Here is a 54421-nt window from a genome sequence, read left to right as displayed (position 1 = left end):
GGTAAATATTATTCTTATATCTTAAATGTAAACGTAGCCGAAATCTGTGAGATAGAATTGATATTTTTGTTCTGACAGTTGGGTTCATTTCGGTACGGGGCTATTTAACCCTAAAAGAGTGATCTCTGTCAAGCCTCAATAACCTCAAGTTTACGTAAACGTAAACTTGAGGTTGTAAAAAAGGGTGAATTGTCACCCTTTTTGTCGTTGTCAGCGCGAGCAGTAAAATTTACTTAAGGCTTGAAATATATTGAGATAATGCTTGGATATCACTGTCAGTTAGCTTTTTAGCAACATCTTGCATCATGCCATTGAGATCGTTGTTACGATTTGTATCGCGGAATTTATTTAGCTGGATTTTGACATAATCAGCATGTTGACCACCAATTGATGGGAAGCCTGCAAGCTCTGCGCCTTTACCATCTGGTCCATGACATGCCATGCATGAAGTGATACCACGATCCATATCGCCGCCTTTATAAAGGGCTTCGCCTTCAGCAGGTATACTCGCCACATCGGCTACATTTAATGTTTGGCTAGCATAATATGCAGAAACATCCTTAATATCTTGTTCAGATAAGGATATTGACATGCCTATCATGGTAGGATCATTACGACCTTCTTTGCCGCCGCTTTTAGCCGCCGCTTGGAAATCATGTAATTGCTTTTCTAGATAAGATGCGTGCTGTCCGGCCAGTTTAGGCCAAATAGGAGCAATGCTGTTACCGTCAACACCGTGACAGGCTGAACACATAACTGATTTAGTTTTACCCGCTTCCACATTACCTTCAGCGATTGCAGGGGTTGATATAGCGGCAAATACAGACAGCGCAAGAGCTAACTTTTTCATGGCGTTCCAACTTCTTGTTTAATTTATTGTCCTGAGCTTACTAGGGTGACCTGCAAGCGTGGTAAAATCTACAAACTGTGATCCGGGTAATATTTTACACGAAAATGTGGAAAAGTAAGCAAATCTTACATAATTAAGGTATTACCTAAAAATTATTGGAGTAAATCGTGTCAGAAACGCGTATAGATTTTCGAAAAACCAAGTTTTTAATTAGTGCGCCAGACATTGCACACTTAAATGAGTACTTACCTGGTGATGCCGGAGTAGAAATAGCGTTTGCTGGCCGCTCTAATGCAGGTAAGTCAAGCGCCTTGAATGCATTAACGGATCAAAAAGGCTTAGCAAGAACCAGTAAAACCCCCGGTCGTACTCAACTTATTAATGTTTTTGAACTTGAAGAAAACCGTCGTCTAGTTGATTTGCCTGGCTATGGTTTTGCTAAGGTGCCTTTAGCATTAAAAAATAAATGGCAAAAAGCTTTAGGTGAATATTTACAAGAGCGCGCCTGTTTAAGCGGTGTTGTGGTGTTAATGGATATTCGCCATCCGCTTAAAGATCTCGATTTGCAAATGATTGAGTGGGCTGTGCTGAGTGAAATCCCAGTGTTAGCTTTGCTTACTAAGTCTGATAAGCTCGCGCAAAACGTCAAAATGAAGACAGTTAATGCGGTGCGTAAAGAGTTAGCTGAGTATGGGGATTGGGTTAAAGTTGAACCTTTCTCTTCTACTAAAGGGACTGGTAAACCTAAAGTGCTAGGCATTTTAAATGAGTGGTGTAACCCAAGCTGGCTCACTGAAGCGGAGCAAGCATCGCAAGAGCAGGCTGAATAAGAATAACTAATTCTTGCTTCAGTTTAAAAAGGCTATTAAGACTTTGTACTTAGTAGCCTTTTTTGCATTTAAAAGTCGAGTTTCGAATAATGGCAAAAAAAAACCGATAACTAAATAGCTATCGGTTAAAAAAATTAGCTCTTTTGGGGAGAAGCTAAATTCAACAAGACTCAAGTGCCATCTACTCATTGATGACGCTCAATAAGCTCATAATACCTGTTTCTTAAATGTAGTTAAAGTATTTACTCTAAAATTTATTTTGGGCAAAAAAAAGCTCCAGCATATATAGATGCTGGAGCGCCATAATTCGGCTTGTCACTATTTCTAGTGAAATAAAAAGGTCTGAAAGATGGAACATCTTAACCTCTGTACCCTACAGCGAAGATAATACGGTATTAGCCTTTAAATGAAAAACTGTTTTTCGTTAAAATGAACAATATTGTGAGCAGCAACACAATTTATGCTGGGTTTATCAGCGTTTTTTGTGCAAAAGACTAAGTGGTAAACAAGCAGGTAAAAAAAATACCTGTAAATTTTTCATTACAGGTATTTTGTATTCGGCAATGACTATCTGTTTAGCCGCATCCGTTTCATCATCTGTTTAGGTGTATATGTGAGTCGTTAAACCCTAGTGCGCCTCATCCCAATTGTTTCCAAGTCCTGCTTCAGCTAATAGCATCACATCAATGGAGGCCGCTTCGGCCATCAGTTCACAGACCTTGCTCTTCAAGGCTTCTGCTTTATCTGCATCCACTTCGAAAACCAATTCATCGTGCACCTGCATCATCATGGTGATCTCACCTTGAGTGTCGTTCTCAATCCAAGCGGCGATCTTTATCATCGCTTTTTTGATGATATCAGCGGCAGTGCCTTGCATTGGCGCATTAATCGCTGCGCGCTCAGCCGCCTGACGGCGCATGGCGTTTCTGTCTTTAATATCAGGTAAGTACAGTCGTCTGCCGTAAAGGGTTTCGACATAGCCAACATCAGCGGCTAACGCGCGGGTGTCTTCCATGTACTTCAATACGCCAGGATAGCGGGCGAAGTAAGTATCAATGTAGGTTTGAGCTTCTTTACGTGGGATATCTAGCTGCTTGGCCAAGCCAAACGCTGACATGCCATAGATTAAACCGAAGTTAACCGCTTTAGCTCGGCGGCGTTGCTCGGTAGTCACTTCTTCAAAATGCACCCCAAATACTTCTGCTGCGGTGGCTTTATGAATATCTTTATTTTCAGCAAATGCTGTCAATAAGCCTTTATCTTGTGAAAGATGCGCCATGATGCGTAATTCAATTTGCGAGTAATCGGCAGCCAATACTTTACGGCCTTCAGCGGCGATAAAAGCTTGCCTAATGCGGCGACCTTCTTCGGTTCTGATAGGGATATTTTGCAGGTTTGGCTCGCTTGATGATAAACGTCCTGTGGCGGCATTGGCTTGATGATAGCTGGTATGCACGCGCCCGGTAACAGGATTAACCATTAATGGCAATTTGTCGGTATAGGTGCTCTTTAATTTTGACAGACTGCGGTGCTGCAAAATAATTTTAGGAAGCGGGTAATCTAGGGCTAATTCAACCAGTACATCTTCTGCGGTTGACGGGGCACCTTTTGGGGTCTTTTTGATGACCGGATAGCCAAGTTTATCAAAAAATAATGCCTGTAATTGCTTTGGAGAGCCGAGGTTAAACTTCTCACCGGCGATGTCATAAGCCTTAGTTTCAAGATCGTCAATCTTCTGTGCAAGTTCATCACTTTGTTGACTGAGCAGCATGCTGTCAATGAGTACGCCTTGACGTTCGATATTTGATAATACTTGGATTAGCGGTAATTCAAGTTCATTAAATACTGAGCTGAGTGTTGGCTCTTTCTCTATTCTTGGCCATAGGTGCTGATGTAAACGCAGGGTGATGTCGGCATCTTCTGCTGCATAGGGCGCTGCTACATCCAAATTAATTTGGTTGAAGGTTAACTGTTTTGCGCCTTTGCCGGCAATTTCTTCAAAGCTAATATTTTTATGACCAAGATACTTAAGGGCTAATCCGTCCATATCATGACGAGAGGCGACAGAGTTAAACACGTAGGACTCAAGCATGGTATCAAAGCGAACACCTTTAAGGCTGATGCCTGCATTGGCAAAGATACTGATATCGTATTTTAGGTTTTGGCCGACTTTTTCAAGTTGGTCATTTTCTAAAATCGGTCTTAATTGCTCAAGTGCGTACTCCATAGCAAGTTGCTGTGGTGCGTCTAAGTAATCATGGGCTAACGGCAAATAAGCCGCTTTACCTGCTTCTATTGCAAATGAAATACCGACCAGCTTTGCTTCCATGTAGTTTAGGCTGGTGGTTTCGGTGTCGATGGCAATTAATTTAGCTTTTGATAGCTTTTCAATCCAAAGGGTTAACTGCGCTTCGGTTAATATGGTGTCATATTCAACTTCAATGGCCGCAGCGACAGGCGTGATTTCCTCTGTGGTGTTAGACTTGCTTGATGTATTAAAGCCTGATTTATTATCCAATACTTCTGCTAACCAGCGCTTGAATTCCATTTCACCATAAAGCTTAACTAATTCATCGCGGTTTTGTGGTTTGGTGGCTAATTTATCCCAGTCATTATCCCACTCCACATCGGTTTTGATGGTGGCAAGATCGTATGACAGCTGCAGCATGTCTTTATTTTCGGCAATTTTCTTTGGCATGGTTTTAGAGCCGCGGAAAGTCACATCTAACACGCTCTCAGGATTGGCGATAAGTTTATCGACGCCGCCAACCCCCGTTAGCATTGCTAATGCGGTTTTTTCACCAACACCGGGCAGACCTGGAATGTTATCGGCTTTATCGCCCATCATGGCGAGCAAGTCGATGATCAACTCTGGGCCGACACCAAACTTAGCGGTGACTTCTTCTGGGCCCATAATGGTATCGGTCATGGTGTTAATTAAGGTGACATGTTCATCTACAAGTTGCGCCATGTCTTTATCACCAGTGCTGATTAAGGTTGCTCGACCTTCTTGACTAGCTTTGAGCGCGATGGTGCCAATAACGTCATCGGCTTCAACACCTTCAATACTGATTAATGGTAAGCCTAATGCTTTAATAATGGCATGCAATGGGGCAATTTGGGTACGTAAATCATCAGGCATTGGTGGGCGCTGAGCTTTGTATTCGCTATACATATCATTACGGAAAGTTTTGCCTTTAGCGTCGAAAATTACCGCAATATGACTTGGATTATAGCGGCTCATTAAGCTGCGTAGCATGTTGACTACACCATAAACAGCACCCGTAGCTTCACCTTTAGAATTAGTTAAATGAGGTGGGGCATAATAAGCACGGTAAAGGTAAGAGGAACCATCCACAAGGACGAGTGGGTTATTGGGGATTGTTGGCATAGTTTGGCTTCATATTCAGTATTCTGAGATGGCTCTAGAATGCCACATACAGGGCTTTTCGGCCACGGCAAATTTTATCCCAGGCTGTGGATAAGTCTGTGAGTGAATTAATTAATCATTTAGGTGTGTTTTAACTACGACAGGAAGTAAAACGGTTAAGCCTTTGATTTGTTGTAGTAAATATAATATTTGTGAGTTGAATTATAGTTTTAAAATATATTCCCAATTTGTGGACTTTTTAATATTCTTCCTTGAATTAACTGAATTCTTAGTTCAGTTTTAAACCATGAGGAGATTTGAGGAAATCTAAGTTAGCATGTTTTTTGAACAGATCAATAGATTTGTTGAAAAAAGGTTAAATTAATACAATGGCAAGGGATCAGTAATGAAAAATATTGCGGTTTTACTCAGTGGAAATGGGGTGTTCGACGGCGCAGAAATTCAAGAGTCGGTTTTAACCTTATTAGCTTTATCTCAGGCAGGGGCGAGCTATCATTGTTTTGCGCCAAATATTAATCAATTGCATGTAGTCAATCATTTAACCGGTGAAGTTGATGTGGATGCGCAGCGAAATGTATTAGAGGAGTCGGCGCGCATTGCCCGTGGTGAAATCAGTGATATTAATGCGCTAAATATTGATCAATTTGATGGCTTAATTGTCCCGGGTGGTTTTGGCGCTGCTAAAAACTTGTGTGATTTTGCCGTTGCAGGTAGTGATTGCGTGCTGCAGCCACAGGTGGAAAGTTTTATTCAAGAGTTTGTGCTCGCCAACAAACCAATGGGCTTTATGTGTATCGCACCCATTATGTTGCCGCGAATTTTTAATAACGCCCCCCAAGGCACCATTGGTAATGACAGTGGTACCGCACAGGCGTTTAATGAAATGGGTGGTGAGCATTTAGAGAGTACTTGCGCTGATATCGTTATTGATAAGCAAAATCGGCTGGTAACCACCCCAGCCTATATGTTGGCGACGTCCATAGCTGAGGCTAATGTGGGTATTAAAAAGCTGGTCACAGAAGTGCTGGGGATGTGTTAGTGGTTATTTAGCGGCTGATTTACGGCTATCAAAAGCGCCTTGAGCCAAACCAATCAATAATCCGCCGATATGAGCACCATTGGCGATGGGCATACCGAGTAAATCGGTAAAGCCCAGTACCAGCCAAACAAGCATAAAGCCCATGTAACTGTTGGGAATGCCAATACCTGATTGGGGTTGGCGTTGCCCCATTATCCAGGTGTAGCCAACAACGGCGTATACCACGCCTGATAAGCCGCCAAAGTTAGGCCCTGTCATCATGTATTGCACAATACTGGGTAAACTACCTGCAACGACAAGTAATATGATCAGTGGCTTGCTACCGAGTTTGGTTTCAATCTTGCCACCTAGATACCACCACCATAATAAGTTAAAGGCGATATGCATTAATGAAAAATGCATCAAGCTGGGGGTAAACACTCGCCATATTTGGCTAATGTCACTTTGGGGCACAGCGCCAAAAAAGGATAACTGGCTAAAAATGCCATTGGCAAAGCCAAGGTTCATGCCGGCGTATACCAGCACACAAACAAAGAAGGTAATCAGGGTTAGTGGCCCTGCGCCAGTAATAAACTGCTGGATAAGCCCTAAACTGGAGGAGCCATAATCTAATTTGGTTTGGGTGGTGCCATTATCCCAAGAGGCTTGTAAATACTTCTTCTGGTATGGGTTTTGTCTAAACTGTTCAAACTCGTATTTGGCTTGTTGTGCCTGAGATGGTTGCTCAACGACCAAAGATACCCCGGTTTCAATCACAACGGGATGGCATTCAATATCAAGACCTTTTAAATAGTCTATGAATGCCTGTGCTGCGCGAGCGTTAGGTAATTGGCCGATTTCTATCATACGTGAGCTAAACTCCAAGCTGTGTATCCACCATCAAGACTATAAACATCATCGAAACCTTGTTCAATAAGGTAACCCGCAGCGCCTTGACTGCTCACGCCGTGATAGCACACCACGACTAATGGCTTATCCATATCGGCATCGGCCATAAAGTGGGCGATGTTTTCATTGGTAAGATGCACTGAATTTTTAATGTTACCTGCGGCAAAGCTGGCGGCATCGCGTATATCGACGATTTGCACATCACTGGCATCTTCTTGCATGTGAATGAGTTCGTTAATCGATAAATGCTTAAACGCTGACATGGTTAATCCTTTAAAAAATGACGATAGTAAAAACGACAATAGAGCCTTTAGTATGTGACAAGGGATTGTACGTATACAACCCCTTTTTAGATGAGAATAAATCCGCTATATGGCGATTAATCCCAATTCAATATCACTTTGCCTGATTGACCAGAGCGCATTGCATCAAAGCCTTGTTGGAAGTCATCAACACTGAAATGATGGGTGATAATTGGCGACAAATCTAACCCTGATTGAATCAAACTGGCCATTTTATACCAAGTTTCAAACATTTCGCGTCCATAAATGCCTTTTAAGATTAAGCCTTTAAAGATGACTTTACTCCAATCAATGGCCATTTCACCGCCAGGAATACCTAGCATGGCAATTTTGCCGCCGTGATTCATGGTATCGAGCATTGAATGAAATGCCGATGGTACGCCTGACATTTCCAAGCCAACATCAAAACCTTCAGTCATGCCTAACTCAATCATTACATCTTTTAAGTCTTCTTTCGCAACGTTTACTGCGCGAGTCGCGCCCATTTTACGAGCAAGATCAAGGCGGTACTCATTAACATCAGTGATAACCACATGGCGGGCGCCAACGTGCTTACATACTGCCGCTGCCATAATCCCGATAGGGCCTGCACCGGTAATTAGCACATCTTCACCGACCACATCAAACGATAATGCGGTGTGTACTGCATTACCAAATGGATCAAAGATAGATGCGAGGTCATCTGAAATATCGTTAGGGATTTTAAAGGCATTAAATGCAGGGATCACTAAGTACTCAGCAAAGGCACCTTCACGGTTTACCCCGACACCTGAAGTGTTACGGCATAAATGCGTGCGACCACCGCGACAGTTGCGGCAATGGCCACAGGTAATATGGCCTTCACCAGAAACGCGATCGCCGACAGTAAAGCCGCGAACTTCTTGACCCATATCGACCACTTCACCGACATATTCGTGTCCAACAACCATAGGCACAGGAATGGTATTTTGTGACCATTCGTCCCAGTTGTAGATATGTACATCGGTACCACAAATGGCAGTTTTACGAATTTTAATTAATAGATCGTTATGGCCCATTGTTGGCTTAGGCGCATCAACCATCCAAATGCCTTGTTCAGGCTTTAATTTACTTAGTGCTTTCATGTGTAGTGAGTCCTAAATAATGCCCATTTCTTTACCAATACGGGTAAAGGCTTCGATTGCTTTATCAATTTGCGCTTTAGTGTGCGCCGCTGACATTTGGGTGCGAATGCGGGCTTGGCCTTTTGGCACCACCGGGAATGAGAAACCAACCACGTAGATGTTTTCAGCGAGTAGGCGGTTTGAAAAATCACCTGCCAATTTAGCATCACCAATCATTACCGGGATAATGGCGTGATCAGCACCTGCTAAAGTAAAGCCTGCTGCTGTCATTTTTTCACGGAAGTAACGGCTGTTTTCCCATACGGCTTCACGTAAATCGTGACCCGTTTTTAGCATTTCTAACACATGGATTGATGCACTCACGATTGAAGGCGCTAAAGAGTTTGAAAATAAGTAAGGGCGAGAGCGCTGACGTAACCAGTCAACCACTTCTTTTTTAGCAGAAGTGAAACCACCTGAAGCGCCGCCTAAGGCTTTACCTAAAGTACCGGTAATAATATCGACGCGATCCATTACTTGGCAAAACTCGTGGGTGCCACGGCCATTTTCACCAACAAAACCCACAGCGTGAGAGTCATCAACCATGACGAGTGCATCGTATTTATCGGCTAAATCACACACACCTTGTAAGTTGGCAATCACACCATCCATTGAGAACACGCCATCAGTGGCGATAAGAATGTTTCGTGCGCCCGCAGCTTGCGCGGCAATCAGCTGGGTTTCAAGATCGGCCATATCGTTGTTGGCATAACGGAAACGCTTAGCTTTACATAAACGCACACCATCAATAATAGAGGCATGGTTTAGCGCATCAGAGACGATAGCGTCGTTCGCATCTAGCAGAGTTTCAAATAAACCCGCATTGGCATCAAAACATGAAGAGTAAAGAATGGTATCTTCCATTCCTAAAAATTCACTTAAGCTATTTTCTAATTGCTTATGAATATCTTGGGTGCCACAAATAAAACGAACCGATGCCATACCAAAGCCGTGGCTTGATAAACCATTCTTAGCAGCATTAATTAATTCAGGGTGATTTGCCAAGCCTAAGTAGTTATTAGCACAGAAGTTAATCACTTCTTCGCTATTTACATTGATAGAGGTTTGCTGGGCAGACGCAATGACACGTTCACTCTTGTATAAGCCTTCAGCTTTAACATCGACAAGTTGTTGATTTATGCGGTCGTAAAATGAGGTAGAGGCCACCTGATTTCTCCTAATAATGGTTATTATGTTAATCGCAACCTTTGGCTGTTTAAGTAAAACATGCGCTGATTTCTGATCGGGAGTTGTCGGCATTCTACCCTTAATTTTTATAAGGCCACAGCGTTTTTTTTAAGCGCAGTGGTTACATAAAATTGATTAGGGCTTGGGGTGATTTCGGATAAATAAAACTAATCAACTTTCATTAACTGGGGAAGTATTAATAAGTGGCAGTAAAACGGTATTTTATGATTAAAATACTGCCAATCCCTTTTGCCAACGCTATTATTATAGTTGCCAGCAATGGGATTGTAAGGGCGGTTTAATTTACCTGAATTAAAGCTCTGGGCAGGCGTCTTGAGAGACTAACTCGCGGTAGTGCTGCTCAAGTCGTGCAAAGGTAGGTTGAGAAATTGGCGTTGAATACGCTTTAAACAGCATAACCACCCGTAATAAACCTTTGTAAATTGCAGGTTTGGTGATTTTTGATGCACCCGATTGGGTCAGTTGATAGCTAATCCAATAGCTAACGATCATCTTCATGGTATCTGCAAGTTCGACGATGTTATCGTCTTCAACGTTTAAAAAACCATCTTGTTTAAGTTGTTTAAGGACGTTACTTGAGCGTGCTAATACGCTTTTTTGTGCCAGAGTATAGCGCTGCTTTAAGGCTTCATCTCGACTTAAAATATCGGCTAGGTTGGCGTACATAAATCGGTATTGCCACATGGTATAAAACATCGCATCGAAATATCCCAATAATAATTCAACGTCAATTGATACGTCTTCATAAGGCTTTGAACCATTTTCAAGATTAGATTCATACATGGTGAAGATAGAATTGATAATGTCTTCTTTATTGCGGAAATGGTAATACAGGTTTCCAGGACTGATATTTAAATGAGCCGCAATGTGATTGGTGGTGATATTACGTTCACCATGTTCGTTAAAAAGTTCAAGGCTGGCAAAAACTATCTTATCGCGGGTTTTCATATCAGTTCCAATTATAAGAGGCTCATGAAGAAATCATTTCTTAACTAGGTACGACTAAGCTCATATCCCTATGAATTTAGATTATGTTAACATTGTGGATATCTGACAAGCAAAATTGATCAAGTAGTTTTCATGACTCGTGGCGTATATTCTGTTTTACTCTTGCTGTTATCCCCTCTCATCGTGGCATATTTGGCTTTTCGTGCGTTTAAAAGCCCTGATTATCGCGGCCGCTGGGGCGAGCGTTTTGGATTAATGCGCTTAAAGCAAACTGATGTACTTATTCATAGTGTGTCGATGGGGGAAACCTTAGCAGCAATACCGTTAATAAAACGCTTAATGAAACAGTACCCACAACTGTCATTTACGGTTACCACCACAAGCCCTACGGGATCTGCTGAGGTTAAAAAGGCTTTTGGCGATAGTGTGCAGCATTGTTACCTTCCGTTTGATATTAACCTTTGTATTAGTCGCTTTATTAAGCAGGTTAATCCGCAACTTTGCGTGATTATGGAAACTGAATTGTGGCCAAACCTGCTTCATTTTGCCAAGAAGAATAATACTCGCTTGGTGTTAGCTAATGCGCGCTTATCGCAAAAATCTGCCGATAAATACCATAAGCAAATGGGGCTAAGTTTACCCATGTTAACGGCGCTTGATGCGATTGCGGTGCAAACCGAGGCTGAATCTGCCCGCTTTGCGGCGTTAGGGGCCAACACTCAGTCATTGCATGTTTGCGGCAGTTTAAAGTTTGACATACAGATTGATGACAGCAAATACCAACAAGCTAAAACCTTAAGAGCTGATTGGCAGCGAAGCCAAGCCCCTGTATGGGCTGCTGGCAGTGTTCATCCTGGTGAGTTTGATATGATGTTGCAAGCCCATAAAAAAGTGTTGGAGCAATATCCTGATGCGCTGCTGATTATGGCGCCAAGACACCCTGAACAATTTAATGTTGCCGCTGTGACGACCACTCAACAAGGGTTAAATTTAGCAAGGCGCAGTATGAATGAGGCGGTCGATCAGCACACCCAAGTGCTGCTGGGCGATACCATGGGTGAACTGTTGATGTTGTATGGGGCTGCAGATGTTGCCTTTATTGGCGGCACACTGATTGAAAGTGGCGGGCATAACCCTTTAGAGCCTGCAGCAATGGGCTTGCCAGTAAGTGTTGGCCCGCACCATTGGAATTTTGCTGAAATCACCCATTTACTTGAGCAAGCTGGTGGCTTAACTGTGGTGAATAATGCCGATGAGCTGGCTGACATGCTATTAAAGCTATTTGCTAACGTCGAATTGCACAATAGCGCCGCCAAAGCGAGCTTAGCGGTGGTGTCTCAAAATCGCGGCGCATTGCAAAAGCAGTTTGAAATAGTTGAGCAGCAATTGCGCTTTACTCAGTTAATCAGCTAATCGCTAAATTCAGTTAATTAATGGCTTGTTGGTAACCGTAAAGTAACTGCTGCCAATTTGATTCATTGAAATTTAATGTTGGCAGTTTCGCTTGTTCTTTATTAAACGAGCGCAGTAATCGGCTCAAATTAGCTTGCTGCCATTGCTTCGCGGGTGTTTTTATTACCCCACGGTCAAAATCGATGAGATAAAATTGCGCTTCGGCCAGTAAGATATTTTTCGCGTTAAGGTCGGCATGATATACGCCACGATTATGAAATCTGGCAATGAGGCTGCCCAGTTGCTGCCATTGATTATCGCTCATGGCTGCTGTGGATAAATAGGCCACCAAATCCTTGGCGCCATCAATCAGCTCAATAATCAAATCTGCACGGTACCAAATCCCAAAGCGTTCAACATTGGCGGCAATGGGTCTAGGTACTGGAAAGCCTTCATCAAATAGCTTCTCTAATAACGCCAGTTCAGCAATGGCTCGAGTGCGAGACATACCAGTAAAAACATAAGCATCATCACTTAACTTTGCCATAAAGCCACCACGCCAATAATGGCGTAATACCCAGCGCTGGTGGTTATTTTCCACAAACCAGGTGGTATAGCGACCTTTTGACTGGCCTATAATGGCATTTTGTTGCTGCCAATAGTCAGCTTGGAATTGTGCGGGAGTTAATTGCTGCGCGAGTGGCTCGCACCAAGCAATGATCCCAGTATCTGTTGATTCAAGTTGCATAGGCCAATGAGTAAAAGCGTCGATTTGTCGGTGGCTAAAAACAATATTCTACATTAAGATCGAATACTTGTACTTAATTCCCTTTAAATCGTTAGTGGTAACCCATGAAAGCAGACTTTTCATCGATACAATCCTTATGTTTACTTCGTTTATCCGCGATTGGAGATGTGTGTCATGCGGTAGCCATGGTGCAAGCGATTCAGCGTCAATATCCTGATTTAGCCATTACTTGGGTGATTGGTAAAGTTGAATATCAATTGGTTAAACATATGCCCGGTATTCAGTTTGTGATCTTTGATAAATCCCAAGGTTGGCGCAGTTATGGCCAATTGAGAAAAGCCCTCGCTGGTCAACGCTTTGATGTTTTACTACACATGCAAGTGGCGCTGAGAGCGACCATCGCATCATTGATGATTTCAGCAAAAGTTAGAGTGGGCTTTGATAAAGCCAGAGCCAAAGAGGGTCAGTGGTTGGTGACTAATCATAGGGTGGAGCCATTGGCAACGCCCCATGTGTTAGAAGGGTTTATGGGCTTTGCCAAAGCCATTGGCGTTACAGATTTAACCCCAAGCTGGAATATTCCGGTACCTGAAACCGATACCGAGTTCGCCAAACAAGTCATCACAGATGATGAAAAAGTATTAGTGATTTGCCCCGCAGCCAGTAAAGCTGAGCGTAATTGGCTGCCAGAGCGTTACGCTGCAGTGGCAGATCATGCGGTCGAAAAAGGTTATCGAGTGATACTTTGTGGCGGCCCAAGCCAGCTTGAGGTCGATTTAGCGGCTAATATCATTAAAAGCAGTCACTGCCATATTGACAATATGATTGGAAAAACCAGCCTAACGCAATTATTGGCATTATTGAAAAGAGCCAGTCTGGTTATTGCGCCAGATACCGGCCCCGCCCATATGGCGGTGACTCAAGGTACGCCAGTGATTGGTTTATACGCCCATTCAAATCCAGGCCGAACAGGGCCTTATTTATCGCTGCAATATGTGGCGAGTGCTTATGAAGAGGCAATGGCATCTTCGTATAACAACAAAATAAAGTGGGGAACTCGCGCTAAAGGTGAACACCTGATGGTTTTAATTTGCGTTGAAGCCGTCATTGAGAAGTTTGAGCTGGTAATTGCGAAGTTAAATGCCTAAAATCAATTAGAGTTTATTTTTATTTTTTCAAAAAACAATACATTTTTACCTTCGATAAACCATAAAGGAGCTCGAGATGAGCAGTAAACCTATTATGAGACGTGTGAAATTATATTATTTTAATAGCTTTAAAAATTTTGGAGATTTGTTGAGTGCTAGTCTTTTTGAGAAAATAGCTGGTCTTGATGTAACAGGCTGTGATGCCAAAGGGCGTGATGTTGTTTGAGTAGGGAGCTATTACAAAGGTTTTTAGCTTGGGCCCCTATAAGTTTGTTACATCGTCCGTTTAATTCATCAGCCGTTGTTTGGGGGGGCTGGATTTATGAACCCACCCAAAACGAATAAGTCTTTATTTAGGTGCTTAGATGTATTTGCGGTAAGGGGCCTGAAAACATTGAGTGTTTTGCAGCAACTAGAACAGGTCAATATTTCAAATAAAGTCGCGATCGGCGACCCTGGTTTATTAACTTCTTGTATTTTGATACTAGCCATGTTCCTAAAAAATATGCACTTGGTATTGTTGCTCATCTCAAGGATAAAGAGCATCCATTACTTAAAAATGTTGACGTTGAAAATGCAACAGTAATTGATATCTCTCAAGAGCTATTAGCCTTTATGTTACAACTTGCCGAGTGTGAAAATATCATCGCAAGTGCAATGCATGCGCTTATAGCCGCGGATTCGTTAGGAATACCTAACGTCAGAATGACAACAAAAGAGACCGGAGTTGGTGATTATAAGTTTGATGACTACTACTCAGCATTTAATTTAAGTGAGCATGAAATAATAAATTTAAATCATCGTAGCTTTTTGAATGGTGATCTTAAAACAATTAAAGAAAACTATAACGTTAGCCCTGAAAAACTTAAATAAATTCAAAGAGCTTTAATTGAAAGCTTTCCAATTAAAAATGAAGAGTATTTTTAATTTAAGAATAAGTTCGAGAGTAGTCAGAATTTACAAAGCTAATAAAATAATGATGCCTTATTGCACATTGAGATGAATTAATATGAAAAAAAAACATTATCTCTTTTATATATCACAAAATTACTCTTATGCGATATTGCGACCGCTTCAAGATGTGATCCTCGCTCAGGGGGGGGAGATTTTTTGGTTTCTAGAGGGTAATGAAGTTGATTCTAAATTTCTGCGAGATGATGAAGAATGCTTACCAAGTATAGATGCTATTAGATCGTGGAAACCTGATGCAGTATTTGCCCCCTCAAATCTGATACCCAACTTTATTCCAGGATTAAAAGTGGCTGTTTTCCATGGTTTTGCTGCTGGCAAGCTTAATCGGCGTGGGCGATTGGATCATTTTGAAATTCGTGGCTGTTTTGATCTTTATTGTACACAAGGCCCGAATACATCGGCCCCATTTGAGGCCCTTGCGGCGAAGCATGGCTATTTTTCTGTCAAAGAGACAGGGTGGCCTATGCTTGACCCATTATTTAGACCAATAGAAAATAATCCCTATGTGGATGACAGCGATCCTCGTAAAACCTTACTGATGTGCTCAACCTTTTCTCGTAACTTAAGCTGTGCACCACATTTATACTCTTTAATGAAGAGGTTAGCAGACAAGGGTAAATGGCGGATCTTGGTGCAATTTCATCCAAAGATGCCGGTTGAAATTGTTAACAATTACAAGGCTATCAACAGTAAAAACCTAACATTTATTGAAACTGATAATGTGATCCCTTTGTTGCAGTCTGCAGATGTAATGCTTTGTGATACTTCATCTATTCTAGAGATATTTTTATTGTTGCGCAGGCCCGTAGTTACATTCCGTAACCAAACTAATGCTGCACACTTACTCAATGTTGATACCGAAGATGAGGTAGAGTCTGCTATTGAGTTGGCTCTGAGCTATCCTCCTTCGTTAATGGCAGAGATAGAGCGTTATTGCCAGCAATTGCATCCTTATCAGGATGGTAAATCTAGTGAGAGAGTGTTGGCTGCAACCAATACTTTAATTGACTCTAAAGAGCCGCGACCTAATAAACCTCTCAATTTATTGCGTATGTTTAAATTGCGCAAAAAGTTGGGTTATTGGAAGTGTTAGTTTAACTTAATTTATTATATTGGAGCATAAATTGAAAAAGCATACGTTGTCCGTCATGTTAATTACCAAAAATGAGGCTGATCGTGTTGAGCGTTGTTTAGCCTCTGTGGCCAAGATTGCCGATGAAATTATTGTACTTGATAGCGGCTCCACAGACGATACGTTAGCTATTTGTGCCAAATATACTGACAGAATTACCGTTACCGATTGGCCAGGATTTGGTAAGCAAAAGCAGAGAGCGCTAGAACAAACGAGTTGTGATTGGGTGCTGTCCATTGATGCAGATGAAGCGCTAGATGAGACGATGCAGAATGCTCTTATTGCACTGTTGTCGCAGGACGAGATTAAAGAATCGGCTTTTTGTTTACCATGGGGCGTGACCCTCTATGGTAAAACCCTAAAGTATGGGCGCAGTGCTCGGGCAGTTTTACGCTTATTTAAACGTGATGGCGCACGCTATACCCTCGATGAAGTCCATGAGACTGTAATCCCAGCGGCTGACAATATCGGTAAGCTAAAAGGGCTGCTATTACATTATACCCATCGTGATTACGGTCATGGGCTGAATAAAGCCGCGCAATATGCTTGGCTTGGTTCGAAGAAATATTTTCGTAAAGGAAAAAAATCCCATGGACTAACCTTAGCCTTACTAAGGGGGATGTGGACATTTTTTCATATTTACTTTTTACGGCGTGGTTTTCTCGATGGTAGTGTTGGTTTTATTATTGCTATGACCTATGCGCAGGTGAGCTTTAACAAATACGTAGGTTTATGGTTGCTAGAAAACAATCGTTAATATTAATTAAGTCTATGCTAGCTCCTAAAGCGCAATCTGCATCTTTAAGCGTGTTTGCTTTTAATAAATAGTTTCAATCATATTAGCCCGTTGTTGACACTTAATGGTTTATGATGCTATGCATTAACCTCAAAACGGGAACGGTTTATCTGGTTATGACTTAATTAAAGATTTATGGTGTTTACGTGACGGCCCCCTCTCTGAATGGTCAAGTGGCCCACTAAGTTACTGTCTGCGTATGCTAGTGGGTTATCAACATAATAACGAACCCTGGTCAGTGCTGGTAAGTGGCTTATTTAGTTAAGTTTATGCTCGGAAAGTAGGTTCGCTATGCCCGTTGTATCAGCGAGGTCAATGGCGATAAAGTTGACCGTCGTCTAACGCTTTATTATTGGGAAAACTGTTAAAATGGCTAATAAAATCAATCTGCATAAAAGGCTGAATTAAGAAGTATTATGAAGTTTAAAGTATTTGTCATTAATCTCGATAAAAGCACTGAAAGAATGGCTTTTATGCAACAACAGCTTGAGCAACTCAATATTGAGTTTGAGCGAGTCCCTGCGGTATATGGTAAAGCACTGACTCAAACTGAAATAGCTGCTGTATTTGATGAGCCAAGTAATTTAGCAAAATATGACAAAGTGCTGAATGTAGGGGAAATTGGCTGCTATTTGAGCCATGTAAATTGCTGGAATATGATACTTGAGCAGCAATTGGATTTCGCGCTTATTTTAGAAGATGACTCAATTTTAAACCCTGATTTATTATCATTAATTAAGAGTATTAGTCACTTATCTGCACAATGGGACTACATTAAATTATGTCACGGCAGTAAACAAAAAGCGGTTATTGATACCCTTGAGCTTGATGATGGTTTTTCATTATCGACCTGCTTAAAACTGCCTTCTTCTACCCGTGGTCAATTTGTGTCGATAGCTGGGGCTAACAAGTTGCTCGCAACGGCAATGCCTATTGCAAGGCCTGTGGATATTGATATTCAGTATTGGTTTCAAAAGGACTTAAGATGCTTTGTTGTTCGACCTTTTCCTGTGCAAGAGGCTGACTTTGAAAGTGAAATATGTATTTTGGGTAACCGAAAAATCACCAAAAAAAATCCATTGAAACGAATTTGGCAAAAAGCATGCTTCGAGCTGAATGTAAGGAAAAGTAGGCATTTGCTACCAAACATTGACGATTTGATCGAGCAGCACTGGATGGATTAGTTCTGGGTCGATTAGAGTTGAATAGATCGCTTTTTACTAAACCCCCCGTAACTTTTTGCTTTATGCCTTGTGTGATAATTGTTCAATCACTTCTACCCATGACTTCCCCCATTGCTCGACTGAGCAAATCTGTTCAATTGAATTATAGCCATGGATTGCAAAGGTTTTACTCTGCTCCATATTTGTAATTGCTTGGCTTATTGTAGATTCAAACTCTTGTGCATTTGGCATAACCATATGGCCGTTATAGCCGTTTAAGATAATATTCGTTAGTCCACCGACATTGCTACTTATGACTAAGCAACCTGCTGCCATAGCCTCTAGCATTGCTAATGAAGTGCCTTCAGACCCTAAGGTTGGAATGAGTGCAATATGGTGTTGCTGGTGGATTAAAAAACTATCTTGTGCTTGGTATTGAGTAATCGTTACTCTGTTGTGTGTGGCAAACATGTGTTCAAGTTTAGGCTGCAGTGATCCTTCTCCTGCAAAAGTGACTTCGATGTTGCTAAATTGTTGCAGCAATCTTTGGATGACTGGTGCAATCATATCTATGCCACGATAATCGACAAATCGCCTCGCGATGATTATTTTGATAATTTGTGGTGGAAGCTGCCATTTATCAATAATTTGTTTGGTTGTCAGTTTTTCATTAAAGAAGTTATAAATGACTCTAATGTACTTGTTCTCTGTATCTAACCAAGTTCGATACCAATTTACAAAATTATGATCGACACATACTAGCGCATCACTTTTTCGGGCGTATTGTAGGTATTTATAGTGATTAAGCAAAGAAGATATAAATTGGAATGCTGAAGTATTAGTGCGTCTTGGCTTGTCCCATGACACGCCATGTTGAATGCCTACTGTGGATAGGTTCGTCATTCTTACAGCGTATGAATCAGTGGCGAAAATAACGATATCATTCGTAGTAGCATGTTGTTTAACCCATTTTGCGAGGGCATACTTTTTACTGTTACCACGATAGAAACCGGTATCAATGCCATTAACACTGTAACCATCGCCGTTAATTTTAAATGTTTTTTTGGACGGTTGAACAATTTGAGTCAGCCAACCTTGTGCTTTAAAAATGCGAATTAGATTTAAAATATAGTTTTCAATGCCACCAATAGTGTGAATATCTCCGTCTTGGGTAAACATTGAGCGGTAAATGATAAAAATATTTTTCATTATATGAGGCCGTAATATTGCAGAATATGGGCTTGAATATGGTGACAAGCCTTCCCGTCACCATAAGGATTAGCGGCTTGAGGTGAGTATTGTGGATTTTCTAATAATTGGGTTACAGAGGCGATAATTTTATCTGAGTCGGTTCCAACTAACATGACAGTCCCCGCTTGCAAAGCTTCGGTTCGTTCAGTTTTGTCTCTTAATACCAATACTGGTTTGTTTAACGCGGGGGCTTCTTCTTGAATGCCACCAGAATCGGTTAAAATAATATCAGCACGATCCATTAAATAGACAAAGGATTGATAATCCTGCGGTTCGATTAAATGGAAATTATGTATTTTTTCTAGATACTTTTTAACAGGTTCTCGCACATGCGGGTTCAAATGAACAGGGTAAACAAGCGCCACATGAGGGTTTTCTAGCGCAATTTGCTTTAGTGCTCGACAAATATTTTCAAAACCAACGCCAAAGTTCTCTCTTCTGTGGCCAGTAATTAATATGACTTTTTTATGGTCAATTTTAACCAGTAATTTTTTTAAAAATAGCGATGGCGTGTTGTGTTCCCGGTTGTAGGCCACTGTCTGCAACAAGGCATCAATAACAGTGTTGCCAGTGATGTGAATATTGTCTTTGGAGTAACCTTCAGCAAGTAAATTATCTGCGGCCAATGGGGTTGGGGTAAAGTGATGCTTGGTTAATGTCGCCGTCAGCTTTCTATTGGCTTCTTCTGGCCAAGGCGAGGTTAAATCACCGGTTCTTAAGCCTGCTTCAACATGACCGATGTCTACCTTTTTGTAAAAGGCCGCCAAAGCTGCAGCAAATGATGTTGTGGTATCACCATGAACTAATACAAGTTGTGGCTGAAAATCATCAATGACTCTGCTTGTTCCTTCAATAATCGCTGCTGTTAACCATTCTAATGTTTGCTGTTGTCTCATTAGGTTTAAATCATAGTCTGGGGTTACATCAAATAAATCGAGGACCTGATCTAGCATTTCTCTATGTTGTGCAGTGACACAGACGCGCACCTCAAAAAGAGGATTAGCTGCGAGTGTTTGTGCTAATGGACACATTTTTATGGCTTCAGGACGAGTGCCGAAGATAAGTAGTATTTTAAATGTCGAATTATTCAAAGTATTGTCGCGAGTGCAATTAGGCTAACAAGATGACTTATTTTAGCACACTTTAGCTTGGGGCGAATAAGGTTTTAGTGGGAAATATGCCAAAACACGACCTGTATCAAATCAAACTTTGATGCGAGTATTTGATACTGATAAACTAGCTGGCAATACTTTACACAGTGAATATTCAAATGCATAGACGCGCAATTTACCCAGGTACTTTTGATCCCGTTACTAATGGCCATGCTGATTTAATTGAGCGTGCGGCAAAATTATTTGGTCACGTCATTATCGGCATTGCCTCAAATCCGTCAAAACAGCCGATGTTTACCCTTGAAGAGCGTGTAGAGCAAGTTAATTTAGTGACCGCCCATTTAGACAATGTGGAAGTGGTTGGCTTTACTGGCTTATTAGTTGATTTTGCTAAAGAGCAACAGGCGAGTGTATTAGTGCGTGGCCTGCGAGCTGTGTCAGATTTTGAATATGAATTTCAATTAGCCAATATGAATCGTCGTTTAAGTCCAGATTTAGAAAGTGTCTTTTTGACCCCAGCGGAAGAAAACTCATTTATCTCCTCTACCTTGGTAAAAGAAGTTGCCCTGCATGGCGGTGACGTTAGTCAATTTGTCCATCAGGATGTCGCCGCTTCTTTGCTGCAAAAAATTGCTTCAATTAAATTACAGCAGACGAAGTAATCGCCTGCTAATGCCGTTATTCATCACATCAAAACATAAGCCTAAAATGAAATCATCGCAGTCGCTATTTAAACACCGTTCATTCACAATGCGCTTTTTAGGGCTTGGCTTTGGCAGTTTATGCTTAAGTTCGGCACTTTCGGCTGCGCCTTGGGTTGATACCTCAGATATTTACCTACGGGCAGATATTCAGGCGCTGGCAGATGCTGGTGTGATCACGGTACCTATCAATACATTTCCACTGATGTGGTCGGGTATTGGAAAGGATTTATCTTCAGCAGAACCTTCATTAATGAAGCCCGCATTAGTCGATGCGTTTGCTCGAGTGAACTTTTATTATCAAAATGCTGTTGGCAATAAAGGGAACACCAGTATTACAGCAACTGCTGCGACCGATGAAGCAAGGTTTCAACACTTTGGCTCTGATTATCGTGAAAAAGCTGAACTCAAAGCCTCTTATGAATATATGGGCGAGCGCTTCGCTTATAAAGTGTCTGCTTCAGCTAACTACGATCCCCAAGATGATAAAGAATTTCGCTTAGACGACTCTTATATGGCGGTAGTATTGGGTAACTGGATTGTCACTGCAGGCAGCTTTGAGCAGTGGTGGGGGCCTGGTTTTGATTCGGGATTACACAAATCCAATAATGCCCGACCTATGCCATCACTGATGGTGAGTCGCAACAATGCTGAGGCGTTTGAAACCCCATGGCTTTCGTGGCTGGGCGCGTGGAACCTCACTGGTGGAGTAAGCATGATGGATGAAGATCGTTATGCCCCCAATGCGTTATTGTGGAATGTGCGCGGCTCAATAAAGCCATTAAGGCAATTAGAAATCGGCCTTTCTTGGACGGCGCAGTTTTGTGGTGAAGGTCAAGAGTGCGATTGGGACTCCGCCTGGAAGTCGATTACTGGCCAGCGTGATTGTCGCAATGATACGGGTAGTGGTTGCTCAAATTACGGCAATCAAATGGCGGGCTTTGATGTACGCTATTCAGATACTTTTTGGGATGTGCCTGTGGGACTTTTTCTTGAGCGCACCTGCGAAGACTCAAAAGGTGAACCGTGGCAAATAGTCGACTGCGCTAAAATGTATGGTGTAGACACCCGCTTTAGTTTTGCCTCGCAGCAATATAAGCTATTTTTTGAATATACAGATACTATGGTGTTTTGCGGTGAAGACCCGAATGCCTTTAATTGCTTCTATGAGCACAGCACCTATAAAAGTGGATCTCGAAATTATGGTCGCGCTATTGGCAGCACCTACGACAGTGATGCTCAGGTGTATGCACTGGGGTTAATTGGCCAGTTTTCAAATAGCCATGCATTTACCACTATTTTACGTTATGCCCAATTAAATAAAGATGGCGAAAGTCCAAGTCATGGCTGGGCGCCGCAGCCACCGAAAGAAGATTTACTCATGCTAGAGCTGTCTTATCGTATGCCATTATTAAGCGGCATGATGACCTTTGGTGGTAGCGTATCGCAATCAGAGTTTGAAGTGGAAGACAGTGAAGTAGATGGCACTTTATATACTCGTTACCAGTATAAATTTTAATTAAGTTATTAAATTTATTGTTATAATTTTTTCAATAAAAAGCCTCAATAGCTATGCTATCGAGGCTTTTTGATTTATTGCCGCTAAATACTTTCAACCTGGAGTAAGGCTTGTTCTGCCCTATTTTACCCTCAACAATCTTATGTCTGACATAGCCCACAAAATACCGTGGTGCGTTGACCTAAACGTATTTCACTTAATAGATTGCCGCATTCAGTGCAGTTTTCGCCGCCACGGCCATAAACATGTAACTTTTGGGCGAAGTAACCGGGTTTACCATCGGCATTGGTAAAATCTTTTAAGGTGGTGCCGCCTTGTTTAATGGCTTGGGCTAAAATCTGTTTCACTTCAGCAACCAGAATTGTTAAGCGTTCAATATCAATTGAGCCAGCAGCTGCTTGAGGATGAATACCTGCGGCAAACAAGGCTTCATTGGCATAAATGTTCCCCACACCGACCACAATGTGATTGTCCATTAAACACAGTTTGATGGCCTTTTTCTTATTGGCGAGGGCATTGTGTAGTTGCACTGGATTAAAGTCTTCACACAGTGGCTCTGGGCCTAATTTTGATAGTAATGGATGTGCTTCTTCAGGTAATTCATACCATAGCCATGCACCAAAGCGCCTTGGGTCATTGAACCTCAGAATGCGGCCATTTTCTAACGCCAAATCAATGTGGTCATGTTTTTCTGCTGGGGTGTTGGCTGGTAAAATTCGCAGACTCCCAGACATACCTAGATGGACTATGGTGATCCCCGCGTCAGTATCTATCAGTAAGTACTTAGCGCGGCGACGTACATTTCGGATAGTTTGGCCGATAATATTGCGGCAAATGTCAGGCACAGGCCAACGTAACGAACCATTACGAATAATAAGGTCGCGAACGGTTTGATCGACGAGGTAGGGTGATATTCCTTGGCGAGTGACTTCAACTTCCGGTAATTCAGGCATAGGACTCTCTATTATTCTTGTGTTTGGCTGGCAATGATTGGGATGAGTTCAGTACGTAAGCTTGGCGGGATTTGGTACCAATTATCGGCGGCTGACTGCAATAACCCATACTGGGGGTAATATTGCCAAAGTTGTCCTTGTGGGGTGTGATTTATCGCAATCACTAACGATTGCGCTGCCGGTAACTGTTGGCGCTCTGCATCACTTATGCTGGTGGGGGAGATTGCTAATTGGCTCCAAGCCTCGGCTAAAGTTCTACAGTTTAAAACACTTGCAGAGCAGACCCAGCCGTTAGCGCCTTTATTAAGCCAAATATCATCGAATTGCAATTGGGTTAACTGGTTAGTTTCATCAAATAATGCTTGGGCATCATCGGGCATTTGATTGGTTTTTGAGTCGATAAAGGTTAGCACTGCCACCATGAAAACGCAGGCAATGATCAGGATGTTATTCCATTTTTTTCGAGATAAGGCCATAAACTAACGTGCTAGTGGTTGTTAGTCTTAGTGTATATCAAAGCTAGCCTTAGTGGGTAACCCTTGGTGGTTATCTGCTAAGGCTAGTTAATGAAGGCGGTTGATTTGCGTAAGTAAAAATGGCTTAACCACCAGTGGTGTTCATAAATCGCAGAATTTGCACGTCATCATCGGTGCCAAAGTAGTGCTCTTTGGGTTTTTGTTGAATGCCATCCAAAATCGCTTGTTTTAGCTTATCAATATTACCTGGATGCGCTCTAACAATCGCTTTTAAATCAACCGAGTTTTCATTACCTAAACACAGCAATAAACGGCCTTCGACTGTCACTCTGACGCGGTTACATTCATGGCAAAAGCTATTACTGTGGGGCGAGATAAAGCCAATATGAATACTGTGATCTGCCATTTTGAAATAACGTGCTGGCCCACCAGTGCGTTTGCTTGACGGCACTAACGGATAGCGGGCTTCAATAAGGGCTCTGACTTCTTCGCTAGAACAATGACGACTGCGTTTACGCTCATCAATAACCCCTAGTGGCATCTCTTCAATAAAGGTGATGTCTAGTTCACGATCACGGCAAAAGTCGATTAAATCTAAGATTTCATGATCGTTTTTGCCACGTAAAATCACGGCATTGATTTTGATATGCTTAAAGCCTGCGGCTTTAGCGGCATCAATACCAGCAATGACTCGTTCAACTTTACCGTTGCGAGTCATTTCAGTGAATAGCTCAGGGTTGAGGGTATCTAAGCTGATGTTCAAGCGCTTTAAACCAGCATCATGCATGGGCTGAGCAAGTTTACTTAAGCGTGAGCCATTGGTGGTCATCGATAAATCATCTAAACCAGGCAATTTACCTAATAACTCAATAAGCTTATCGCAATCGGTTCTTACTAAAGGTTCGCCGCCAGTTAAGCGGATTTTCTTTACTCCGAGTTCGGTAAAGGCTTGTGCAATCCATGCGAGTTCTTCTAAGGTAAGTACTTGCTCTCTAGGCAGAAAGCTTGGATCTTCGCTCATGCAATATACACAGCGAAAATCACAGCGGTCAGTGACCGATAAACGTAAGTACTCTACTTTTCGATTAAAACTGTCGACGATCAAACTCATGAATTAGTACATCTTATGGTTAGTTATAACAGTTCAGCAAAAGGCTGAATGAAGACTTGCTGGCCAGGCATGACGGCATCTTCGGCTTCACCGATAATAACCAGACAATTTGCCTTAACCATGGAGTTCAACATCCCTGAACCCTGTGCCCCTGTTGAGGTCACATGTAACCGTCCATCATTGCTTAACGAGTAAACACCGCGCACAAACTCTGTTCGACCTGTGCGGCTTTTTAAGATGCTATCTGTTATTGCTGGTAAATATTGTGGCTGCCAATTACTTTCGCCAGCCAGTTTACGAATTGCAGGTTGCACAAATTGTAAAAACGACACCATTACCGCCACGGGATTACCCGGTAAGCCAAAGAACAAACTGTCGTTGACTTGGCCAAAGGCTAATGGTCGACCTGGACGCATATTAATGCGCCAGAAGTTTATTTTACCAATTTTAGCCAATACTGTTTTGATGTAGTCAGCATTTCCGACAGAAACTCCACCGGAGCTGATCACAATATCGGCATCAACACTGGCTTGTTGTAGCGCAGCCGTTAATGATGCTTCGCTATCTTCAATAATGCCTAAGTCAATGACTTTACAGCCTAACTTTTGCGCCATTGATTTAATGGTGTAGCGATTAGAGTCGTAAATACAGTTGGCTTTTAACGGCTCGCCCGGTTGACTCACTTCATCGCCAGTGGAAAACACCGCCACAACCGGTTGTTTAACAACATCTGCAGAGGCTAAACCCAATGAGGCTAATAAGCCTTGTTCAGCGGCTTGTAAGCGATGACCTTTTGCTAATGCTAAGGCATCTTTGGCAATATCTTCACCTGCAAGTCTGACATGCTGACCCGCATCCACTTTGCCTTGTAATTGCACTTGGCCATCTTGTTCAACCACCAATTCACGTGCTTCGACAGTGTCAGCGCCAGTTGGCACGGTTGCGCCTGTCATAATGCGTACGGCTTCACCGGGGTTTAATGTGCCTGGATATTGGTGCCCAGCAAGCACTTCACCCATCAATTTTAATGGCGCAACTGGGTTGCTTGGGCTGTTATCAGTACTATAAGCAAAAGCATAACCATCCATTGCTGAATTGGTTTGCTGGGGCACGTTAACAGGTGAAATCGCATCGCTAGCTAGTACTCGATTTGCTGCGTCATCGATGGTGACTTGCTCACTAGCGGTAAGCGGCGTCACCATGGTCATGAGTTGCTCTAAGCCTTGGGCAACTGATAAAAATTTCTGCTCATCGCTTACAGGTGTTGCAACGGTTGGGATCGGTAAAGCCACTTCAGGCGTTTGCCACTTTTGGCTGTATTCAATCACAAAGTCGGCAATTTGGCCGACGTTATTTAAATCGAGTCGGGTTAACTCGGCCGGTGTTTCGGTGTCGTCACAACACGCGATAGCGACAATGTTTTCATCATGGGTATGGATCAGTGGCTTGCCGTGGGCGGCGCGGTGCAGCTCAATTTTAGGCAGTTGCAGCTTTTTAAAGCCCTCAACAAGCACGATATCCACTTTGTCCGTTTCAATTTGCTTTAGTAAGTGCGGTAATTGTGGGTCACCATCAACCGCATCTTCAGTCATTAATGCCCAGCGAATATGGGAGGCAACCAGCATTTGCTTAGCACCTGCTTTACGCATTTCGTAACTGTCTTTTCCCGGATTATCCACATCAAAATTATGGTGTGCGTGTTTAATTACTGCTAAACGTAACCCACGACGATTTAATTCGGGAATAAGTTGTTTTAACAAGGTGGTTTTACCGGTGCCGCTATAGGCACAGAATCCAAGAACAGGAATACTCAGCGGATTGGAAAACGGTATACTCATAAAGACCTCATTGTTGGCTTGTTACTGTGTTGCCACAGCTTACTTGGCATTCTCGATGACAAGTTTTTGTTCAAGTGTGTTCACATTAACAAATGCATTAGGTTGATCGGCAAAGCTGGTTACAACGTGTTTTTGCTTTTCATACCATAAAAATATTTTTCGATCGCCGGCATCTAAAAAGGCCTGCATCGATTGTTTTAATTCAGGTTTTAATAACATCACCACAGGTTGGTGATGTTCGCCATCGCTGGCTACCGCGATATCAGCATCGGCTTCTTTTAACGAGGCATACATGCGCTCACATAAATCTGTTGGTAGCATTGGGCTATCACAAGGCACCACTAATAATAACTCGGCATCAGTGTGCGCCATCGCGGTGACCATGCCTGCGAGTGGGCCTAAATAACCACTGTCATTGTCACTGATAACCTCAAAACCTAGCTCAGCATATTGTTGCTGGCTTCTATTGGCATTAATGATGATGCGATTCACTTGTGGTTGAACTCGCTCAATGGTGTGGCAGATCATTGGCTTATTATTGAGCTCAACTAAGCCTTTATCTATGCCGCCCATTCTTCTGGCCATGCCGCCGGCTAAAATAACGGCATCAATTTGCACTGACATATTGAAACTCCTGTGATTGTTCAACGCTAGGGATATGATTGCTGGCCACAACGTTGTTGTCAGCAATATGCCAATGCTTTTTGCACAAGGCTGTTAAGCCGCAGGTTTGATGACTACTAATAATTAGACCTGTGCCTTCTTGTTTTAATTGGTTAATCATCGCTAAAACCAGTTTTTGCGATTGCTTATCCATATTAGATATTGGCTCGTCTAGCATTAACAGTTTGGGTTGGCTTATCCAAGCTCTGGCTAGCGCTAATCGTTGGCGTTCACCGCCAGATAAATCAGTGGCATTACTGTGTAATAATGCCCCCAGCTGCGCCATATCAATAGCTTGACGAATACGCTGTTGAAGCTGCTCGGCGCTAAACTTGTCCTTTGGTAAGGCGTAGCGCAAGTTGTAGTCCACATTACCATCAAACAGGTAGGCATGTTGGTGAAGATAAACCGCTTTGCCTAGTAAGGTACTTGGTTGCCACCATTTTGGCGCGGCAAATCCTTCAGCTGTTACCTTACCTAATGACGGTTTTACGATCCCAGCTAATAGTTTCATAAGGGTGGATTTACCACTGCCATTGTCCCCTTGCAGGTATATGACATCGCCTTCACAAAAACTTAGGCTGTCAAAAGCAAACAACTTTCTTGCTTTAAATTGCACCTGAATGTTTTTCGCGGTCACTTTAACCATGATTACTGACTCCTTGGCATGGCTTTGCCACGCAGTGAGCCGATGGCAAAATTAATCACAATCGCTAAAATCAGCAGCACTAATCCTAGTGCGATAGCTTGGGCAAAGTCGCCTTTACTGGTTTCTAAGGCAATGGCGGTGGGAATATTACGGGTGTGGTGTAAAATATTGCCCCCCACCATCATTGAGCAACCCACTTCAGTCAAAATTCGGCTAAAAGCAGCAATAATGGCCAATAATAACGGTACGCGAAGTTCGCGACATACGGTCCAAATAGCACGCTGCCACGATGCGCCAAGGGTGCGGGAGGTTTCCCATGCACGGCGGTCTACACTACTAAATGCCGCTTGGGATAATGCGATAAGTACCGGGGCACAAATCATCATTTGTCCTAAGATCATTCCTTGTTGGGTAAACAACCAGCGTAAGTCGCCCATTGGCCCATTTCTGGTGAGCAGCAAATAAGCCAGTAAGCCGATCACAACTGTGGGGATTGATTGTAAGGTTTGCACAATATTGGTGACAAACCAGCGACCAGGAAATTGGTAAGATGCCAGCAAAAAGCCCAACACAATTGATGGGATCAAGGTGATGAGCAGCGCCGCAAAAGAGACGGAAAAAGATACACTTATGATAGACCATACATCAGGGTCTAACGAAAGCAGCAAGCTAAATGCTTGCTGCAGTAGGGCTAACCAGCCTTCATTCATTACTTATATGTTGCCTTAAATAATTGCTCTCCCTGAACTTTAAAGTCATTAATCATCTGCTGAGCCGCTGGGCTAATAAACCAATCGCTTAATGCCTTAGCACCTTGATGATTCAATTCAGGGTATTTTTCTGCGTTAATTAGGATAATTTGATAAGGGTTTGCTAAATCGGCGCCGCCTTCGAATGTAATTGCCAAATCTAATTTAGCTTTGTAAGCAACAAACGTTCCACGATCTGTCAGTGTATAGGCTTGTTTCTCATTGGCCATCAGTAACGTTTTACCCATACCTTGGCCAATTGAAGTATAGCCTGAAAAATCTGGCGTTACAGAAGCTTGTTTCCAAATTGCGAGCTCTTTCATATTGGTGCCAGAATTATCACCGCGTGAGATAAAACTGTTGCCCGATGCTGCGATTTTTTGAAACGCTTCAACGACATCATCGCTTGTTGCTAGTTTAGCGGGATCAGCAATTGGGCCTAAAACCACAAAATCGTTTTCCATGATCCCGCGAGGATTAGTGCCATAACCGTCTTTAACAAACTTAGCTTCAGCAGCAGGTGCATGGGTCATTACCACGTCTACATCACCTTGACTGGCCAGTTTTAGTGCTTTACCAGTACCTGTGGCGATAACCTGTACCTTATAACCAGATTCAGCTTCAAATGTCGGCAAAATAGCGCGTAAAAGACCTGAATTATCAGTGCTGGTGGTGGTCGCAAGCTTAATAATTTCTTCAGCATTTACTGTCGCGCTCATCATGGTGCTAGTTAATAATGCGACACTGAATGTTGCCGTTAAAGCTGATTTTAGACTAAACATTTTTAATTCCTTGAAGAGATAATCATTAAAACATCATATTTATGGTTAAAAAAACAACATTTACATTAACTTATCTTAGTTACAAATAGATACAGCAAATAATATGCCAAGGGCGTTTCTGAAAATTTGGATCACGACTAAATTTAAAATTGTGATCTAGATCGCGTGCGAATTATGTTTTTACAGACATATTGTCCCAGTAAGCTAATTCTGGTGGGCAAACTGACCCAGCAATAGATTTTTAGTGATACGATAAGCTTAAATATAGTCAAAATGTCCAAAGTAGGCCCTCATATGAACACCAATGACTCAAACGAAAAATCGTTACCAACTGCTGTTTCGGTATTGATTGTGGATGATGAGCCTGGAATGCGTAGCTTTCTCAAAAAGGCGTTGTCAAAAAAATTCGCTTTAGTAGAAACAGCCTCCACCATTGGCGAGGCAGAAAAGCTGCGTAGCCGTGGCCATTTTGATTTATTAATTGTCGATATTCGCTTGCCTGATCGCTCTGGTATCGATTGGCATGAGGCGCTAAATGAACCTGACCGCCAATCGGACATTATCTTTATGACTGGCTATGCCGATATGGATGTGGCGATTAAAGCTTTAAGAGCGGGCGCTTCAGACTTCATTATGAAGCCGTTTCATCTCGAGCAAATGATGACTTCGGTTGACCGTTGTATTGAACGAAGGTTATTAAAGCGTGAAAACTTCATGCTTCGTCGTGAGCTTTCAACTGGCCACTCAACCACCATGATTGGCAACAGCGATGCCATGATGGAAGTGAAACAAGTCATTGAACGCGTTGCGCCAACAAATGCCGTGGTGCTCATCGAAGGTGAGTCAGGTACTGGTAAAGAGCTGGTGGCAAGGCAATTACACCAGCTAAGTGGCCGCACTGGCGCATTTGTCCCAGTTAACTGTGGCGCCATTGCCCCCGAGTTGCTGAGTAGTGAACTTTTTGGCCATACCGCAGGTGCCTTTACTGGCGCGAAAGGCGCCCGTGAAGGCTTATTTAGTTTTGCGTCAGGCGGAACGATTTTCTTAGATGAAATTGGTGAAATGCCAATGAAAATGCAAACGGCACTATTGAGGGTTTTAGAGCAAAAATCTATCAGGCCCGTGGGCAGTGAAAAAGAAGTCGCCATTGATGTCAGAGTGGTGGCGGCAACAAACCGCTTGTTATCAGAAGAGGTAGCTGCTGGTAACTTCAGAAGTGATTTATATTATCGACTCAATGTACTCAATATCTTGATCCCTCCTTTACGCACACGTCCTGAGGATGTGATTGAATTAACCCATCATTTTACTTGGCAACTAGCCCGCGAGTTAGGGGTTAAAGAGGTGATTTGGAGCCATGAAGATATACAGGTACTGCAACAACATGAGTGGCCAGGGAATATTCGTGAACTGCGTAATATGATTGAGCGCTGTATTTTATTGGGTAAGCCGCCTGCAGAGTATTGGAAAAAAGCGCCAGAAACAGAAGCGATGACTCAAGCCGGTTACCCACTAAGTTGGCCACTAAAAGAAGTGGAAAAACAACACGTCATGAGTGTTGTCGATGCCAATAATGGCAATAAATCGGCGGCTGCCCGCGATTTAGGGGTGTCTCGAAAAACCTTAGATCGAAAATATAAAGAATGGTTTGATGCTGAACCGGATAAGGAAGCGTAAATCGTGTCGGTATTTAGTCAAATATTTGGAGTCAGCTGGCAGCAAATGCAGGCCAAAGTGCGTTATCGGATTTTAATCCTGACATTGCTGCCCATCTTACTGACCCTGATAAGCCTAGTGTTCATTACCATTTACTGGAATATCAGTTATACCGGTAAACAGTTGTTTATGAAGGTTAAGGCTGATTTGACTGTGGCCACCAATACCCTTGAAGAGGTTCAGCGACAACAAGAAATTCAATTGCTCAATGTGAGTCAATCATGGGACTTTCAGAATGCCTTCCAGCAAATCAAGCAGGGCGACTCATCCCAGATAGACAAAATTAATCAATACCTGGAACAACAAAAGCAGTTTTTACAACTTGATATATTAAGGCTAATCAAAGTTGAGCAAGCCGCGGCCGATCCCGATTTGCGGATAATGTTACCCAAAATCCAACAGCAACAACCCTTGTCTGGTTTGATGGTGTTATCAGCCAAGCGTTTGGCTCGTCTCGACCCCGATTTAGCCAGTATCGCCCGCATTCCTATATCGGCTACTTTAAGGGCGCAAGAGCCCACCAAAAGTGAAGAAACACGTGGCATGTTAAGCCGGAGTTTATTGCCCATATTAAATGAAAATGGCCAAGTGAATTGGTATCTCGATGGTGGGATTTTATTTAATCGCAACACGGTTATAGTCGATCATATTCGAGACTTGGTGTACGACGAGGGCACCTTGCCTGAGCGCTCAATTGGTACTGTGACTATTTTTCTTGATAATGCCCGCATTAGTACCAATGTGCCTATGGATCTATTTTCGACCCATGAAACAGCGAGCCAATCGAGGGCATTAGGCACCTTAGTGTCAGAAGATGTGCGCCAGAGAGTCTTGGTTGAAGGGGAGTCGTGGGTTGACCGTGCCTTTGTATTAAATGACTGGTTTATTTCTGGTTATTCACCGCTAAAAGATATTCGTGGTAAACGTATTGGGATGATTTATTCAGGTTTTTCTGAGTCGCCTTTTATACACACCTATATTCTCAATATCCTCGAGCTTGGCACCATTTTAATGCTGGTGTTGTTGGTGTCTGGTTTCTTGGTTTATCGAGGGGCTAATAGCTTACTTGAGCCCATTGAGCGCATTCATCATGTGGTAAAAGCGGTGCAGTCAGGCCGAGACTTACGTATCGGCGAGCTGGGATTAGAGCATGATAATGAGCTATCTAATTTGGCTGAGCAATTTGACCACATGCTGGACTTACTGCAGCGGCGTAATAACCAAATTCAGCTAGCGGCAGAGCAGCTTGAAGTGAAAGTGGAGCAACGTACCCGTAGCTTGCAAGATAAAACCGAAGAGCTGCAACGTAACGTGGCCTTGCTAAATGAAACAAGACATCAACTGGTCACCAATGAAAAGTTAACCGCCTTAGGGGAGCTTACAGCCGGTATTGCCCATGAAATTAATAATCCTACCGCGGTAATTTTAGGCAATATGGAACTAATGAAGTATGAGCTTGGCAGTAAGGCTGTTGCTGTTGAAGAAGAAATTGAACTGGTTATTCAGCAGGTAGGTAGAATAAGCACCATTATTCGCAGCTTGTTGCAGTACAGTCGCCCCGGTGAGTTTAATGCGCCGCTTGAAATGCACCCAGTGCAACCGATGATCGAAGAAATGTTAGTACTGGTTAGGCACTCGATTGAAAAGCAAGAAGTCGAACTCATCAAAGATATTAATACCCAATGCACGGTACAAGTGAATCAGCCGCAAATCTTACAAGTGCTCATTAACCTAGTGGTTAACGCTGCCCACGCCATTGAAAATAAAGGCCGAATTTGGGTCAGAGCCAATGATTGGCTTGAAAATGACGAGGTTGTCGGGGTAAAAATTGAAGTGGAAGACGAAGGCATGGGGATTAAACCTGAGCGCTTAAGCCGTATCTTCGACCCTTTTTACACTACCCGTAAAGACGGTACAGGCTTAGGCTTATCGCTCAGTTACGGCATTATTAAGCGCATTGGTGGCACCATTGAGGTGAAGTCGACCTTAGGTAAAGGTACGGTATTTACTATCGGGCTTTATCATAAGGCGAAAGAAGAACAGGAAAATAATCCCTATGATGGACTGCATTTTGAAGATAATAGCCGCGTAGATACTGACGCTTAGCTGTTTATCGTATTAGCTGCTTATAGCGTTAGTTGCATATGACATTGAATATGGATTGTTATAAGCAGTGACGACTAGATAGTCTGCGTTAGTTTCTTGGTTTGGGATTAATAGTGTAATTGAGTCAATCGCAGATAAAAAAAAGCCAGGTGATGAGCCTGGCCACTAAGAGTGTATGAGCAATGTCGTGCTTGCAGACTCAGAGGGTATTAATAGGAGATGAAGCTATTAATAAGAACTGAGTTTTGGAACGCAGATAAATAGTAATCATTATCATTTAGATTTGCAACTTGTTGGTGAAATTATTTTCAACTTTACAAACCCTTTACAAATGCTCTGCAAGCTCTTTGGGGCAGTCGACTAACTTTTATCGTTCAAATCGACACTGTCTATCTTGGTTGTTAAGCTAATTCTTTATGCAAAAACAACTTGTTATCTGCCGAGTCAGTGGCTGATTCAACCTGCGTAATGTGGTATTGGTTAGTAACCAACATCGTCAGCATGGCGTTAAATTGGTTGCGAGTTTTAACTTCAAGGCGTTGATAACCTTGCTCTGTCGCCCACTTTTCTTGGTACTCGAGCATAGATTTTGCTAAACCAAGTTGCCTGAAATCAGCATCAACTCCGCCAAGCCAGCTGTAAAAACGCTGATTATCGAGCTGATATCCTATTTTAAACCCAGCAAGTTCACCTTCAACATAAGCTAATAAAATCAAACAAGCTTGATTGTCTAATTTGCTATGTAATGATTCGACAGTTTGAGCGCGATCGAGTTCGTTAATGCGGGCACTGATAGCGGCAATATGAATAGCCACCTCAGCACTTAGCTCAGTATGAGCTTCAATTTGGATAGTTAGCATGTAAGGTTTACTTTTGGTTGGGCCATGCCGCCTCAATATCAGAACGGCTGATATTGAGCTGACAACAGCAAAAATATGGCCGCATATTAACTCATCGTACCAGTTAATAATGCGGCATAGCTTAAAAACTCACTAGAAAGTGTGCTTTGTCAGCAGTGACTCGCGGTGATTTAGTAACATTAGAGCGCAGTCGAGGTGCGGGTTGTATCAGATAAAATCAACCTATCGGTGAGCACTTTCAGTAATACCCCATATGCAGGTAAAAATAACCCTAAGCTAACCATAAGTTTAAAGGCGTAATCGACAGTGGCTATTTCAGGCCAGTGATTTGCCATAAATGGGTCTGAAGAGGCGTAAAATGCAATACTGAAAAACACGACAGTATCAACCAAGTTACCAAATAGAGTCGATGCGGCAGGGGCTACCCACCAGGCTTTAGCTTTACGCAATTTAGCAAATACAGTGATATCCATTAACTGTCCGACTAAGTAAGCCACAAAGCTGGCAAGTGCGATACGGAACACAAATTGATTCCACTGTGCTAATGAATCAGCGCCTTGGAAAACCCCTTGATGGAAAATCACCCCCATGACATAGGAGATCACCAATGCAGGTAACATGGCTTTGAAAATAATACTGCGAGCCGCTTGTTGGCCAAATATTCTGACGGTTAAATCTGTGGCTAAATAGACAAAGGGAAAGCTAAACGCACCCCAAGTGGTGTGGTAACCAAAAATCTGAAACGGGAGTTGTACCAAATAGTTGCTTGCGCAAATAATGATGATATGAAAACTGACAAGAAACATCAGTGCACGGCGACATTGCGCCTGAGAGAGCATTAACATGTTATGGCCTTTTTTATTGGGTTAGACGGGGTGAGGGAACCCGTATATGCATGTACTTGGCGTTGCTGATTATAATATTTTAGCTGACTTTCACTTGCTCAAAGAGTTTATTGAGTGGTGTCATTTTCGCCAAGGAGGACGCATTATAGTGAGCAAAAAATAAGATGCAACCATCGCGCGACATTTTTCGACCGATTTTGATAATAATACTCTGGTTAGTTCTATCAATAATCAATTTAATGGCCAATATTGATGCTCGTAACGCGGTATTTTATGATTATTCATAAAAGCGAAAAAGCACTTTTGTTGTACGGCTATCGGTTTGCGTTTCAGCTAAATTAGCGAAGCGTTAATTTGACATTGATTTTTAGTGACAAACAGAGATACTATCCAGCGTAAGTACATGAAGTGCTTATTAATTATAAAGGGAACTTTGAATGGTAAAAATTTTATTTGTATTACTCACTAGCAGCTTTGCATTACTCACTAGTAGTACAGTCCAGGCGGAAGACGTTGCTTCGCCCTCGAGTTTTACTGTGGGGGCTGGATACCAATATGGTGGCGTTTTAGGGGCTCGGTATCATTTTCAACATGACAGTCATGTTTTCTCGGCGGCATTAGGATTAGTCGGTGGTGCTTTGGGCTATCAGTATTTTGTTGATGAGAGTCAGTCACACTCATTTGGATTAAGTTTAGGAAGCGAAGCGCTAACCAGTGAAGATGGTTTCGCAGTCATCAACTATGAGTATTATCCCAGTGGCTTTGCTCAAAGTGGTTGGCAATTCGGTGTTAGCGCAGGTCTACGCCGTGAAGATGAAGGTGGCTCTTTTGGAGATCATGGCGATACTAAAACAGATCCTGCCGCTATGATATCAGTGGGCTATAAATTTTAATCATTCATGTTTTAGCGTTATTTTTATAGCGAAAACAAAGTGTTGAAATGATTACCTTAATAGTAAAAATTCCAGTGACGCACTGGGGTTTTGTCTATTTTGGTAATGTTAAAGCTTATAACTCAACTAAAATGGACAAAATAGTGGTGAGTTTATTTTCTAATTCATGCCATTCAGCCAGTGGATCTGAACCGGCAACAATCCCCGCGCCAGCAAACAGATTAATTCGCCCTGGTTCAATTAAGGCGCAGCGAATGGCCACAGAAAACTCACTCTCGTACTTATTTAAATAACCACATGCGCCCGCATACCAGCCGCGATTATAGCCTTCACGTTGACGGATAAAGTTTAATGCTGATTCTCGCGGTAAGCCGCCCACGGCAGGGGTTGGGTGTAAACCTTGAAGTAATTGAAAGTCATTAACACCGGCTTTTAATTCAGCGCGAATAGAGCGATGTAAGTGCTGAATATGAGTTAATTTAAAAATTTTGGCAGACTCATCCGCACCAACGTAATGGCTTAATGGCGTGAGTACATCAACAATTTGCTGCCTAACCAGTTGGTTTTCATTGCTGTTTTTACTGTCTTCTAGTAGCTGATTGGCAAGAAAATCATCTTCTTCTTGGTTTAAACCACGCACAGTCGTTCCGGCAAGGGCTTCGGTAAATAACTCTTTTTGGCGGCGTAAGTATAAACGCTCAGGCGAGCATGAGATAAAGGTGCGCTCAGGGCTAAATTGAAACCCAAATTGAAAGCTGTTGGGGTTGCGCCCTTGCCAGCAGGCTAATACCATCCAAGGATCGACCACATCATTAATTTCTAACTGAGTTTGGCGCGATAGCACCACTTTAGGGGTGGTGGCATTAAATTTAGGGTTAGTCACTTGCTCAACCAATTCTTTCCAGCGTGGGTAATTTGGCAAGTCACTGCGGCCCATTAAAGGCAGTTTATTAGGTGGTGACAATGGTTTGGCTGGTTTGAGCTGATTGATGGCTGCAATGGCCGCATTACACTCATCATCTTGACTATTATCTTCAAAATTTAAATTTACTAAAATTTTGATGATGTTGTCATGACGGCGCAGTTCTATGCGAGGCAGTACAAAGCGAGTGCGGCCAAATTCAGGCCAGCATTCTACGGTGCGGTCAAAGGCGACGCCGCCGTAGTAGCGAATATCTTGATTACTGCTTTTTCCACGCTGGGATTGGTAAATCGATGCCAGTAGCTCGTCATTAATTTCTTGTTCTTGCTTGAAGTCTTTGCAGGCGCCTACAGCGGCCACTTCTTCTTGTTTGTCACGGGCATGCCAATATATGCGTGGATATTGAGTTTGCGCCCCTAACCAAGATAATAACGGCAAGGATTTAGCTTCTACTGAGACCTGCACAATCGGCTCTTTGACGTGAGCCAACTTCATAGCGTGTAACTTTTTGATTAACTCGTTAAAGTGCTCAAAAAAAATATGACCAGCCAATGCAGACTCCAGAGTCAATATCTCAAATAATTGAAATGAAAAAGCGTAAAAGGATTTATATGAATTATGCCTTAAGTTAGTTAAGGGTTCAAAAACTGTCAATCTTCAGGCATCGATGCTGTGATCATAATGGCTTATATCATCAGTTACTAGGCTGTTTTTAAACTTACTTATCATTGGCTGCGTTATTTTTACATGAGCTTACACTTTGCTATATTTATTTTAGTTAATTTTGCTTAAAAAGGATAAAATGCATTTTTAATAATTACATGTCGGGCACATAAAACTCAACATGTTAGCAATTATTTACATGATATTAAGGTTTTTAGGAGAGTTCCCCATCAATGACGGTATTACCTGAGTCCCAAGACATTATCCGTATTCCGGTAGAGCGCTTAAGTCTGGGGATGTTTGTGGTGGCGATTGATCGCAATGATAGCAAAGTGGCGATTAGTAATGCTGGGCAGATCAAGCATAAAGACGCCATGGTAAAGCTTGCCAAAGCCGGTATTAAAACCGTATGGGTTGATGTTGAGCGTTCAGCTGATGGCTGCGGTTTAAAGAAAAAGCCCAATTCCCCACTGGTAAAAAAGATAACCAACACCCGAGAATATAAACAAACTCAAGCTAAAAAAATCCTCACTGAAGCAAAAACATTAGTGCGTAAAGTATTGTCTGAAACCTACCAAGGCAAGGCTGTCGAGGTGGCACCATTTGAAGATGTGGCCGACAAAATGCTCGAGTCGGTGATGGATGATGCCGATGCACTTAGGTGTGTGTCAGCATTAAGAACCAAAGACGCTTATTTGCTTGAGCATTCAGTTAACGTGGCATTTTTGCTAGTGACCTTTGGTAAGCACCTAGGTCTTGATGCATCACTGCTTAAAGAGCTTGCTGTGGGTGGGATCTTGCATGATATTGGCAAGGTGCAAGTGGATAACAAAATACTCAACAAGCCAGGTAAATTAACGGCAGAAGAGTTTGAACTTATCAAGATGCATCAGGTGTATGCCATCGACATCATGAGTGATACCCAAGAGATATCTCAGGTGAGTAAAGATGTGTGTTTGATGCACCATGAAAAGCTTGATGGCAAAGGTTACCCCAAAGGCCTTAAAGGCGACGAGATCCCGCAACATGGGCGTATGAGTTGTATTGTGGATATTTATGATGCACTTACCGCGACCCGCTGCTACAAAGAAGCCATGAGCCCAGCTGCTGCATTTAAAATTTTAATGAGTTTGACCCCGTTCCATCTTGATCAAACATTGGTGTACGAATTTATCCGCTGTGTGGGCATTTACCCTGTGGGCTCATTAGTGCAACTGTCTGATGAACGTGTGGGCATTGTATGGGAGTCAGCAGGCAGAGATGCGTTACATCCAGTGGTAAAATGCTTTTATTCACAAAAGCATCAGCGCTATACCGAAGTTACCTTAGTTGATTTACGCAAATGTAACCTCAATATTGACCGCGGTGTATCGCCACGGTCATTAGCTGTGGACCCAAGCCCTTTTTATTAGCCAATACCAATCTCAATACCATGGAGTTGTAGATGAAGTCGCTACTGAGCATTGTTGTGATAATCCTGTCGCTGGCGCTATTAATTCCCGGGGTGACTCAACCCATTTTGACCATCCAAGGCTCCATCGAAAAGTCGGAGTTAGTTGAAGCCGGCGTGACCATGTTTACCGAAAGCTTATCTGAAGATAACCGCAGTAATGCCCGCAGTATGCTGGATATGGCGGTGAGTATGCTCGGGTTTGATAATATTGAAGGAGAGGTAGAGGTTTTTTATAAAACCCGCAGTATTGTTGATACCGTCAATGAGTTATATCAATCCAATAATATTTTAGTTGCAGCATTAGTGGGTTTATTCAGTATCGTTTTTCCGGCGATTAAGTTACTGACTATGTTGATGGTCAATCTGCCAATATTTAAGCCGTTGCAATATGGATTAATGAGATTCATTGGTGCGATTGGAAAGTGGTCAATGGCAGATGTATTTGTGGTGGCGCTAATCATAGTTTATATGGCGGGCAATGCTTCTGCCGGTATGGGCGAACTATTGACAACCACTGCCCACTTTGAAATAGGCTTTTATTATTTTAGTGCTTATTGTGTGTTTTCAATTGCCAGTCATTGGTTAATGGCCAGTAGCGTTAACAAGCATCATACGAATAAATCGTCGCGTTAATTGTATAACATAGTAAAAATAGATATTGGCGGCTTACACTGACAGTTCCGATAATAACCTTTCATATTCAGAAAGGTTGTTATCTCATTATTATGTTTCGGCTGCTAAATTCAAAAATCATTAAAGCCTGCGCGATAGTTTGCCTGTGCATTATTGCCATTGTTGCCTCGGTGCAAACAACGGGTTTAACCCGCGCTGTGATTGAGCTACTAGCATTTAGTGGCCTGATTGCACTGGCGTTAGCTAAACCTGATATTCAGCAAGAACAGTCAGAGGTTATTAAGCAGCAGAATAACCAACAAGACCTTTAACAGCATTTCGCGCAGACATTGCCGCAACAGCTACTCAAGTTAATCTCCCGTCAATAAAATATACCCAAGTGATGTACTGCCAATCGCCAGCCATAATATGATCCCCAACATTAACGGTTTTGGCCCATTAGCGCGCATTTTACTGACCGTGATACCAGCGCCAATTAAAAACAAACACACAATAAGCAACTGCTTGGATACGCTAAACAGCACGTTATAAACGGGCTGGCCTTGTGGAATAAAGTAAGCAATAAGAATGGCTAAGCAATAAAAGCCAATAAAATACGGGATAGATATTTTTGATTTATCACCGTCAAAAATTATTGCACTCAATAACGCGATAGGAATGATCCAAAGCGCTCTAGCCAGTTTAATGGTAGTGGCGGTTTTAAGGGCTTCATCACCATAAGCAGAGGCGGCGCCAACCACAGATGAAGTATCGTGAATGGCAATCGCACTCCACACACCAAAATCATATTGGCTAAGTGATAACGCATGGCCAATGGTGGGAAATAAAAATAATGCCGCAGAGTTGAGTAAAAAAATACATGCCAGTGATACCGCAATTTGATCGTTTTTAGCATTAATCGCAGGCGCGACTGCCGCAATAGCGCTACCTCCGCAGATTGCGGTGCCACAACTGATCAAGTGACCGGTCTTTTGTTCTAGTTTCAATAATCGCGTTAAGCCATAACCCAGAATCAGTGTGAAAAAGATAGAGCCAACGATTAACCCTAGGTTATTGCTACTGGCCGCAATCGCTTCAGGTAAGTTAATCCCAAAGCCTAGGCCGACGATTGAATAGGCCAGCAATTGTTTGGTGAGCTTATTTAAATCAATGTTATTTGGCACCATGCCAAGGCTGGCAAGTGTAAACCCCATGAGCAAAGCGATAGGAGAAGAGATAAAAGGCGTTAAGCAGATTATGCCTATGGCGATGAATAACCCTAGTTTGAATCGTGCTGAAATAGCTGCTGTCATTGAAAGTAACTCACAATACTGATGACTTATTGTAGCAAGATCAGTGCTTATGGACGATAAAACTCAGACAATTAATGGTGAACATGAGAAGTTTGCGCATGTAAACTCATTTCACCGCGCGATATATCCAGTATTGAATAACGATAAATCGACATGAATGAGCAATTGGCTGATAAATTCTTTGTTATTCATCCACTGTTATAACTCATCATCGTGAATGATAAGTAGGGGTCGCGAAATGTCGTGACTTGGTTATAATTACAACCACTCTTTACGATATTGTTGGTATCGCGCTTATTATGAATAAACCCCACTCCGTTAATGTCAGTGCTCATGCTAGTGTTAGCCCTAGCTCCAGTACCAGCTCGAGTATTAACTCCAGTATTAGCTCCAGTACCAGCTCGAGTATTGGCCAGAATGTGAGTCCTGATATAAAAAGCAGTCACTTTTTACCAGAAAACACCTTATTACTTTCGGCTATAACTGAGGGTGTGTATGGCTTTGACCTTGATGGTAATGCCGTTTTTATCAATCCTGCCGCCGAGAAAATGACTGGCTGGAAAAGTGAAGAACTGATTGGTAATAATATTCATGATTGTCATCACCATAGTCATGCTGATGGTCGCCATTATCCTCGAGAAGATTGCCCGATATATCGTACTTTGCACGATGGGGTGGCAAGACAAGTCAGTGAAGATGTGTTTTGGCGAAAAGACGGCAGCTGTTTTCCGGTGTATTACAGCTCGACTCCGGTATACGACCATGGTGTATTGATTGGGGTTATCGCGATATTTCGTGATGTCAGTATTCAAAAGCATACCGAAAATTCATTACGAGAGGCTCTGGCACAAGTGCAGGCGCTTTCAGAGCGATTAGCATCTGAGAATCAGTATTTACTTACTGAACTTCAAGGTAAGCAGGGGGCTACAGGTTTATCAGGAAGTAGTCAGGCCATTAAGCACCTGACACAACAGATTAGTTTGGTGGCCAATACTGACAGTACGGTGCTTATTTGTGGTGAAAATGGCACAGGTAAAGAGCTGGTGGCCCGTAGTCTACATCAATTAAGTCATCGTAAAGACCAGCCTATGGTCAGCGTTAATTGTGCCGCATTTTCGGCATCGATTTTGGAAAGTGAACTATTTGGTCATGAAAAAGGCGCTTTTACTGGCGCTACAAGTCGCCGCAAAGGCCGTTTTGAGCTGGCACATAACGGCACCTTATTTCTTGATGAAATAGCAGAGCTCAGCCTTGAGGCTCAATCAAAATTATTACGTGTGATTCAAGAGCAAACCTTTGAGCGTGTGGGCAGCAGTGAATCCATTAAGGTCAATATTCGGCTAATCGCAGCAACTCATCATGATCTGCAAGCTAGAGTGGAGCAAGGTTTGTTTCGAATGGATCTCTATTACCGCTTGAATGTATTTCCTATTTTAGTACCGCCACTGCGTGATCGCAGTGAAGATTTAGCTGAATTGGTGAGCGATTTGGTGGGCTCATTAAGCCAAAAGCTGGGTAAGAAAATCACTAAGGTGAGTGCTAAAGGATTCAAAAAGTTACAGCACTATACTTGGCCGGGTAATGTCAGGGAATTGCAGAACTTAATTGAACGTGAGATTATTCTCACACAAAACAACACCTTGAATTTTAATAGTCTCAACCTCAACCCGCTAAACACGAGTAAGGTAACAGCGAATAGCGGATTAACTTCGCAAGCAAAGCAGGTGATGACATTATCACAGGCGGAGGCGGCGCATATTGGTGATGTGTTAGCCCAAACCCAATGGCGAATATCTGGAGTTAATGGCGCCGCCAACCTATTAGGCTTACCACCTAGCACGCTTCGATCTCGAATGAAGAAACTGTCTATTACTAGGTAGGGTGCTAGGTAAGGTGCTAGATGAATGAAATAGTGATCATCGTTTGCCTTAAATCGACCATAGTAAAACTGTAATAAGTCACGATATATCATCAATAGGCGATATATCGTGACTTTCTTCATGTGGTGACGGGTTTTTAACTATATTAATCAGTGGTTTAATCATATTCAGTGTTGGCGTATGTCTTGCTATTCCTAAGAGTATTTTGAATTTAGGAATAAGCATATGTCTGAGCCTGTATCTCGTGCTGTCACTACGGCAAGTCAATCAATCCCAATCGTTAATATTTATGGTAATAAAAGCCACTTAGATAAAATACATGTTCGTGAGCAAAAAGGACTATTTCAACGTATTCGTAAAAGTAGCAATAGCCTGCTGATCATGGTGTTCTTTTTACTGCCATTCATTAATTATCAAGGGCGTCAGGCAATACTGTTTGATGTGACTAAGCAGCAATTCTTCTTTTTTGATGTCACCTTATGGCCACAAGATTTTACCGTTCTGGCATGGGTATTCATGGCCGCGGCCTTTGGCTTATTTTTCATTACCGTTTATTGGGGACGAGTGTGGTGTGGGTTTCTATGTCCGCAAACCGCATGGACGGCGATGTTTATGTGGCTAGAGGCTAAAGTTGAAGGCAATCACCATCATAGGTCAGCTTTAGATAAAGCGCCTTTATCTATTGCTAAAATACGTAAAAGATTCACCAAGCACAGTCTGTGGATGTTAACGGCATTGGTAACAGGTTGTGGTTTCATGGGCTACTTTATGCCTGCAAGAGCACTTTATATCGATATATTTACCTTAAGCAGTGGTTTTTGGACCGGAGTGTGGGTGTGGTTCTTCGCCATATGTACCTATATTAATGCAGGCTGGATGCGCGAAATGATGTGCTTACACTGCTGCCCATATTCACGCTTTCAAGCGGTGATGTTTGACTCTAATACTAAAACAGTAAGCTACGATGCGATGCGTGGGGAAACTCGTGGCCCGCGCAAACGTATCAACAAAAGCGAACAAGCAGTTGTCATTAACAATGCTGAGAAGTCTATGGAATCGGCTCTAGGTGATTGCGTTGATTGCCATCTTTGTGTTGATGTTTGCCCAACAGGCATCGATATCCGTAATGGTTTGCAATATGAGTGTATTAACTGCGGTGCTTGTGTCGATGCGTGTAATCAAACGATGGATAAGTTTGGTTATCAACAAAATCTCATTAGTTTCACTAGCGAAAACGCTTTGAAAGGTGAAGCTAAGCCTTCTATATGGTCAGTTAAAGCAGTGGGGTACGCCAGTGCGTTAATCATTATGTTGTTACTGATTGTGATGGATATATATCAGCGCAGCGATATTCAACTTAATGTGATTCGCGATCGCCAAAGTCTGTACCGTGAAATCAGTGACACGGTGACAGAGAATAGCTATCTATTAAAAATTAGGAATAAAACCCAACAAGCTGCTGTTTACAGGATAAGTGTTATCGCTACTGATGATTCACAATCACAATTTGAGATCCCTAATGACACTTTAGTGATGATTAAGGCTGCCGAGCAGTTAGAGTATCCACTAACGGTGAGGCGCACCGTTATCATCAATCCAAATACAATCGTTAGCCAGAGTTCAGCGTCTATGGATGAAGCAAACAATGCTTCAAAGTCATTTGATCATCTCGAGTTTGTTATTACTGAAGTTACCCCAAAAGGCATGGTGACTTCAGCTCAATTGAATCAAGTATCGCAAGAATCACGTTTTTTTAGGCCCTAGTATCAGCACTGACGTCGGCTGATATAAAAATGGATAATCTACAGTGCTAGCTTATCCATTTTTTCACTAATTTGACCTAGTAAGCAATTGGCGTAGTAATTAATTGACTTAGTTTGGCAGTCAAAATACTATTGCTAAATATAGTTTGACTATCAAACAATAGGCAAACAAAGGTGGCTTTTGAAATTTTTAAATCAACATCATCATCAATTTAGTTCGTTGCACAATACAGGTGAGAAGCGCACCTTGTATGTGTTGATCTTAACCGTTACCGCTATGGTGGTAGAAATTGTCGCCGGTACGATGTACGGTTCAATGGCATTACTAGCCGATGGTTGGCACATGGGCACACATGCTGCGGCGTTTTATATCACCTTATTTACTTATCGCTATGCTAGAAAACATGCTGGCAGTGATAAATTTTCCTTTGGTACTGGCAAGGTCAGTGTATTAGGTGGTTACACCAGTGCGATAGTGCTTGGGGTAGTGGCGTTATTGATGATGGCAGAGTCGATTCACCGTCTGTTTAACCCGCAAAATATTCAATTTAATGAAGCGATTATGGTGGCCTTTATTGGTTTGGCGGTAAATGTTGTCAGCATGTTCTTGCTTGGCGATCATCATCATGGCCATGATCATTCCCACGGGCATGCTCATTCCGATAGCCACTCACATCATCATTCACATCAGCACTCACATAACCATTCCCGCGATGAAACCGCGCAAGCAGAACATCAGCATGATCACCAACATAAGCCGCATCACGATCACAACTTAAGGGCGGCATATTTACATGTGTTAGCCGATGCATTGACCTCAGTACTGGCTATTGTGGCGCTTATTTTTGGTAAGTTTTATGGCTGGAACTGGCTTGATGCGGTAATGGGTATGGTGGGCGCTGTGGTGATTTGTAAGTGGACCTTAGGGCTATTAAAGCAAACTAGCCCAGTGTTACTGGATGAAAATATTGATCAGCATTATCGTCAGGCGATAACACAAGCATTACAGCCCTTTGCCAGCATCAAAGATATGCATATATGGAAAATCAGTGGCGATCATTACTCGGCGGCTATCATTCTTGAGTCTCATGTTGATAAAAGCATTGCTGAATACAAACAATTATTGGCGAATTTTGATAAAATTAATCATCTCACCCTTGAGGTTCATCCTGTTAAATAATGAAAAATCTACAAAACCTAAATCACTTACTAACTGAATTTTACGACAAGATGGCTTCTTGGGAGCAATCGGTGGTAAAAGAAACCGGCTATTCACTGGCGCAAACCCATACCATTGAAGTGTTGGGCAATCATGGTCCTTTACGCATGAAGGAGTTGGCGCAAAAGCTGGCGATAACCACTGGCACCTTAACTGTTCAGGTGGATAAATTAGTCCAAGCCCAGCTAATTGAACGCTGCGCCCACCCCGATGATAGACGCTCGATAGTGGTGGTGTTAACGGAAGCTGGGCAAGTGATTCATCGCCAGCATAATCAATTGCATTTAGATTTAGTGGCTGACTTGAGCCGCAACATCGACCCTGAACATCAGCAAATTTTACAAAGCTGCTTAGCAAAGATGAACCAAGAGTTTTAGGGCTTACTTAACTCTGGCATAGCTCTAAACTCGGTGTGGCTTGAATCTGGCTTAAAGTTTGAGTTTAGTTTTAGTGCAAATGCCAGAAACAAAAAAGTCCAAGCTGTATGAATACAGTTTGGACTTTTTTAATGGGCTATTTTTGCCATCTTAAGCGATATAGAGTAATCATTAACGCTGATGCATGGCGTAATCACTGCCATCTTTGGCGGTAAATACTTTGCAGTTACCTTCAGTTGGTAAACAACGTGAATGCAGCATGCTTACCCATTGCTTATAAGGTGTTGGCAAATTCTTGATTGGCAGTGCCACTTGAATATCTTCAATATGCGCAGGGTCGTTAGCACCCAGTTCACCATTTCGGTCAAAGCTCACTTCAACATGGGTATCGTTATTCTTTAATACGATAGAGGTTGGGTCGCTTTTATGGCCAGTTAACGCCACAAATTGACAAGGATTTTGCAATCCACATTGGCTACCATCTTCCATAAATGCAAGCAGATGAGTGTAGTAAATCACGTAGCTACTTACTTCGGCATGTGAACCGCTAGCCAATGGAAAGTTATTATCTAAAAATATTTTCGCGTTGGTGATTTTATCTGCATTAGTGCTGGTGGCCACAATTTGTTCTTCAATGAAGCTGTTAAGGTTGTGAGCGGCTGTGTTGTTGTTCATAGTAGTCATATTCATAACCTTATCCTCTTCGATTGATGTCGGCACTTGCTGGTTGTTTTCAGCAATTAATGCCCTGCGTACTGGTTTAACATTTACTGGCTTAAACGGGTTTTGTTAAAACAAACACTGTTTCCCGATTGCTTAATTTGTAGTCTAGTGTATTTTTCACTACAATTTCACAATAAAAATTTTACACTGTGAATTTTACAAAATGCGCAATGATCAAAGCTTGATGAGAAAGTCACATTTCCTTGGCACTAAGATTCGTAATTTACGTAAACGCAATCACCTGACCATGGAAGATTTATCCGCTCGATGTATTCGAGTGGATTCCAGCTCGGCGCCGTCAGTGTCGTACCTTTCGATGATAGAGCGCGGTAAACGTGTCCCCAGTGCAGGAATGCTGGCCGTGATCGCAACCGTGTTTCAAAAAGATGTGGAATGGTTTTTAGATGACATGCCAGAAGAGCAGTCAATCACCCCTGAAAAAGGCCGTCATGGCGGTGTTAGCGGCATGCCGCTTGAGCCTAGTTTCTTGTTTTCAAATGATATATTGCAAATTGCCATTCCAGAAATGTTATCGCAAACAGGTACATCAGGCAGGCAATTTGCCCAGTTACTTATTCGCGCCCATCAAGAGCATCATCAAAATCACTTCCCAGATTTAGAACGAGCCGCTGAAGATATTGGTAAAAAACAACTGCCTCTAGCGGCTGAAGAAATGCTTAATATCGCTAAAAGTATGGGGCTTAAAATCAAGTGGATTGATGAAATCCCCACAGAAGTGATCGATGAAACTGGCGCAAGTTCAGCCCGATTAACCACCTCATTTTTTGAGCCGCCAGCGACGATTTATATTAATAAAGCCCTGAAAGCCAATGTACCGCGATTAAAATATGACTTGGCGGTGCATATTGGCCATTGTGTTTTACACAATAAAGATGGCCTTAAAAGTGTGATGACCTCAGGGCGTCGGGTAGAAATTGATGATGACAGCTCAATGCAATCAAATACCCTTAATGCTCAAGATATTTTGCATGCATGGCGTGATTTTGAATCGAGCTTTTTTGCTGGCGCTTTATTATGTCCCAAGGTGCCATTTAGACAATTACTCGACCGTCATGGCTATGAAATTGCGGTACATAAACAACTGCAAGTGTCAGCATCAGTGGCAATGCGCCGCATGACGGTAGTGTCACCTTATCCACACTGGCATTACTTTGATGCCTATGCGCCAGGAAAGCTAAAAGCGGTTTATCGTGGCAATGGTATTCCACTGCCGTGGGGCAATATGCGCATTGTTGAAGATCCATGTCATCACTGGGCAGTGTTTAGAAAAATTAATGAACCTAGCACTGATGGCACCTCGGCGCAGATCTCGATTTTAAATGTCGGTAACGAGCCGCGAATTTACTGTTGCGAATCAATCAAAGTTGATGATTCTGCAGGCAATCCACATGTGCTATGTGCGGGCATTGATCTCAACCCTGCCATTGAAGCCCAAGGCAAGGATGCAAAATCCATTACCGCCGATTTAAAGAAAGCCTGTGTTGATAATGGCGGTTTGGTGGCCATTCCAAAACACATCAAAGCTGATTTAACCAGTGTGGCTAAAATTCTGAATATCAATTGGATTGAGCGCGGCATAGACAATGATGCTCGGGTGATTTGCTCTCGCGGCGCCGTGTGTCCACGCCAGCCAAGCTGCTACGCTGCGGGTAAAGCCTTGTGTGAAGAAAGCTAGCGCTGTTGTTAATAGGCGTCAAATTCTCTGCAAAGGGCAATTTGACCGCTTTAGCTAGCACTTGCAGATTCACTTGAGTGATAAATCAATTAGGTGACTGTTTACAAATACTTTTGTTCTGATACTTTTGTTCTGATATTGTTGTTAATCTTGAATTTTGGAGAGTTAATAGCGTTTTAATGCAAAACGACTTTAAACCCTCATTTAACACCATCTATTCGCTATTTAGATGCTTGGTGTTTGCTGTAAAGGAATACAGTTATGCTCGAATTTTTATTAATCAATGCCAATACACCCTATGCGATAGCATTGACTTTAGTGCTGATCCTAGCTGTTTTAGAGGGAGTTGGCTTAGTCATTGGTTTCAGTATTTCCAGCCTGTTAGATCACATATCCCCAATCGATTTAGATTTTGATGCAGGCATTGATGTTGCTCAAACAGGGTTAACGCCGTTACTGGGTTGGCTTTGCCTTAATAAGTTGCCATTACTTATTTGGTTAGTGCTGTTGTTAACCAGCTTTACGCTCCTAGGCTACAGTTTAAATTTCTTGAGCTACGTTTATGCTGGCCACTTAACCTCCCCAATAATCAGTACGCCTATAGTGCTGATCGCGAGTCTTTTTAGTACCTCAATACTTGGGCGACCTTTGGCAAGAATTCTCCCTAAAAATGAGTCACTAGCGGTATCTACAGACAGTTTTAGTGGTCTGTCAGCCAAAATTACAGTCGGCACCGCCAAACTAAATAGTCCTGCAGAAGCGGTACTGGTAGATCAACATTCTCAGAAACATTATGTGATGGTGGCGCCAGAATTCGCAGAAGAAAGCTTTAGTCAAAATGAACAGGTCGTATTGCTACGTAAGTCTGGCAGTATTTGGCTAGTCGCTAGGCTTGAGCCGTTTTAAGCAATAAGTTTCAACACTGAAATATCAATAAGCTTCAAAAATTAAATCACGGATAGAACCATCATTTGTAATTATTAAAGGAATAGAAATGGACGCCCTAGAAATATCTTCAAGTTCAAATACCATGTTTATCTTAATCATGGCCGGTATAGCAGTCCTTGCTTTTATCACCATCGGATTAATCTTCGCTAAATTATACATTCGCGCCTCAAAAGAAATTGCCTTTGTACGTACCGGTTTTGGTGGCGAAAAAGTCGTAAAAGACGGCGGTACTATTTGCCTACCTGTGTTGCATGAAACCATTCCAGTCAATATGAATACCTTACGTATTGAAGTCGAGAAAACCCAAAAAGATGCGTTGATCACCAAAGACAGAATGCGAGTGGACGTTAAAGCAGATTTTTATTTGCGTGTGGCCCCAAGCCAAGAAGGCATTTCTATGGCAGCGCAAACGCTGGGTACAAGAACCATGCGTGTGGAAGAGCTTAAGAAGCTAATGGAGTCCAAATTCGTTGATGTACTACGCGCCGTTGCTGCTGAAATGACCATGACCGAAATGCATGAACAACGAACTGATTTTGTGCAAAAAGTACAACAAAGTGTTGCTAATGATCTAGAGAAAAATGGTTTAGAACTGGAGTCAGTATCACTAACAGGATTTGACCAAACTGACCTGCAATTCTTTAATGAAAATAATGCCTTTGATGCTGAAGGCCGCGCAAGACTGGCTAAAATTATTGAAGAAAAACGTAAAGAAACCAATGATATTGAACAAGAAAACCGCGTAAAAATCCAGCGCAGAAACTTAGAAGCTGAGCGCCAATCTCTAGAAATAAAAAAAGAAGAAGAGGAAGCACGCCTAAACCAAGAGCAAATAATTGCTTTTAAACGTGCGGATCAAAAAGCTGAAATTGCCAAAACCCGTGAGAGTAATGAGCGTGAAGAGCGTGAAGCTGAAATTGCAAAAGAACAAGCCATTGAAGCCGCTGAAATTGAGAAATCAAAAGACATTGAAACTCGTCAGATTGATAAGAAAAGGACGCTTGCTCAGGCACAAATTCAACAACAACGCGACATTGAAGTGTCTGAACAAGAAAAACAAATTGCAGTCGCAGTGAAGTCAGAAGAAGAGTCGGCAGCAAGAGCCAAAGCTGCAGGTGCTGAAAAAGACAAAGTGGAAAAAGAAGAAGCGGTTATTACTGCAAGACAGGTTGCTGAAGCAAACCGTCGTAAAGAAATTGAAGTGATTGACGCTAAGAAAGAAGCTGAGCGAGAAGCTGTCGGGGTGACAGTTCAAGCTGCGGCAGAGAAACAAGCTGCTGAAGATAGAGCCATTGCGATATTAACTGATGCAAGGGCAGATTCAGATTCAAAGAAACTGCGAGCAGAAGCAGATGAAAAAGTGTTTGCTGTAGAAGCCGCGGGTAAACAAGCTTTGTATGAAGCTGAAAACACCTTGAAAGATGAGCAAATTGAGCTGCAAAAAGCCCTCGCGATATTAAAAGTACTGCCTGAAATCGTGGCTAATGCCGTTAAACCTTTAGAAAATATAGATGGTATTAAGATTCTTCAAGGCTACCATGGTGCTGGGCCTGGTAACGATGCTAGCGTAGCAACAGGAACGTCAGGTATGGCGGAGCAAATTACCTCGGCAGCGCTTAATTATCGTGCCAATGCACCACTGGTAGACTCAATGCTGCAAGAGCTTGGGTTGGTAGACTCAAAATCTGGCACGTTAAATGACTTAGTGAGTGGTGAAAACTTCTTAACTGATACAACTCGCAGCGCAATTAAGCAAAGTAATATGCCTCCAGTAACAGCAAATGGTAGTAAAAATTCAGAGGCTTTAGCGCCGAAGGCTAATTAACTAATTGAGCTAGTGTTTAGACTTAGTATTTAGCACTAGTATCTAGCATTAGGCTATAGATAAAAAAGAGGATTAATAATCCTCTTTTTTGTTCTTTTTAAAATCTCTTACTCATTGTGTCTCCGCTAGCCAAATACAATGCAACAAGTGACCATTCGTTATGGTGCAGCTAAGCCTGCTCAGATTACTGCTGCGGCTGTTAACATGGTTCAATAAACTGGGATGTTAAATTCTTAAGGTAATAATAGAGCATGATCAAAATCATTAAATCACTTACTTGCTGTATTGGTCTTTGTTTGGTGTCTACAGTGGTGAGTGCCAATAGCTTTTATGCTAATAATGAATTTCAACAGCAAGCACCAACAGCATTCGCACTGCAGCCAGAAAGTCAGAATTTTCTAGCGCCAGCTTATGACATGACCATTCATCATGCCGATGAATTACTGCTAAAAATTGCTGATGACAAAGCGTTATCGGATGCGATTAAGCGGTGGTTTACTTTATCCTTTGAACAACAAATTCCCTGGCTAAGAAAAGTATTCACACTAGAAATCGAGACGTTTAAGCAGCAGTTACCAAGCTTTATCGCGCCTAAACTGTTGATTGATAATCATAGCTACCCAAATAAAATGGTCTATTTTGATTTCGATATAACCCAACCAGATAGTGGCATAGTCTATTTAAATCCTCAAAAATTAGCGACTGAAGACCGTTATGCTGCTTTGGCATTATTAGTCCATGAAACCCGTCATTCTTTTCAATTCCAGCTTGCAGCAAAGCAAGATAGCCAGCTTGCTAATGGCTATTGGGCTGCATTTTCAGCGCAGAAACAACTTAAAGGGCTAGGGTTTAGTGATTTTTTGACCTTGCTGAATGAATATGAAGCATTCCAGTTTGGTAATTATGTGGTGGGTAAATTGACTGACTGGCAAATTGATATGATTGCTATGGGCACTTTTGCAAGCCAGTATGATCAACAGGGTGTATTGAAAATTGACCTCATTTCGCTGGGCAATAATGGTTCAGCATTAAGCCTATTAGAGCAATATAACCAATTAGCTAAAACCCAGTATCAGCTTAGACAGCAAAGCACTCAATAGTGCTTTGCTGGTGAGTTAAGCGAACAATATAGAGAGCTCACGGCTAAGCCATTGTCGTAGTGCTTGTTGAGGAAGTATTTGTTGTTCATGTTTTATGAAAGGGCATTCATGTTTAAAATGCTCAATTAACCTGAGTATTTGCGTTTCATCCCACTCGGGATGAAACTGCACTCCAAGTTGGCGCTGATGACGAAATACTTGTTGTTCACATAGCGCTGATCTTGCCTCAATGCTGACGGGGTTTATCATCCGTTTTTCTTGTTCTGCCTGACTAAAATCAAATCCATAAAAGTGCCATTGTGGTACTACTAATTTACCAGTCGTTACAGCCTCTTTCGTCAGTTCAATCTCAAGCCAACCTAGCTCAGGTTTCTCTGATGGGTAAATCCTTGCACCCAATGTGGTTGCTAATAATTGTGCGCCTAAGCAAATGGCTAATATAGGCATATCAATCTTGATAGCATCGGTTATTAAACTAAGTTCAGCTTGCATCCAAGGGGGATTTTCTACGACATCGGTTGGGCCGCCAAGAATAATGAGACCATCAAAATCAGTGAGCTTAGGTAGAACATCGGCAGGCGCCATGAAGCATGACAATTGATGTCCATGGTGATCACACCAATCTTGTATTCGTCCAGGACCTTCGGCAGTGTGATGCTGGATCACTGCCAGTGATAATACCGCCATTATTGTAATTCTCTGGTTTCTAGATAAATTTCAATGACACTTGCTGCGGATAACTCATGATGATGGTTTTGTTTTCCTAATGCTTCAGTTATTGCTGTCGTTGAAGGGTGAATTGATTCGGTTAATCTTGATTTAATTGGCACTGATAACTGTGTCACTTTGGATAAATCGTAGTTAAGCACTCTTAATAAATGATCAGCTTCAGGTCGGTTGCCTAGTCGTTTAATCAAAAATTGATTGGGACTGTTGGGTGATACTGCAATTTTCTGATATTGCGCCGAGGCTGATTTGGGCTGTTCTTTTTCGATGTTTAAGGTGGAAAATAATATCACTTTTTCAATGATAATTTTTTGTGCTTTGAACTGAGTGCTACCACCTCGTTCAAAATGTCCTTTAACTACCTCAATGTGTAATTGCGGTAATTCATCTGACATTTTAGGGTGTAAGGTCATTAAATCAAATGGCTGAGGGACGATAGTCCAAAGCTGTTGTGGGCTCGATGATTGTTGTTGAAGTTGTTGCCTAACTGAGTTTTCAACTTTCTCATTGGCAAAGTGAAACTGCATGACCATTTGTACATTGTGGGGTTGATGGTACATAGGTAAATGTGAGGCAAATAAACCATCTTTCCCACCAAACAACGTCATACCATGCACACCATAATGGTTTGATTGTTTCTCAACGGCTTGAACGGAGGTAAATATATTGAAAAAGAGGGTAAATATTAACAAGGTATAAACGGGATTGAACATGGTGGCTCCTATCTGTCTAAATCAGATGGGGCCGTCCCCGAAAGTGTTCATATGTTTATTTTCAAGCTATATCAGTGCTTACAATACTGTCATTGTTGCATTCGATTTAGCTGATAAGAATATGAATCGAGGTCGTCCTCGAAATTCAATTCTACTATAAGCGAATTAGAATGCGAACTCTTCAATTTTAATTTATTAGTAACAGGGGGCTGGTTTTTATAATAAAGACAATAGTAGAAGCGAATAAAAAGATTTTTCGTTGTTAGATAAGTATATTGATTAATAGCATGATAAAATATTTCTTTGTATTAGAT

General features: G+C 42.2%; 51 protein-coding genes. 26 read left to right on the top strand and 25 right to left on the bottom strand.

The features are described from left to right. Positions 1–229 precede the first annotated feature (229 nt). A complete protein-coding gene (locus tag BCU91_RS00245) occupies positions 230–850 on the bottom strand; it encodes a c-type cytochrome (protein ID WP_102435891.1) in 621 nt (206 codons plus the stop codon). 167 nt (positions 851–1017) lie between these two features. On the opposite strand from BCU91_RS00245, the gene yihA reads away from it, so the two are divergent. Next, positions 1018–1680 carry a ribosome biogenesis GTP-binding protein YihA/YsxC gene (gene yihA / locus BCU91_RS00240; RefSeq protein ID WP_102476002.1) on the top strand — a complete coding sequence of 221 codons (663 nt, stop codon included), beginning with the start codon at positions 1018–1020 and terminating at the stop codon, positions 1678–1680. 628 nt (positions 1681–2308) lie between these two features. Here yihA and polA read toward each other — a convergent pair. Continuing rightward, positions 2309–5071: a DNA polymerase I gene (gene polA / locus BCU91_RS00235; RefSeq protein WP_102435887.1), complete on the bottom strand. Its 2763-nt coding sequence runs from the start codon at positions 5069–5071 to the stop codon at positions 2309–2311. Between the two features lie 385 nt (positions 5072–5456). Between polA and elbB the strand changes: the two genes are divergently transcribed. Beyond that, the gene (gene elbB / locus BCU91_RS00230) at positions 5457–6110 is read left to right on the top strand and encodes an isoprenoid biosynthesis glyoxalase ElbB (protein WP_102435885.1); all 654 of its coding nucleotides are present in this window, start codon (positions 5457–5459) and stop codon (positions 6108–6110) included. A 3-nt stretch (positions 6111–6113) separates the two neighbouring features. Here the strand turns inward: elbB and glpG are convergent, their stop codons facing one another. The 5 genes from glpG to BCU91_RS00205 form a co-directional block, all read right to left on the bottom strand. Beyond that, positions 6114–6956: a rhomboid family intramembrane serine protease GlpG gene (gene glpG, locus BCU91_RS00225; protein ID WP_102435884.1), complete on the bottom strand. Its 843-nt coding sequence runs from the start codon at positions 6954–6956 to the stop codon at positions 6114–6116. Beyond that, positions 6953–7261, bottom strand: coding sequence for a thiosulfate sulfurtransferase GlpE (glpE, locus tag BCU91_RS00220; RefSeq protein ID WP_102435882.1), 309 nt, complete (start codon positions 7259–7261; stop codon positions 6953–6955). Before glpE ends, glpG begins: the two co-directional genes overlap by 4 nt. A gap of 116 nt (positions 7262–7377) precedes the next feature. Beyond that, positions 7378–8403, bottom strand: coding sequence for an L-threonine 3-dehydrogenase (gene tdh, locus BCU91_RS00215; RefSeq protein WP_102435880.1), 1026 nt, complete (start codon positions 8401–8403; stop codon positions 7378–7380). A 12-nt stretch (positions 8404–8415) separates the two neighbouring features. After that, the gene (locus BCU91_RS00210) at positions 8416–9609 is read right to left on the bottom strand and encodes a glycine C-acetyltransferase (RefSeq protein WP_102475999.1); all 1194 of its coding nucleotides are present in this window, start codon (positions 9607–9609) and stop codon (positions 8416–8418) included. 333 nt (positions 9610–9942) lie between these two features. After that, positions 9943–10599: a TetR/AcrR family transcriptional regulator gene (locus tag BCU91_RS00205; RefSeq protein ID WP_102435876.1), complete on the bottom strand. Its 657-nt coding sequence runs from the start codon at positions 10597–10599 to the stop codon at positions 9943–9945. Positions 10600–10731: 132 nt separating this feature from the next. On the opposite strand from BCU91_RS00205, the gene waaA reads away from it, so the two are divergent. After that, positions 10732–12012, top strand: coding sequence for a lipid IV(A) 3-deoxy-D-manno-octulosonic acid transferase (gene waaA / locus BCU91_RS00200; RefSeq protein WP_102530654.1), 1281 nt, complete (start codon positions 10732–10734; stop codon positions 12010–12012). Positions 12013–12025: 13 nt separating this feature from the next. Here the strand turns inward: waaA and BCU91_RS00195 are convergent, their stop codons facing one another. Then, positions 12026–12739, bottom strand: a complete 714-nt coding sequence (locus BCU91_RS00195) for a 3-deoxy-D-manno-octulosonic acid kinase (protein WP_102530653.1) — start codon at positions 12737–12739, stop codon at positions 12026–12028. A gap of 104 nt (positions 12740–12843) precedes the next feature. Between BCU91_RS00195 and BCU91_RS00190 the strand changes: the two genes are divergently transcribed. The 6 genes from BCU91_RS00190 (at position 12844) to BCU91_RS00170 (ending at position 17971) form a co-directional block, all read left to right on the top strand. Next, positions 12844–13887 (top strand): glycosyltransferase family 9 protein, encoded by a 1044-nt coding sequence (locus BCU91_RS00190; RefSeq protein ID WP_102530652.1) that lies wholly within the window; start codon positions 12844–12846, stop codon positions 13885–13887. 76 nt (positions 13888–13963) lie between these two features. Next, positions 13964–14113: a hypothetical protein gene (locus tag BCU91_RS20215; RefSeq protein WP_157936251.1), complete on the top strand. Its 150-nt coding sequence runs from the start codon at positions 13964–13966 to the stop codon at positions 14111–14113. A 245-nt stretch (positions 14114–14358) separates the two neighbouring features. Next, complete coding sequence (locus tag BCU91_RS00185) at positions 14359–14760, top strand: polysaccharide pyruvyl transferase family protein (protein WP_102530651.1); 402 nt, start codon at positions 14359–14361, stop codon at positions 14758–14760. 136 nt (positions 14761–14896) lie between these two features. Then, positions 14897–15952 carry a CDP-glycerol glycerophosphotransferase family protein gene (locus BCU91_RS00180; protein WP_102530650.1) on the top strand — a complete coding sequence of 352 codons (1056 nt, stop codon included), beginning with the start codon at positions 14897–14899 and terminating at the stop codon, positions 15950–15952. Positions 15953–15983: 31 nt separating this feature from the next. Continuing rightward, positions 15984–16748 (top strand): glycosyltransferase family 2 protein, encoded by a 765-nt coding sequence (locus BCU91_RS00175; protein ID WP_102530649.1) that lies wholly within the window; start codon positions 15984–15986, stop codon positions 16746–16748. Positions 16749–17203: 455 nt separating this feature from the next. Further along, entirely contained in the window at positions 17204–17971 is a 768-nt protein-coding gene (locus BCU91_RS00170) for a glycosyltransferase family 25 protein (protein ID WP_102530648.1), read from the top strand. Between the two features lie 60 nt (positions 17972–18031). Here BCU91_RS00170 and BCU91_RS00165 read toward each other — a convergent pair whose 3' ends face one another. Then, the gene (locus BCU91_RS00165; protein ID WP_102530647.1) at positions 18032–19159 is read right to left on the bottom strand and encodes a glycosyltransferase family 4 protein; all 1128 of its coding nucleotides are present in this window, start codon (positions 19157–19159) and stop codon (positions 18032–18034) included. Beyond that, entirely contained in the window at positions 19159–20292 is a 1134-nt protein-coding gene (gene wecB / locus BCU91_RS00160) for a UDP-N-acetylglucosamine 2-epimerase (non-hydrolyzing) (RefSeq protein ID WP_277869326.1), read from the bottom strand. Before wecB ends, BCU91_RS00165 begins: the two co-directional genes overlap by 1 nt. Positions 20293–20471: 179 nt before the next feature. Between wecB and coaD the strand changes: the two genes are divergently transcribed. Together coaD and BCU91_RS00150 are read left to right on the top strand one after the other, a co-directional pair. Continuing rightward, on the top strand, positions 20472–20975 hold the full coding sequence (gene coaD, locus BCU91_RS00155; RefSeq protein WP_076542073.1) for a pantetheine-phosphate adenylyltransferase: 504 nt from the start codon (positions 20472–20474) through the stop codon (positions 20973–20975). Between the two features lie 88 nt (positions 20976–21063). Continuing rightward, positions 21064–22533 carry a capsule assembly Wzi family protein gene (locus tag BCU91_RS00150; RefSeq protein WP_102476014.1) on the top strand — a complete coding sequence of 490 codons (1470 nt, stop codon included), beginning with the start codon at positions 21064–21066 and terminating at the stop codon, positions 22531–22533. A gap of 140 nt (positions 22534–22673) precedes the next feature. On the opposite strand, the gene mutM is transcribed toward BCU91_RS00150, so the two are convergent. The 8 genes from mutM to BCU91_RS00110 form a co-directional block, all read right to left on the bottom strand. Further along, entirely contained in the window at positions 22674–23486 is an 813-nt protein-coding gene (mutM, locus tag BCU91_RS00145; protein ID WP_102439335.1) for a bifunctional DNA-formamidopyrimidine glycosylase/DNA-(apurinic or apyrimidinic site) lyase, read from the bottom strand. An 11-nt stretch (positions 23487–23497) separates the two neighbouring features. Continuing rightward, complete coding sequence (locus BCU91_RS00140; RefSeq protein WP_102475990.1) at positions 23498–23962, bottom strand: hypothetical protein; 465 nt, start codon at positions 23960–23962, stop codon at positions 23498–23500. Positions 23963–24086: 124 nt separating this feature from the next. Continuing rightward, positions 24087–25073 (bottom strand): GTP 3',8-cyclase MoaA, encoded by a 987-nt coding sequence (gene moaA / locus BCU91_RS00135; RefSeq protein ID WP_102439337.1) that lies wholly within the window; start codon positions 25071–25073, stop codon positions 24087–24089. Between the two features lie 23 nt (positions 25074–25096). Next, entirely contained in the window at positions 25097–26911 is a 1815-nt protein-coding gene (locus tag BCU91_RS00130) for a bifunctional molybdopterin-guanine dinucleotide biosynthesis adaptor protein MobB/molybdopterin molybdotransferase MoeA (RefSeq protein WP_102530645.1), read from the bottom strand. 39 nt (positions 26912–26950) lie between these two features. Then, the gene (gene mobA, locus BCU91_RS00125) at positions 26951–27535 is read right to left on the bottom strand and encodes a molybdenum cofactor guanylyltransferase MobA (protein ID WP_102530644.1); all 585 of its coding nucleotides are present in this window, start codon (positions 27533–27535) and stop codon (positions 26951–26953) included. Further along, the gene (locus BCU91_RS00120; protein WP_102475987.1) at positions 27519–28223 is read right to left on the bottom strand and encodes an energy-coupling factor ABC transporter ATP-binding protein; all 705 of its coding nucleotides are present in this window, start codon (positions 28221–28223) and stop codon (positions 27519–27521) included. The genes mobA and BCU91_RS00120 overlap by 17 nt, the downstream gene beginning before the upstream one ends. Before the next feature lie 2 nt (positions 28224–28225). Next, entirely contained in the window at positions 28226–28933 is a 708-nt protein-coding gene (locus tag BCU91_RS00115; RefSeq protein ID WP_076542090.1) for an ABC transporter permease, read from the bottom strand. Next, the gene (locus BCU91_RS00110) at positions 28933–29694 is read right to left on the bottom strand and encodes a substrate-binding domain-containing protein (RefSeq protein WP_241903543.1); all 762 of its coding nucleotides are present in this window, start codon (positions 29692–29694) and stop codon (positions 28933–28935) included. Before BCU91_RS00110 ends, BCU91_RS00115 begins: the two co-directional genes overlap by 1 nt. 354 nt (positions 29695–30048) lie before the next feature. Here BCU91_RS00110 and BCU91_RS00105 point away from each other — a divergent pair, with 354 nt between their 5' ends. Together BCU91_RS00105 and BCU91_RS00100 are read left to right on the top strand one after the other, a co-directional pair. Further along, positions 30049–31431, top strand: coding sequence for a sigma-54 dependent transcriptional regulator (locus tag BCU91_RS00105; RefSeq protein WP_102439343.1), 1383 nt, complete (start codon positions 30049–30051; stop codon positions 31429–31431). A gap of 3 nt (positions 31432–31434) precedes the next feature. Next, positions 31435–33576, top strand: coding sequence for a cache domain-containing protein (locus BCU91_RS00100; protein ID WP_102475985.1), 2142 nt, complete (start codon positions 31435–31437; stop codon positions 33574–33576). A gap of 401 nt (positions 33577–33977) precedes the next feature. Here the strand turns inward: BCU91_RS00100 and BCU91_RS00095 are convergent, their stop codons facing one another. Together BCU91_RS00095 and BCU91_RS00090 are read right to left on the bottom strand one after the other, a co-directional pair. Further along, complete coding sequence (locus tag BCU91_RS00095; RefSeq protein ID WP_102475984.1) at positions 33978–34436, bottom strand: GNAT family N-acetyltransferase; 459 nt, start codon at positions 34434–34436, stop codon at positions 33978–33980. A gap of 179 nt (positions 34437–34615) precedes the next feature. After that, a complete protein-coding gene (locus tag BCU91_RS00090; protein ID WP_102530643.1) occupies positions 34616–35281 on the bottom strand; it encodes a 7-cyano-7-deazaguanine/7-aminomethyl-7-deazaguanine transporter in 666 nt (221 codons plus the stop codon). Positions 35282–35718: 437 nt separating this feature from the next. On the opposite strand from BCU91_RS00090, the gene BCU91_RS00085 reads away from it, so the two are divergent. Continuing rightward, entirely contained in the window at positions 35719–36174 is a 456-nt protein-coding gene (locus tag BCU91_RS00085; RefSeq protein WP_102439347.1) for a hypothetical protein, read from the top strand. A 115-nt stretch (positions 36175–36289) separates the two neighbouring features. On the opposite strand, the gene BCU91_RS00080 is transcribed toward BCU91_RS00085, so the two are convergent. Then, positions 36290–37591: an isochorismate synthase gene (locus BCU91_RS00080; RefSeq protein ID WP_102530655.1), complete on the bottom strand. Its 1302-nt coding sequence runs from the start codon at positions 37589–37591 to the stop codon at positions 36290–36292. Positions 37592–37992: 401 nt separating this feature from the next. Here BCU91_RS00080 and BCU91_RS00075 point away from each other — a divergent pair, with 401 nt between their 5' ends. The 3 genes from BCU91_RS00075 to BCU91_RS00065 all read left to right on the top strand — a co-directional run bounded on the left by BCU91_RS00075 (position 37993) and on the right by BCU91_RS00065 (position 40156). Beyond that, positions 37993–39171 (top strand): HD-GYP domain-containing protein, encoded by a 1179-nt coding sequence (locus BCU91_RS00075; protein WP_102530642.1) that lies wholly within the window; start codon positions 37993–37995, stop codon positions 39169–39171. A 32-nt stretch (positions 39172–39203) separates the two neighbouring features. Continuing rightward, positions 39204–39845, top strand: a complete 642-nt coding sequence (locus BCU91_RS00070) for a paraquat-inducible protein A (protein WP_102530641.1) — start codon at positions 39204–39206, stop codon at positions 39843–39845. A gap of 92 nt (positions 39846–39937) precedes the next feature. Further along, positions 39938–40156, top strand: coding sequence for a hypothetical protein (locus BCU91_RS00065; protein ID WP_102439350.1), 219 nt, complete (start codon positions 39938–39940; stop codon positions 40154–40156). A gap of 39 nt (positions 40157–40195) precedes the next feature. On the opposite strand, the gene BCU91_RS00060 is transcribed toward BCU91_RS00065, so the two are convergent. Next, entirely contained in the window at positions 40196–41080 is an 885-nt protein-coding gene (locus tag BCU91_RS00060; RefSeq protein WP_241904006.1) for a putative sulfate exporter family transporter, read from the bottom strand. Here BCU91_RS00060 and BCU91_RS20660 point away from each other — a divergent pair. From BCU91_RS20660 to BCU91_RS00040, 5 genes are all read left to right on the top strand, one after another. Next, positions 41037–41159: a hypothetical protein gene (locus BCU91_RS20660; RefSeq protein ID WP_277869096.1), complete on the top strand. Its 123-nt coding sequence runs from the start codon at positions 41037–41039 to the stop codon at positions 41157–41159. The two genes, BCU91_RS00060 and BCU91_RS20660, sit on opposite strands and share 44 nt — an antisense overlap. Positions 41160–41436: 277 nt before the next feature. Then, a complete protein-coding gene (locus tag BCU91_RS00055; RefSeq protein ID WP_102439352.1) occupies positions 41437–43017 on the top strand; it encodes a sigma 54-interacting transcriptional regulator in 1581 nt (526 codons plus the stop codon). A gap of 225 nt (positions 43018–43242) precedes the next feature. Next, on the top strand, positions 43243–44781 hold the full coding sequence (gene ccoG, locus BCU91_RS00050) for a cytochrome c oxidase accessory protein CcoG (protein WP_102530639.1): 1539 nt from the start codon (positions 43243–43245) through the stop codon (positions 44779–44781). A gap of 180 nt (positions 44782–44961) precedes the next feature. Then, positions 44962–45960 carry a CDF family Co(II)/Ni(II) efflux transporter DmeF gene (dmeF, locus tag BCU91_RS00045; RefSeq protein WP_102439354.1) on the top strand — a complete coding sequence of 333 codons (999 nt, stop codon included), beginning with the start codon at positions 44962–44964 and terminating at the stop codon, positions 45958–45960. Beyond that, positions 45960–46376, top strand: a complete 417-nt coding sequence (locus BCU91_RS00040) for a MarR family transcriptional regulator (protein WP_102530638.1) — start codon at positions 45960–45962, stop codon at positions 46374–46376. Before dmeF ends, BCU91_RS00040 begins: the two co-directional genes overlap by 1 nt. Positions 46377–46547: 171 nt before the next feature. On the opposite strand, the gene BCU91_RS00035 is transcribed toward BCU91_RS00040, so the two are convergent. Next, positions 46548–47066 (bottom strand): malate synthase, encoded by a 519-nt coding sequence (locus BCU91_RS00035; RefSeq protein ID WP_102530637.1) that lies wholly within the window; start codon positions 47064–47066, stop codon positions 46548–46550. 196 nt (positions 47067–47262) lie between these two features. On the opposite strand from BCU91_RS00035, the gene BCU91_RS00030 reads away from it, so the two are divergent. The 4 genes from BCU91_RS00030 (at position 47263) to BCU91_RS00015 (ending at position 52668) form a co-directional block, all read left to right on the top strand. Continuing rightward, the gene (locus tag BCU91_RS00030; RefSeq protein ID WP_102475979.1) at positions 47263–48795 is read left to right on the top strand and encodes a DUF3612 domain-containing protein; all 1533 of its coding nucleotides are present in this window, start codon (positions 47263–47265) and stop codon (positions 48793–48795) included. 261 nt (positions 48796–49056) lie between these two features. Next, a complete protein-coding gene (locus tag BCU91_RS00025) occupies positions 49057–49701 on the top strand; it encodes a YqiJ family protein (protein ID WP_102530636.1) in 645 nt (214 codons plus the stop codon). Between the two features lie 88 nt (positions 49702–49789). Then, positions 49790–51568 (top strand): flotillin family protein, encoded by a 1779-nt coding sequence (locus BCU91_RS00020; RefSeq protein ID WP_102520418.1) that lies wholly within the window; start codon positions 49790–49792, stop codon positions 51566–51568. Positions 51569–51819: 251 nt separating this feature from the next. Then, positions 51820–52668, top strand: a complete 849-nt coding sequence (locus tag BCU91_RS00015) for a hypothetical protein (protein WP_102530635.1) — start codon at positions 51820–51822, stop codon at positions 52666–52668. A 15-nt stretch (positions 52669–52683) separates the two neighbouring features. Here BCU91_RS00015 and BCU91_RS00010 read toward each other — a convergent pair whose 3' ends face one another. Together BCU91_RS00010 and BCU91_RS00005 are read right to left on the bottom strand one after the other, a co-directional pair. Next, complete coding sequence (locus BCU91_RS00010) at positions 52684–53355, bottom strand: type 1 glutamine amidotransferase (protein ID WP_102530634.1); 672 nt, start codon at positions 53353–53355, stop codon at positions 52684–52686. Further along, positions 53355–54107, bottom strand: a complete 753-nt coding sequence (locus BCU91_RS00005) for a hypothetical protein (RefSeq protein WP_102530633.1) — start codon at positions 54105–54107, stop codon at positions 53355–53357. Before BCU91_RS00005 ends, BCU91_RS00010 begins: the two co-directional genes overlap by 1 nt. Positions 54108–54421: the final 314 nt, after the last annotated feature.

This window comes from Shewanella sp. 10N.286.52.B9 (assembly GCF_002873635.1).
In the GTDB taxonomy this organism is placed as follows: Bacteria; Pseudomonadota; Gammaproteobacteria; order Enterobacterales; family Shewanellaceae; genus Shewanella.
Note: the sequence above shows the minus strand (reverse complement) of the source record. Positions and strands in the feature narration are given on the sequence as shown.

Bases quoted from the DNA above. Each gene is read 5' to 3' on its own strand.
- BCU91_RS00030 (WP_102475979.1), top strand. From the start codon at position 47,263: ATGCGCAATGATCAAAGCTTGATGAGAAAGTCACATTTCCTTGGCACT.
- BCU91_RS00040 (WP_102530638.1), top strand. From the start codon at position 45,960: ATGAAAAATCTACAAAACCTAAATCACTTACTAACTGAATTTTACGAC.
- BCU91_RS00020 (WP_102520418.1), top strand. From the start codon at position 49,790: ATGGACGCCCTAGAAATATCTTCAAGTTCAAATACCATGTTTATCTTA.
- BCU91_RS20660 (WP_277869096.1), top strand. From the start codon at position 41,037: ATGAGCAAAGCGATAGGAGAAGAGATAAAAGGCGTTAAGCAGATTATG.
- BCU91_RS00080 (WP_102530655.1), bottom strand. From the start codon at position 37,591: ATGAAGTTGGCTCACGTCAAAGAGCCGATTGTGCAGGTCTCAGTAGAA.
- BCU91_RS00035 (WP_102530637.1), bottom strand. From the start codon at position 47,066: ATGAATATGACTACTATGAACAACAACACAGCCGCTCACAACCTTAAC.
- polA (WP_102435887.1), bottom strand. From the start codon at position 5,071: ATGCCAACAATCCCCAATAACCCACTCGTCCTTGTGGATGGTTCCTCT.
- BCU91_RS00025 (WP_102530636.1), top strand. From the start codon at position 49,057: ATGCTCGAATTTTTATTAATCAATGCCAATACACCCTATGCGATAGCA.
- BCU91_RS00055 (WP_102439352.1), top strand. From the start codon at position 41,437: ATGAATAAACCCCACTCCGTTAATGTCAGTGCTCATGCTAGTGTTAGC.
- mobA (WP_102530644.1), bottom strand. From the start codon at position 27,535: ATGTCAGTGCAAATTGATGCCGTTATTTTAGCCGGCGGCATGGCCAGA.
- BCU91_RS00180 (WP_102530650.1), top strand. From the start codon at position 14,897: ATGAAAAAAAAACATTATCTCTTTTATATATCACAAAATTACTCTTAT.
- BCU91_RS00165 (WP_102530647.1), bottom strand. From the start codon at position 19,159: ATGAAAAATATTTTTATCATTTACCGCTCAATGTTTACCCAAGACGGA.
- BCU91_RS00085 (WP_102439347.1), top strand. From the start codon at position 35,719: ATGGTAAAAATTTTATTTGTATTACTCACTAGCAGCTTTGCATTACTC.
- BCU91_RS00205 (WP_102435876.1), bottom strand. From the start codon at position 10,599: ATGAAAACCCGCGATAAGATAGTTTTTGCCAGCCTTGAACTTTTTAAC.
- ccoG (WP_102530639.1), top strand. From the start codon at position 43,243: ATGTCTGAGCCTGTATCTCGTGCTGTCACTACGGCAAGTCAATCAATC.
- BCU91_RS00105 (WP_102439343.1), top strand. From the start codon at position 30,049: ATGAACACCAATGACTCAAACGAAAAATCGTTACCAACTGCTGTTTCG.
- BCU91_RS00010 (WP_102530634.1), bottom strand. From the start codon at position 53,355: ATGGCGGTATTATCACTGGCAGTGATCCAGCATCACACTGCCGAAGGT.
- BCU91_RS00075 (WP_102530642.1), top strand. From the start codon at position 37,993: ATGACGGTATTACCTGAGTCCCAAGACATTATCCGTATTCCGGTAGAG.
- waaA (WP_102530654.1), top strand. From the start codon at position 10,732: ATGACTCGTGGCGTATATTCTGTTTTACTCTTGCTGTTATCCCCTCTC.
- BCU91_RS00065 (WP_102439350.1), top strand. From the start codon at position 39,938: ATGTTTCGGCTGCTAAATTCAAAAATCATTAAAGCCTGCGCGATAGTT.
- BCU91_RS00245 (WP_102435891.1), bottom strand. From the start codon at position 850: ATGAAAAAGTTAGCTCTTGCGCTGTCTGTATTTGCCGCTATATCAACC.
- BCU91_RS00110 (WP_241903543.1), bottom strand. From the start codon at position 29,694: ATGATGAGCGCGACAGTAAATGCTGAAGAAATTATTAAGCTTGCGACC.
- BCU91_RS20215 (WP_157936251.1), top strand. From the start codon at position 13,964: ATGAGCAGTAAACCTATTATGAGACGTGTGAAATTATATTATTTTAAT.
- BCU91_RS00015 (WP_102530635.1), top strand. From the start codon at position 51,820: ATGATCAAAATCATTAAATCACTTACTTGCTGTATTGGTCTTTGTTTG.
- BCU91_RS00115 (WP_076542090.1), bottom strand. From the start codon at position 28,933: ATGAATGAAGGCTGGTTAGCCCTACTGCAGCAAGCATTTAGCTTGCTG.
- elbB (WP_102435885.1), top strand. From the start codon at position 5,457: ATGAAAAATATTGCGGTTTTACTCAGTGGAAATGGGGTGTTCGACGGC.
- BCU91_RS00130 (WP_102530645.1), bottom strand. From the start codon at position 26,911: ATGAGTATACCGTTTTCCAATCCGCTGAGTATTCCTGTTCTTGGATTC.
- mutM (WP_102439335.1), bottom strand. From the start codon at position 23,486: ATGCCTGAATTACCGGAAGTTGAAGTCACTCGCCAAGGAATATCACCC.
- coaD (WP_076542073.1), top strand. From the start codon at position 20,472: ATGCATAGACGCGCAATTTACCCAGGTACTTTTGATCCCGTTACTAAT.
- BCU91_RS00095 (WP_102475984.1), bottom strand. From the start codon at position 34,436: ATGCTAACTATCCAAATTGAAGCTCATACTGAGCTAAGTGCTGAGGTG.
- BCU91_RS00195 (WP_102530653.1), bottom strand. From the start codon at position 12,739: ATGCAACTTGAATCAACAGATACTGGGATCATTGCTTGGTGCGAGCCA.
- BCU91_RS00140 (WP_102475990.1), bottom strand. From the start codon at position 23,962: ATGGCCTTATCTCGAAAAAAATGGAATAACATCCTGATCATTGCCTGC.
- BCU91_RS00170 (WP_102530648.1), top strand. From the start codon at position 17,204: ATGAAGTTTAAAGTATTTGTCATTAATCTCGATAAAAGCACTGAAAGA.
- glpE (WP_102435882.1), bottom strand. From the start codon at position 7,261: ATGTCAGCGTTTAAGCATTTATCGATTAACGAACTCATTCACATGCAA.
- BCU91_RS00150 (WP_102476014.1), top strand. From the start codon at position 21,064: ATGCGCTTTTTAGGGCTTGGCTTTGGCAGTTTATGCTTAAGTTCGGCA.
- moaA (WP_102439337.1), bottom strand. From the start codon at position 25,073: ATGAGTTTGATCGTCGACAGTTTTAATCGAAAAGTAGAGTACTTACGT.
- BCU91_RS00070 (WP_102530641.1), top strand. From the start codon at position 39,204: ATGAAGTCGCTACTGAGCATTGTTGTGATAATCCTGTCGCTGGCGCTA.
- tdh (WP_102435880.1), bottom strand. From the start codon at position 8,403: ATGAAAGCACTAAGTAAATTAAAGCCTGAACAAGGCATTTGGATGGTT.
- BCU91_RS00120 (WP_102475987.1), bottom strand. From the start codon at position 28,223: ATGGTTAAAGTGACCGCGAAAAACATTCAGGTGCAATTTAAAGCAAGA.
- BCU91_RS00090 (WP_102530643.1), bottom strand. From the start codon at position 35,281: ATGTTAATGCTCTCTCAGGCGCAATGTCGCCGTGCACTGATGTTTCTT.
- glpG (WP_102435884.1), bottom strand. From the start codon at position 6,956: ATGATAGAAATCGGCCAATTACCTAACGCTCGCGCAGCACAGGCATTC.
- BCU91_RS00005 (WP_102530633.1), bottom strand. From the start codon at position 54,107: ATGTTCAATCCCGTTTATACCTTGTTAATATTTACCCTCTTTTTCAAT.
- BCU91_RS00190 (WP_102530652.1), top strand. From the start codon at position 12,844: ATGAAAGCAGACTTTTCATCGATACAATCCTTATGTTTACTTCGTTTA.